This is a genomic window from Campylobacter sp. US53 (assembly GCF_004378995.1).
GTDB lineage: Bacteria > Campylobacterota > Campylobacteria > Campylobacterales > Campylobacteraceae > Campylobacter_D > Campylobacter_D jejuni.
On record NZ_RYYH01000001.1, the window covers coordinates 173,014 to 230,684 of the forward strand.

The window sequence follows — 57,671 nt, forward strand, 5'->3', positions numbered from 1 at the left end:
TACAAATCCCATCGATTAAAATTTTATCTCCAGTTTTAAGTAAAATTCTATCTCCCAAACAAACCTTTTGCACTTCTTTAGGAACAAATTCTTTACCATTGAAAACTAAAACTTCATTTTGTAAAAAATCATTAAGCCCATCTATAGTATCTAAAGCACGCTTTTTACTAAACATCTCAAGATATTTACCTATAAACACAAAGCAAATTATCATCGCCACGGAGTCAAAATACACCTCCCCTACCCTAAAAAACATAGCCCATAAAGAATAAACATAAGCCAAACTCGCTCCGCTAATTACCAATACATCCATATTTAAACTATGCATTTTTAAAGTTTTAAAAGCGCTTTTATAAAAATGAGATCCCGTATAAAAAAGCACAGGAGAACAAAGGATAAATTCAGCAAAATTTAAAATATCCTTAGTATCCTTATCCATACCGCTAAAAAGTCCTGCGTATTTTGCCACTGCTATCCACATGATATTCATCACACAAGCTATAGCCACAACAAGCTTAGAATAAAATTCCCTTTTTAGTAAATCCGCTTTTTTTGAAGCCTTGCTCGCATCATAAGCACTCGCTTTATAACCTATGCTTTCAATAAGTCTTAAAATTTGCACCAAAGAAATACTTTGCTCATCAAAAACAATGCGTGCTTTATGGCTTAAATGATTGATATCAAGTTCTAAAATTCCTTCTTGCTTGGTTAAAATTTTCTCATTAAGCCACACACAAGCTGCACATTCTATACCATGTATCATAAGATAAATTTCACTAAATCCTTCTTTGGTTTTAGTGATAAACTCATCATAATTTTTCATTTCATTTTGAAAATTTACAGGGCTTAAGGTTTGATTTCCAAGCTTTTCATAAAACTCATCTAGTCCACTTTCATGTAAAATTTCCCAAACGCTCTCACAACCCTTACAACAAAAAAATTTACCCTTATACTCTATCATTTGAGCCTGTTTATAATCAAGTTTACAATGTTCACATTTCATAATCATTCTTTAAAAAAATATTTTTTATAATTATAAACAAAATTTGACAAAAAGTGCATTTTTTTACTAAAATCACATTTTACAAAAATTATTCTGCTAAATCTTACGAGGACTTATGGAAAAAGAAAAAAAACAACATCAAAGAACCCACGTTCCAGTGGAAGGTTATAAAATCGAAGAATTAAAATTATTAGATCTAGAAAATCTAGTTAAAATCGCTAATGAATGTGAAATCGAAAATCCAAGAGAATTTCGCCGCCAAGAACTTATTTTTGAAATTTTAAAAGCACAAACAAAAAAAGGCGGTTTCATACTTTTTACAGGGATTTTAGAAATTTCTTCTGAAGGTTATGGCTTTTTAAGAGGCATGGACTCTAATCTTAGCGATAGTGTTAATGACGCTTATGTTTCAAATTCACAAATTAGAAAATTTGCTCTGCGTGTAGGCGACATCGTTACAGGACAGGTAAGAGAACCAAAAGATCAAGAAAAATACTACGCTCTTTTAAAAATCGAAGCGATCAATTATCTACCTTTGCAAGAAGCCAAAGAAAGACCTTTATTTGATAACTTAACCCCTATTTTTCCAACAGAAAAAATCAAACTCGAATACGATGCTATGAAGCTTACGGGTCGTGTTTTGGATCTTTTTACTCCTATAGGAAAAGGACAACGCGGACTCATCGTTGCTCCACCACGCACAGGTAAAACAGAGCTTATGAAAGAACTTGCTGCTGCTATTGCAAAAAACCACCCAGAAATGCATTTAATCGTGCTTTTAGTCGATGAAAGACCTGAAGAAGTTACCGATATGCAAAGATGTGTAAAAGGTGAAGTTTTTAGTTCTACTTTTGATTTACCTGCTTATAATCACGTGCGTGTAGCTGAACTCGTGATAGAAAAAGCCAAAAGAATGGTAGAAACAGGAAAAGATGTTATTATCTTACTTGATAGCATCACAAGACTGGCGCGTGCTTATAACACCGCAACTCCAAGCAGCGGAAAAGTCCTAAGCGGTGGGGTAGATGCTAATGCCCTACATAAACCAAAACGCTTCTTTGGCGCAGCTAGAAATATAGAAAATGGAGGCTCTTTAACCATAGTTGCTACAGCTTTAATTGATACAGGTTCAAGAATGGATGATGTAATTTTTGAAGAATTTAAAGGTACAGGAAATAGCGAAATAGTTCTTGATAGAAATATCGCCGATAGAAGAATTTATCCTGCAATTAATATCATCAAATCAGGAACAAGAAAAGAAGAATTACTCCAAGGCGTAGCAAATCTTCAAAAAATTTGGGCAATCCGTTCAGCAATTTCTCAAATGGATGATGTTGAGGCGTTGAAATTTTTATATTCTAAAATGCTTAAAACCAAAGACAATGTAGAACTTTTATCTATAATGAACGAGTAGAAAATGCTTCAAGCTTTAGCGATTAAATACAGACCAAAAACCTTTGATGAACTCATAGGACAAAAAACAGTTAGCGTAAGTTTAAAATACGCTCTAAATCATAATCGCTTAGCTCATGCTTATCTTTTTTCAGGACTTAGAGGAAGTGGAAAAACTTCAAGTGCTAGAATTTTTTCTCGTGCTTTAGTTTGCGAACAAGGGCCAAGTGATACTCCATGTGGTACTTGCAAACACTGTCTTGCAGCACTTGAAGGCAAACATATAGACATTATAGAAATGGATGCTGCAAGCAACCGTGGACTTGAAGACATACAAACCTTAATCGAACAAACCAAATACACCCCTTCTATGGCAAGATTTAAAATTTTCATCATCGATGAAGTGCATATGCTTACCCAACAGGCTGCAAATGCGCTTTTAAAAACCTTAGAAGAACCACCAAACTATGTTAAATTTATACTTGCAACCACAGATCCTTTAAAACTTCCAGCTACTGTGCTTTCAAGAACGCAACATTTTCGTTTTAAACAAATTCCACAAAGTGAAATTTTAAATCATCTTAAAGAAATTTTACTTAAAGAAAATGTTAAATTTGAAGAAGAAGCTTTAAAATTTATAGCAAGAAGTGGCAACGGATCTTTAAGAGATACTTTAACCTTGCTTGACCAAGCTATTATTTTTTGTCAAAATGAAATCAGCATTAGTAAAATTACAGATATGCTAGGCTTTTTAGATCCTCAAAAAATCAAAGCCTTTTATCAGGCTATTTTAACAAAAGACAAAGAAAAAGTTTTTGCATATTTGGAAGAATTACAAGACTATGAAGCCTCAAGCGTGATTGATGAAATGCTTTTTTATTTAAAAGAAAGCTTTTTTGCAAAAAGTACAGAATTTTCTACTTTAATTTATGAAAGATTTTTCCGTATTTTATCAAAAGCTAAAAATATGCTTTGTGATGATGATGGCTTTACACTTTGTGTTATGGCTTTTATGATGATGGAAGCAAGTCATTTAAAAGAAATTGACGCACAAATCCAAGAAATCAAACAAGAAAATACAACAAATATTACACCTAGGATCACACCTGCTCCTATCATACCTAATCTTGAGAAAAAAATAGAAAAAAATGCTTATGAAATCTTGCTTGATAGTATTTATGATAGGGATTTTGATCTTGCAGAATGCTTTAAACAAAGCACAAAATTTATTAGTTTTGAAAACAATACCTTAAATATAAGCTCAAACGCACAAGGACAAAATCGCGACACACTCAATAAAGGTTTTAAACTCATACAAGAACTTTTTAAAGCTAAATTTGGAGAAAATGCTAAAATTAATGTGCAAAAAGCACTAACAATTGATGAAAATAAGCTTCAATCCTTAACTCAAGAATTACCAAACAATGAAAATAAAAACATAGATATTCAAAGTTCTATTAATATGCTTAAAGAAGGGGCCAAAAAATTTGACCCACAAGAAGATCTTAAAGAGGCTCTTAAAGATTGTTTTGGAGAGCCTAGTATAGAAAATTAATCATCATTTTTAAGAGAGATGAAAATCAAAGCTAAAAACATATAAGTTACCAATCTTGTAGCATCAGGTAAACCGTTCCAAACATTACTCATCCACATTTCAAACCATTCTGCAGCAACTACTTGGAAGGCAAACCATAAAATACAACAACAAATTAAAGAAATAATCCCAAAAATCTTAACATTATGAAAGTTTTGAACATCTAAATTTCTAGCTTTAAACATATCATAAGCACCTTTTTAGAGCTGTTAAGGCAATAAAAGTTCAAAAAGAATAATTGCTATATAGCTTATATGATGAATCACAGGAAAAGTAATAGCCCTATAAACATAGCATTACCTAAATAAATCAGGCTTTGTATCCATACTCATCACATGCGAAACAAATTGGAAATTAGAATTGTAATCTATCACATTTCCAAAAACCACTATACCTGCTAACGATGCAAAATAATTTTTGAAAATCAAATCATTTTACTTATGCAAAAACATTTTTATTACATTTATACCATTTTAATAATATATTATTAATAAAAATTAAATTTTTAAATTCTTTTAAGTCTTAAAGAATTAAGCACCACGGTAACAGAGCTAAAACACATTGCAAGTGCTGCTATATGAGGACTTAAAGTGATAAAAGGCACAAATCCTGCTGCGATAGGAATGCAAAATATATTATATATAAAAGCCCAAAAAAGATTTAGCTTAATAATACTGCGTGTTTTTTTAGCAAGTTTAAAACATTTAAAAATCGCTGATAAATCATCCTTTATCAAGATAAAATCTCCTGTTTTTTTTGCAAGCTCATTTGCCTTTGAAAAACTCATACTCACGCTTGCAGCAGATAAAGCCGCCGCATCATTGATCCCATCTCCTACAAAAAGAGTTTTTTTAAATTTTTGAATGATTTGTAGTTTTTCTTCACTCTTAAGTTGAGCGTGAAATTCATCTATTTGTAATTCTTTGGCTATTTTTTCTACATTTTCTATATGATCACCACTTAAAATAAAAGTTTTAAGATTTTGCCCTTTTAAATTTAACACAAGCTCTTTAGCCCCATCTTTTAAAGCATTGCTTAATAAAACACTGCCTAAACACTTTTTATTCTTAGCAAAATACACCCTAACATATTCTTTAAAAGAATCAAAAAAGATATCGCTTTCTTTTGTGTCAACTTCATTTTCGTGCAAAAACTCCGCACTACCTACAAGATAAATATCATTATCTTCTTTGTATTTTATGCCAGAACCCACAATCACTCTTCCTTCACCCTTTAAATCAAAAATTTGATCTTTATGTAAAGCCTTGGCTATAGGATGAGAGCTTAAACTTTCAATTTGACACAATTTATCAAAATCATCTTTAGAAAGATTGTGTTTAAAAATACTCAAATTTTCCTTTGTTAATGTACCTGTTTTATCAAAAAAAGCATACTTAACCAAGGCTAATTTTTCCAAAGCAGCAGGATTTTTAATAAGAATGAAATTTTTTGCCGCATTTGAACTTGCCACAACCAAAGCTATAGGCGTTGCAAGACCTAAAGCGCAAGGACAAGAAATCAAAAGCACAGCACAAGCGTGCAAAAAAGCTGTATTTAAATCTGCTTTTACCACCCAAAAAACAAAAACTAAAAAAGCAAAAAATATTATACCCCCTACAAAGTATTTAGAAATTTGATCTGCTAAATTTGCCAAAGGACTTTTGATATTTCCTGCTTCAAAAACTAGATTTTTGATTTGTTCTAAAGTACTATCCATAGCCTTTTTATTTGCTTTAATCCTTAAAACACCATTTAAAACCACTGCTCCTGCTTGAACTTCATCGCCTTCTTTTTTTAAAACAGGCAAAAACTCCCCATTTAAAAAACTCATATCAAGCTCTGCGCTTCCTAAAAGCACCACTCCATCTGCAACAATGCTTTCTCCTTCTTTTACCAAAAGCACATCGCCACTTTTGACAAAAGAACTTGGAATTTCTTTAATACTTTCATCTTCAAGCAAAATTTTTGTCTTTTTTGTGTCTATATTTTCTAAAATTCTTTGATAATCTTGTGCCTTAAATTTAGCCTTACTTTCAAGATATTTTCCTAAAAGCACAAAGGAAATAATCATCATTGCACCACTAAAATACAAATCTTCTTCTTTAAAAATTTGCAAATACACTAAAAAAGAATACACAAAAGCACTCAAAGTCCCCAAAGCTACAAGGGTATTCATATCTAAATTTTTGCTTTTAAGGCCTAAAAAAGCATGAGAAAAAAAGTCTCTCCCGCAATAAAATATCCCAAAAAAACTCAAAGCCATTTGGATATTTTGCGAAAAAGAACTTTTAACAAACATTTCAAAATACATAATAATCACACTCAAAACTATACTTAAAAGCAAATTTTTTCTTAACTCTAAGTGTTTTTTTGCCTTGTATGCGTTCAAGCTTTGTTCATCTTCTAAAATTTCAAAGCCTAAATTCTTAATTTTTGCGATGATATCTTTGCGTTTTTCTTGATTTTCAAGTAAAAAAACCCCGCTAGAATTCACATAAGAAACGCTAGCATCTTTAACACCATCAATTTTTTTACAAGATCTTTCTATGGCATTAGAACAATTAACGCAAGTCATTTTACCTATTTTTATACGCAATTCTTCCATTATAAACGCTCCACAATCTCAAAACCTAAATCTTGAAATTCTTTTGTAAAATTTGATACTTGATTTTCTTCTAAATTTAAACTTAAAATTTTTTGCTCCAAATCCACTTCTATATTTCCAAATTCATCTTCAAGGGAATTTTTAATCAAATTTACACAATTCATGCAATTAACATTTTTTACTTTAAATTTCATTTTCACTCCTTATAGGTTGTATAGTAATGTGTCCGATTTCAAATTCATGTAGTAATTTATGGGATAAATCCTGAGATAGTTTTTCAAATTCCTTTAGATCACAAACTTTCACTTTTAAATGCATAGAAGCTACTAGCATTTTATTGGTAATTTGAGTAATATGCAAATCCACCACCTCATCCACACTAGGATTTAAAAGCAAAACTTGTTTTACTTTTTCTATATCCACAGGAGAACTTTCAAGCAAGACATTAGCGCTTTGTTTAAGCAAGATAATCGCCCATCTTAAAAGCAAGATTGATAATACAATAGCTAAAATCGTATCTATATAAACAATACCACTAAAATACACCACTATCCCACCTATAATAACCGCTAAAGAACCCAATAAATCGCTCATCATATGTAAAAAAGCGGATTTCATATTGACATTTTCTAAATTTGCACCCTTAAACATCATCAAAGCATTAACCCCGTTTACCAAAAAGCCCAAAATAGCTACAATTATCATGGTTTTAGCGTCAATTTCTTTTGGATTAATAAATTTTTCTATAGCCTCATAAATGATAAATAAAGCCGATAAAATAATGGTTAAAGCATTGATAAAAGCCACTAAAACTTCAAGACGAAAATACCCAAAGGTCTTTTGATGATCTTGCCATTTTTCTACAGCAATAATGGCTAAAAAACTAAGAGCTAAGGCAAAAACATCAGAAAACATATGCAAAGTATCGCTTAAAAGTGCCAAAGAATTTGAAAGGATTGAATAAATAAATTGCACAAGCATCATAGAAAAAGTCATTAAAAGAGAAATTTTTAAAATCTTTTTATCCATACTCCTTGCATCAGCATGGGAATGATGATGTTCATGAGAATGTTCTTCGTGATTATGATGACAAGATTTGTTAGCTAAAGGCTCGTGTGATAAAAATTTATACATCTTATATCCTTTTTGCTTGACATTTTAAGATATTAAGTTAAAAAGGATATAAATTTTTGTTATTTTTATAAAAATTAAAAGTCAAAAAGCTCGCCTAGCCAACTTTCTTTCTTTTTCTTTTTATAGTAATCATTGTGCTGATGATAAGCTGAGTCATTATATCTTGACTCTTGTCTTGGAGCTTGGTTAAAATTTGCTGTATTAGGGACACTGCGTTCTATGATTTTGTCAAGTTCTCCACGATCAAGCCAAACGCCACGACACTTTGGACAATAATCAATCTCAACTCCACTTCTATCACTCATAATCAAATCTACATTACAAACTGGACATAACATACAATACCTTTTTTTTAAATTTTTGATTTAAAATTATAAAAAGAAATATTAAACAATTTTACAACAAGTTTTAATGTTTTTTTGCATGTCTAGTCATCATAAAACTTTGTTCAAAAAATATAAGCAAAGTAACACTCACTCCTATAGCTAGAGCCAAAGTCACAGAAACGGTTGTAAAAAAATAATCAAAAAATTGAACCAAAAATTCAGACTTAGCCTTCAAATCATCACTGCGTATAAAAGAAATAAGATACAAAATCGCTTTATAAGCATAAATTCCAGGTATCATAGGAATAAGAGCAGGAAAAGCGATAATTTCAGCAGGGGTTTTGATGATTTTTGCTAAAGCAATTCCTAAACATCCTATGCAAAATGAGGCAACAAAAGTTGCGATTGCTAAAGTTTGAAAATGAAAATATTCCACCAAAGTAAAACGAAGCCCATGTGCAATTGCCGCTAAAAGAGCAGATAAAATAAGGGTTTTTAAAGGTGGATTGCAAGCATAAGCAAAGCCAAATCCCGCCACAGCAGCAAAAAACATATCTCTTAAAATAAATTCAATCATCTTAAAATCCCAAAATCTGAAATACTAAGCGTCATGTAAATTCCAAGTGCTATACAACAAATCAAAATAGCCACGCTGATAATACGACTAAACCCCATTAAAATATGATCTTTTAATATATCAATCACAGAATTTATAAAAAATACCCCTGGTATAAGATACAAGATACTAGAACCCAAAGCCACATCAGAGGTATTGGTATATCCCATATCCAGTCCAAAAAATACAAACCACGATGAGACAAAAGAACAAAGGATGTATTGAATTCTTAAATCAATCTTTGCTTTAGTTAAAATATATCTTAACAACAATCCCACAAAAGTTGCAAAAAACACTAAATTTCCAGCGCCAAAATCACCACCAAAAAGCCTACAAAAAGCCGAATTTGCCATAGAAACAAATAAAAGATTAAGCAAATAAGAATGCTTTTTTTGTTGAGAAATTTGCTCAAAAACGACTTTTGCTTTTTCAAGATCGTATTTGTGATCATATATAGCCCAGCTTAAAGCACTTAAATCAAAAATAAGCTTAAAATTAACATGGGCATGATGATTGGGTATAACATAAGTTCTTTGAATGGAGTTATCATCTATATCTACAATATTTAAAGTAATATGATGAAAAAAGAAATTGATATTGATCTCATAGCCATAAACCTCGGCTATTCTTCCTACGCATTTTGCTACCCTAGCTGTATAAGTTCCAGCGCTTAATAAAGTTTTAGTATATACGATTAAAAAATTAGTTAATCTTTGTATATCAGGTTTTTCCATATTTTAATCATCTTTAACTTGAATTTATTATAATTATAGCAAATTTGAAAATAATAAAGAAAAAATATTTACAATTTAAATCATTTACTAAAAGGCTTTTTGATTTTGATATAAATTAAGCTTGCGAAAATCACAAAAATAATTATAATGATTAAAATTTGAGTTAAATAAGTTTTAATCAACTCTTCATTTTGTCCTATATAATAACCCAAAAATACAAGTATAGCCACCCAAATAGCACTACCAAGCGCAGTAAAAAGTATAAAATTTACAAGTTTCATTTTTACCAAACCTGCGGGCATAGAGATGTACTGACGAATTCCTGGTAAAAGACGACAAGTAAAGGTTGAAAATTCCCCATGTTTGTTAAAAAATTCTTCAAATTTAGCAAATTTGGCTTCATTTATACCAAAATACTTACCCCATTTTAATACAAAATTTTTACCCCAAAAAAAGCAAATATAATAATTAATCAAAGCCCCTAAAACAGAACCTAAAGTCCCACTAAGTATACAAAAAGTAATATCAAGTTCACCTTTATGTGCTAAATATCCAGCAGGTATCATAACAACTTCACTTGGAAAAGGTATAAAACAACTCTCTAGGGTCATTAAGATAATAATACCCAAATACCCCCAAGCACTAGCCGTCTCAACAATAAAAGAAATGGTTTCTTGCATATTAGCCTTATTTGAAGAAAATTTTAAAAAATTGTAGCTAAAAAATTAAACAGTAAAAAGCGGTTTTACACCGCTTTTTTTATTTACCTGCAACTGAAACTTGATTTGGATTGTCTGCTGCACGAGCGATCATGCACTCTTTTAAAACAGCAGCATCAGCTGGATCGCTAACTTTTTTACTAATCCAGCGTTCAACTTGTTTCATTGTTTTTGACTCTGGCTCTGGAGCTTCGTATTTTGCCATCAAACTTGCACAATCAGCCAAAGCAATGATAGGTAATAAACTTGCAAAAAGTATTTTTCTCATCTTTTGCTCCTTAGAATTTTACATTATACATTAACATGATATTATCAGCTCTTGCTTTATCTTTTTTCGCTCCACCAAATGGTAAGCCACGATTTCCCCATTTATTTTGGATATTGGTATAGCTTAAGCGCAAGAATTGATATCTATCAAGTTGATAAATCACATAAACATCGTGAGCCGTTCCTCTTGTCATTCTTATATTAAGTGGATCATTGATACTTGGACGGCTCATAGTATACCAGTATCTACTTCCCCAGAAGAACTCATACCCTACTTTTAAAGCCTTGGTAAAATCATAGCGTCCACCTACATGTACCGCATAGCCATCTTCTTCATTAAACTTGCCATCGCCATAACCTTGTTTTTGAAGAATTCCACTTAATGTCGAACTTAATTGATTGTTATTTCCATGAGAATAACCCAAGGAGATGAAATAGTTGAAATTTGTCCCAAAAGCTTTGTAATTTTCAAAATGAAGATTTGCTATAGTTAAATCTCCTAAATTTACTACACCATCATCATCAAGAATAGTAGTAGTACCATTATTAGGTAAACCAATTGGACCATTGTTAAGTGGTAAAGCAAAATCGCTTAAATATGCAATATTAAATAATATTAAATTATCTCCCATGCCTTCTATAGGAAGCTCTCCTTCTACTGCAGCATAATAAAGATTTGCATCAGCATCTTTTTGATCGCTCATCCAGTCTCTTACCTTGCCTTCTTCATCCCATTGATAAGTTTTACCATAAGCTGCACGGATAGCTACCTTATGATCTTGCAAACTTTCAGGCTTATAAGTGATCACCGCTGCATCACCTAGAGCATTGATTGCTAAGGCTGGATAAGTGGATTGTCTTAAAGCATTGTTTCTAAGATTACTTCCTGGACCATCGGTTCCTGGTTGTCTTCCTACAGTCGCAATCCACTCAGGTGTGATATAGTAGTCAAGATAAGCCCTATCTACATAAAGTACAGGTCCACTTGTTCTTGTGTTTCTTCCTGCATCTAAGTCATAAGGAGTACCACTCCAACCCATTTGAGACCAGTTTTTAGCCATAGATAAACGACCATAGAATTTGGTTTTATCATTAATATCAGCATTCATATTTAAATGAAGCTCATTCATCCATTTGTTGTTAGCACTATAATCTTGTCCGCTAACTTTATAGTTTGTATTTGAAACCGCTGTTGAAAACTCAAGACCAAATTTAACCTTGCTTAAAGCAGCTTGAAATTCTGTTTCATCAGCTCTATCATTAAGATCGGCAAGTTCAGCTTTTACAGCTTCATTTTGCTTAGCTTGAGCTTCTCTTTCTTTTCTGATTTGTGCAAGTTCGGCTTGAATTTGCGCAAGCTGTTTTTGAAGCTTGGTTATCTCATCATCTGCATTTTTAGCAAAAAGTGAAGATGAAAGAAGACAAGCACTTAAAATAAGTGAAAACTTAGTTTTCATAATCATAACTCCTTGTAATTTTGTTACATTTAACTGAAATAAAATTATAATTATAGAAAAAAAAGCTTTAAAAAAAATTATGTGTTAATTATTTTTAGCTAGTCAAACTTATGGACTAGCTTTGTAAATTATAGTTTCAAAAAAGTTTTAAAATTTTAAATTTTATCGCAAATTTTTATATCTAGAATTTTATCTCCTTGGCGTATAGAGTCTAAAACTTCTAAACTTTCCTTATCTTTTGGATCAATTTGCCCAAAAACAGTATGAACTCCATCTAAATGAGCTTGAGGGCTGTGACAAATAAAAAATTGAGAGCCACCCGTATCGCGTCCTGCGTGTGCCATAGATAAAGTTCCACGCTCATGTTTATGTTCTTGATCATCACATTCACAAATGATTTCATATCCAGGTCCACCTATACCATTGCCGTGCGGACAACCTCCTTGTATAACAAAATTTGGGATCACACGATGAAAATTTAAATCTTTATAAAATCCTTCATTAGCCAAAGTAGCAAAATTACAAACCGTTTGTGGAGCCTCATCGCCAAAAAGTTTTAGTTTCATTGTGCCTTTTTCAGTTTCTATGAGAGCAAATTTGTATTCATTTACTTTGCTTGTGTCAATTGTTTTTATCATTATTTCTCCTTAATCTATATTTGTATAAACAGCTTGAACATCATCATCATCATCTAACTTATCTAAAAGTTTTTCTATATCGCTAAGCTGTTCTTCGCTAAAGCTTACAGGATTGTTTGGTATGTATTCAAGTCCTGCTTTTTTAAGAACTAAACCCTTAGCTTCTATAGCAGAGCTTAGCTCACCAAAGGCAGTATAATTACCGCTAATTACCAACTCTTCTTCATTTTGTTCTAATTCTTCAAGCCCTGCATCGATCAAATCAAGTTCTAATTCTTCTAAATCTCCTGCAAATTTTTCAAGATGAAAAACCGCTTTTCTAGTAAACATAAAGCCTAAAGATCCATTTTGTAAAACTTCTCCACCATTCTTGCTAAAAATAGCTTTAACATTAGCCACGGTGCGTGTAGGGTTATCGCTCATACATTCAACTATAACTAAAGCTCCATGTGCAGCTTTTCCTTCATAATGAATGTTTTTAATATCTACACCATCTTTTCCACTTGCACGCTTAATAGCTGCATCTATATTATCTTTTGGCATATTATTTGCTTTTGCTGTAGCTATGGCACTTCTTAATTTTGGATTCATATCAGGATCAGCGCCACCTTCTTTAGCGGCTACTTGTATGGCTTTAGCAAGCTTAGGAAAAAGCTTGCTCATTTTATCCCATCTAGCCTCTTTAGAAGCTCTTCGGTATTCAAATGCTCGTCCCATAAATTCTCACTTTCTTTAAAGATTTTCAAACTTAAAAGTATAAACTAAAAAGGCTAATTAAAGCTTTAAATGGTATGATTTTACCATTTATTTTAGGAGAAGTTTTTGAATATCGCAAAAAAAGAACTTTTTGTTGCTTGGTTTTTCTTGATTGCTGCTATTGTATTTGAAGTTTTAGGCACTAGTTTTTTAAAAATGGAAAATCAAATTTTAGGCTATATATTCATGGCTTTATTTATAGCTTTTTCTTATTTTTTTATGGGTAAAGCGATTAAAAAAATTCAAATAGGCATAGCCTATGCTGTATGGGAACTTTTAGGGATTATCCTTATACTTTTAGTTTCTTTTATAGTTTTTAAAGAGAGTTTAACCTTAACTCAAATTCTAGGCATTATTCTTTCTATCATTGGAATTATCATGATTAACATAGGCGAGGTTAAAGAATAATGTATATTTTTATCATTATTCTATCGGCATTGTTAGATATCGTAGCAAATTTATTACTAAAAAAATCAGATGGTTTTAAGCATAAAATTTGGGGCTTGGCTGCTATTATCAATGCTATACTTGCTTTTTTTCTACTTTCTTTTTCTTTAAAATATGTTCCTTTAAGCATAGCTTACTCAACTTGGGGTGCTATAGGCATCATAGGAACTTGTCTTGGTGGATGGATTTTATATAAAGAAAAATTAAACAAAATAGGAATTTTAGGTATCATTATCGTAATAATAGCAGTATTTTTGCTAAATTATTAAAACAGCAAAATGCTGTTTTAATGTTCCATTTTGTTTTTCGCTTCAATACCCATTAAAGAAAATGCAGTTTTAATACTAAGAGCAACTAAAGAAAATAATTTCAGTAAATCATTTTCATTTGCAGAGCCTACAACTTTATTTTCATTGTAGAATTTATGAAAATTTGCAGCTAAATTTTTAAGATAATCAGGAATTTTTTGCAAAGCTCTAGCCTCAAAAGCATCGTTTAAAATAGCCTTTAAATTCAAAGCTTCAAAAAGCAAATTTACGCCATCTTGATTTAAACTTTGCAAATCAGCTTTCATTACATCATCGATTTTTTTACCAGCTTTAGCAAATACTTGATGAATTCTAGCGTGTGCGTAGTTGATATAATATACAGGATTAGAGCTATCTTCTTTTTGCAAATCACTAATATCAAATTCCAAATGAGTATCACACTTTTTACTCAAAAAGATATAACGCAAAGCATCACTTCCTATCTCATCAACTACATCGCTCATCAAGATAAAATTTCCTGCTCTTTTACTCATTTTATAAGGCTCTCCATCTTTAAGCAAGGAAACCATTTGTGCTAAAATAATCTCAAGATTATTAGAGTCAAATCCCAAAAACTCCATCGCAGCTTTCATTCTAGGGATATAACCATGATGATCTGCTCCCCAGATATTAATACACTTTCCATAACCACGACTCATTTTATCTTTATGATAAACAATATCTGCTGCCAAATAAGTCCCGCGTCCATCTTCACGGATAATTACACGATCTTTTTCGTCGCCTTTTTGCGAAGAAGCAAGCCAAATTTTACCTTCTTGCTCATAAATTCCTTTATGCTCTTTTAAAGATTCTAAAGTTATATTTAAAGCATCATAATACGATCTTTCGCTTACATAGCTGTCAATTTTTATCTTTGCTTGTTCTAAATTTTGTTTAATCAAAACAAGCATTTTATCTTTTGCCCAATCAGCCAAACTAGGGATATTTTCTTCGCTAAAAAATTCTTTACCAAATTTTTCAAAAGCTTCTTTTGCCAAATCCGCTATATATTCGCCTTTGTAATATTGCTCTGGATATTCAACATTTTCATGAAGTGTATTTTCTTTCACACTTAGTAAAATAGAAAGCCCTAGTAAATAAATTTGATTACCCGCATCATTGACATAGTATTCTGTATCGAATTTATAGCCCAAATGTCTTGCAAGTCTTGTTAAGGTGTCTCCAAAAACAGCGCCTCTTGCATGTCCTATGTGTAAAGGCCCGGTAGGATTTGCACTCACATATTCAAGCAAAAAACTTTCTTGTTTTTTTTCTCCTTTAGTAAAATCATTTGGATTTGTTAAAGCCTGATTTGCAAGCTCATTTAAAAAAGTTTTGGAAATTCTAAAATTTAAATACCCATTTACAGCTTCAACCGATTCAAAACAATCATGATTTTGAAATTTGTTCGCTAAGTCGCTAGCGATTAACATAGGAGATTTTTTTAATTCCTTAGCCAGTGAAAAAGCCAAAGGGGTAGCAAAATGTGCTAAATTTTTATCCTTTGGATTTTCAAGTGTAAAATCACACTCTAAAATCTTTTTAATTTCATTAAAAATAATACTTTTCAAAAGACTAAACCTTAAGCTTTTTTTGTTTCGTCTATACTTGCATCAGCATTTGTATTATTAGTTGTGTTTTTGTTTTCTTCTATTTTTTGAGTATTTTTTGCTACTTCATCATCATTATTCATTTCATCTTTAAAAGTTTTAATACCTTTGCCTAAACCCTTTGCAAGTTCTGGAATTTTTTTTGCTCCAAAAAGCAATACAACAATCAATAAAATAATCAACCAATGACTTGGACTTGACCAACCACCCATTTTATTCTCCTTTATTCCAAATATTTTGAATTTGCCCTAGATTCTGCCCTTTGGTTCTAAATTTATGGGCGATTAAAATCGCTCGCAATGCTTCATAACTTTGCTTTAACTCATCGTTAATGATAAGATAATCATACTCGCTAAGCTCTTTCATTTCATCACTAGCGTTTTGTAATCTTTTTTCTAGTTGTATTATTGTATCAGTATTTCGCTTAATAAGTCTTTTTTTTAACTCATCTTTATTTTTTGTAGTAATAAAAACAGAAATAATTTTATCAGCCATTTTTTGTCTGGCTATTTTAAATCCTTGCACATCAATATCAAAAACAACTATTTTTCCATTATCTAAAGCATCTTGAGTGTGCTTTAAAGAAGTGCCATAAAAATTTTCATGCACCTTAGCCCATTCTAAAAAATGATCACCATCTATACCTTTTTGAAATTCTTCATGGGATATAAAATGATAATGTATTCCATTTTTTTCACCCTCTCTTGGTTTGCGAGTTGTTGAAGAAATAGAAAAATAAAGCTCATCTTCAAATTCATCAAAAAGTTTTTTTAAAAGAGTTGATTTTCCAGCTCCACTAGGACCTGAAATCAACAAAATAAAACCTTGCAATTTTAATCCTCTTTAAAGCTAATGTTTATATTTATGTTCATATTTATACCCTTAAGAGCAGCTTTTAAGGTATCATCCTTAATACTTGAAGTGATCGCTCCTACTATGCTTTGGCTAAGCTCATTGACTATCTCTTCACTATTATCATCTTTAGTTGCATTACTTACTATAGGCTCTTCATTTTTTTCTACAATTTCCTCTCCAAGAGCTTCTTGTATATCACTTTCTTTCAATGCATCAAAATCACTTATATTTAAATTTGGCACAACCACTTCCTCTTCATTTGTTCCTAATTCTTTATCGTCTAAAATTGGCTCATCTTTAAAATCTTCTAAAACCTTGCTACTATTATCACTATCAATACCATAATCAAGCTCATCAAGTTGAGCTAGTTCTTCTTTAATCTGATCTTGAGTGCTCAAATTTGAAATAAAATCATCCATTTCATCTTGAACATCTTCTTCCACAACAGGAGCAAACTCCTCTAAAATTTCCTCTGATTCTTCATTATCTTTTGCTTGACCTAAAAATTCAGCATCCTCAGGAAGATCATCAAAATCCATTTCTTTTTCTTGCTCTTCGACCACAGGAAGATCATCAAAGTCGCTTATATTAGCTTGTAATTCTTTGTTATCTTCTAAATCTTCATCATTTTTATCATCTTCTTTGATTTCTAAATCTTCATCATTTTTATCATCTAGCTCATCTAAACTAGGCTCAGTATCCAAAGCTGTATGTTCTTGGCTTAAGTCTTCTTTTTCGTTTTTACTATCTTCTAAAGTTAAATCTAAATCAGTTTGAATGTTTTCTTGAGTCTGTTCTTTAGTTGTTTCTTGTTCTAAATTTTCATCTTCTAAATTTTGAACTTCTAAAGCTTTGTTTGCATTATCATCTTGAGATTCACTAAGCTCTTCTTGCATTTCTAATGCATTTGTTTTAGAATCGTCTAATAATTCTTGCTTTTCTATTTCTTCATTTTTATCATCTTCTTTGATTTCTAAATCTTCATCATTTTTATCATCTAGCTCATCTAAACTAGGCTCAGTATCCAAAGCTGTATGTTCTTGGCTTAAGTCTTCTTTTTCGTTTTTGCTATCTTCTAAAGTTAAATCTAAATCAGTTTGAATGTCTTCTTGAGTCTGTTCTTTAGTTGTTTCTTGTTCTAAATTTTCATCTTCTAAATTTTGAGTTTCTAAAATTTTGTTTGCATTATCATTTTGAGCATCATCATCAAAACTCAAATCTTTTATTCCCTCTGAATTTATATCTAAAGAATTTTCATCAGGCAAATCATCCAAATTTAAATTATCTAAATCCAAGCTTATATCAGCATAAGGATTTTCATCATTACTTAATATTGGCAAATCAATAGATGTATGTTTGTTTGTATCTTTATTATTAAGTAAATTTAAAAAATCTGTAGGTAAAAAAGGTTTTTGTAAAATTTGTGCATCTATATCTATATTTTGGTTTCGCGGAGCTAAAAAAATCAATCTATCGCATTTTTCTTTAAGAATTTTTAAAGGTGCTGGAGTATCACTATCTACAATAATCACATCATAATTACCCAAATTTTCACTATAAGCATTAAGTTCTTCAAAATCATAAGACATTTTTTTAGCACTAAGGCTTACAAGTCTTGAAACTACAGGGTTTTCATTTAAAAGTAAAATTTTCATCACTTTAATCCTTGAAAAATAATCACTATTTTACGATAATTTCATTTATCCTTTCCTTAGGAGAAAAAAAGAGTTTGCATATGAGTAAAAAGTTCTAAAATTAAATTTTTAAAATATTGCATCATAACTAGTAAAATAGCAATCAAAACTACAAAGCCTAAAGCTATCTTTATAGGATAACCAATAACTAAAAGATTAAATTGTGGCATTGTTTTCATCAAAAGTCCAAAAATAACATCGGCTAAAAGTGAAATTCCAAGTATAGGAAAGCTCATAGTAAAACCTATGATGAAAATATTAAACATACCCATATTTAAATAATGCATTAAATTCTCATGCGGATAAAATCCACCTAAACTAATATAACCTAAAGAATGACTTAAAAACAAAAGCATTAAATGATGACCATCAAAAGCAAGAAAAAACATCAAAGCAAGCAAATTTAAAATTTGTGCCGTAATAGGCATACTCGTTCCAGAACTTGGATCTAATATACTTGCCATAGTAAATCCCATAGTAAAAGCAATCTGCTCGCCTGCCATCATAATAATAGCAAAAATAATTTGAAGCATTAATCCTGCTATCATTCCAAAAATCACTTCACTAATAAGCTGTAAAACAAAAAAACTATCTAAATGCAAAGATTCTAATCTAGCCAAAGGATATAAATACATAGTCAAAAATAAAACTATAGTACTTTTTATCACCATAGGAATAGAATTATGTGAAAAAAAAGGAAAAAAAACTATAAGACCACTCATTCTAGCAAGAAGCAACATAAAAGTTACAACATTTTTGTCACCTAAATAATTAACAAATTCCATTGGCGTTTATAGTATAAGTTTTATCACAAAAACTTGCGAGCTTACTATCGTGAGTTACAAAAAATAAAGCTGCATCATTTTCTTTAACATAGGAAATTAAAAGTTCAATAACATTTTTAGCATTATCAAAATCCAAATTTCCAGTTGCTTCATCAGCAAAAATAATCTTTGGTTTTTTACAAAGCACACGTGCGATACTCACACGCTGTTGTTGTCCGCCGCTAAGCTTTCCTATTTTTTGATGTAAAAGCGTATCAATACCTAACCTTTTTAAAATTTTCTCATCTAAATCTTGACCCGATAAAACACTAGCAAGTTCGATATTTTCTAAAGCTGAAAAACCTTTAAAAAGATAATGTGTCTGAAAAATAATACCAAAATCATAACGGCAAATTTTTAATCTTTCGTTTTCATCTATCTGATAAAGACTAGAACCTTTAAAAAAAACTTCACCTTTTTTTGGAATCAATAAAGAAGAAAGTATATGCAAAAGAGTAGATTTACCACAACCGCTACTCCCTTGAATAGCAATGCAATCTTTGGTATTTAAAGTAAGATTTAAACCCTCAAAAAGCGGATAATCAAAACTATGGCTTAAATTTTCCGCTCTTAAGAGTTCCATTTTTAACCGTTTTTAAAGTTGTGCAGCAACTTCAGCCGCAAAATCTTCAGTTTTCTTTTCTAAACCTTCGCCAACTTCAAAGCAAATAAATTCAACAATTTTAATTTTTCCGCCAAATTCTTTTTCTTTTTCAGCGATCACTTGTTCTACAGTTTTTTTATCATCCATTACATAAAACTGACCCATTAAAGTAAGTTTGCTATCGAGTTGGGAATTATCAGCTATAAAACTATTCATTTTGCCCGGGATAATATTGTCCCAAATTTTTTCAGGTTTACCTTGAGCTTTAAGCTCTTCTTTGATTTTTTCTTCAGCTTCTTTTAAAATTGCATCGCTTAATTGTTTACGACTTGCAAATTGAGGAATTTTATGTTCAGGTTTATTTGGATCTTTAAGTCTGCGTCTTTCTTCATTTTCTTTTTCAAGTTCAGCAACCAAAGCTTTGTATTCATTTTCAACAAAAGTCATATCCAAATCTTCATAACTTAAATAACTTGGTCTCATTGCTGCAATATGCATACAAATTTGTCTTAATAAATCTCTTGATTTTGAAGCTACTTCAGCACTATCACAAGCTGCAGCGATCACAACACCAACACGGCCATTTGTATGAATATAACCATTTACAACGCCGTTAGCACCTGCTTTTAAAGTTGCAAATCTTCTTACAACTAAGTTTTCTCCTATAGTTGCAATTTGACTTTTTAAATATTCTTCAAATTTTACGCCATTGATTGTGCTTGAATGAAGTTCTTCCACACTTTGCAAGCTATTGCTTTGAATATGAGCTGTAGTATCTTTTGTTAAGGCGATAAACTGATCATTTTTTGCCACAAAATCTGTTTCGGAATTAATCTCACTTACAGTTGCGCTTGTAAAATCATCGCTTACTTTTACACTTACTAAACCTTCTGCAGCAAGTCTATCTGCTTTTTTAGCAGCCTTGCCTAAACCTTTTTCTCTTAAAAGTTGCACTGCTTTATCAAAATCTCCATTAGTTTCACTCAAAGCATTTTTACAATCCATCATCCCCGCACCTGTACTTTCGCGGAGTTCTTTTACCATTGCAGCAGTGATTTCAGCCATTATTCTTGCTCCTCACCGAAGTCTTCTTCGCTCATCGCTTCATCTAAAACTTCTTTTTTCTCTTCATCAGTGATTTCTTTTTCTTCATTTGGTAAAGCTTCACCATCTTGTTCTCTTAAAGCTTTTCCCTCATTAATCGCTTCAGCCATTTCTTGACAGAAAAGTTGCACTGAACGAATTGCATCATCATTTCCTGGAATAGGATAAGTTACCAAATCAGGATCGCAGTTTGTATCTAGTGGAGCTACAACAGGAATTCTTAATCTATTTGCTTCTTGAACAGCAATTTTTTCTTTTACTGTGTCAACAACAAAAATCATATCAGGTTGAGTTTTCATATAACGAATTCCACCTAAATAAGCTAATAATTTTTCTTTTTTTCTTGTAAGCATTAAAGCTTCTTTTTTAGTTAAAAGCTTAATACTTCCATCTTCTTCCATTTTTTCAATTACTTCTAATTTTCTAATTGATTGGCGAATAGTGCCAAAATTTGTCATCATACCGCCAAGCCATCTATGATTTACATAAGGCATACCGCATTTTTCAGCGTATTCTTTAATCGCTCCACCTGCTTGTTTTTTTGTTCCAACAAAAAGTATAGTTTTTCCTTCAGCGGCAGCATCACGAACGATATTATAGGTATATCTAAAATATCTTAAAGTTTTTTGTAAATCAATTACATAAATACCTTTTCTCTCGCCAAAAATGAATTTTTTCATCTTTGGATTCCAGCGTCTTGTTTGATGTCCAAAATGCACACCACATTCTAATAAATCTCTCATACTAACCATGAGTTTCTCCTTATAAATTTAGCTTTATTCCTCCACATCCCTTAATTTACACAAGCTAAAAAGGATTGATGTGTGTGAAATGAAGCTAGGATTCTATCAAATTTAAGTTTAGTTTTTACTTATATATGTATTCTTTAGTGAGACTTAAATTATTATTAATTTCCTTTGTGATTAAAAATTGGAACAAATCCACGCTTCCAACACGAAAAGCAGAGGCACAAGAACGAAGGTATAAATCCCACATTCTTATAAATTCTTCATCATATTTTTTCCTTACCTTGTCCAATACTTTATTAAAATTTTCATCCCATAAATCTAAAGTTTTTGCATAGTGCATTCTTAAACTTTCTGCTAAAAGAAGATGAAAATCCCACTCACTCATAGTGCTTACAACCTCTCTTAAAGAAGGTAAATACCCTCCTGGAAAAATATATTTATCTATCCAAGCATTTGTTTTTCCTTCAAACATGGCTAAAATAGAATGTAAAAGCATAGAACCTCCAGGTTTTAAAACTTGTTTTACTTTCATAAAATAAAGTCCTAAATTCTCTTTGCCTACATGTTCAAACATACCTACCGAAACAACTTTATCAAAATAATTTTCAAATTCTAAATCTTGATAATTTTGAAGTCTTATTTCTATTTTATCTTCAAGATCAAGTTCTTTTACTCTTTCCTTGGCTTTTTTACACTGCTCCTCTGAAATAGTAATTCCAACAACCTTAACTCCATACTTTTGAGCCGCCATAATAGAAAGCCAACCCCAGCCACAACCTATATCTAAAAGCTTTTCTCCTTCTTTTAAATCAAGTTTTTTAAGAGTATGTTCTATTTTGTTAATTTGAGCTTCATAAAGAGTGTTGTTAGGCTCTTTAAAATAAGCACAAGAATAGCTCATAGTATCATCAAGCCAAAGCTTATAAAAATCATTACCTATATCATAATGACTTTTAATATTTTTACTTTCTTGCTTTTGAGTTATTTTACTCAATACATCTTTTTTGGTTTTAAAAAATTGCTGATTAGAAAAATAATACAATACCCTAGCTATTTCATCATAATCACCATCTATGTCAAGTTTTGCCTGCATATAATGTCTTGCAAAAACTAAACTTGTATCGCCAAACAACTCCAAAAAAGGAATTTTTTCTTTAAAAATTAAAGAAAATTTAGCAGGTTTGTTTCCGATAAGAAATTCTTCTTTATCCCAAAAAACAACTCTAAAATCCCCATAATTCCATTTTTTTAAAATAGATTTGATTAAAGTTTTTTCTAACATAAAATACTCCTAAATTCTAAAATAATTATATTTTAGAGTATCTCTCTTTAAATGTTAAAAGTTAATAAAAATGAAGAAAAAATAAGATTTTTGCCATTATCATTAAATAATGGCAAAAAATGTAATATTAATGTAATTTAGACCAAACAGAACGCTTCCAACCTATAGCAAAAATACTTAAAATTACAAAGAATACCATTACATAAATTCCTGTAGTTTTTCTTTCTTCTTTTTTGCTATCACCCACTTGATCAATATAAGATACAACCTTAGCCTGTGCAGCTTCTGTTAAACCTACTCTTGGCATAGCCGTTCCTGGAAGAAGTTTTTGAGTATTATTAATAAAATCATGTAAATATTGCTCACCACGAGATCTTATCATCATAGAAAGATCAGGCGGAACAGAACCTAAATAAGTTTTTAAATCATTTTGATTTGATGGAGTAAAAAAGCTATCATATTTCATATCATGACAACGTCCGCAAGCCTCAATAAAAGTTGCTTTATCTTTAGCAAATTTTATATCTTTTTCTATTAAAGCAGCTTTTTGAGCACTATTTTCCATTTTAGCATATTTTGCCTCAACATCTTTCTTAATAGCAGCATCTTCACTGGCTTCAAATTTAACACTCACATCTTTAAGGTAAGCAATTACATTGGCTATATTTACATTTGTAGCTTCTTCACTTTCTCCTGAAGTATCTTTATTGTAAGCTGTCATAATAAAAGCATCGCCAAATTTATGATCTACTTTTAAAGCAAGCGCAGGATGCATGATCAAAGCTGCTAAAAATTTTTCATCAAAAATAGCACCAGCTGCACTAAGATCAGGTGGTATTACCCCCATAGAAGAATCAGTAATATTAGCTGCTATTCCATCTTCTTTTACACCATGACATGCAAAACAGTTATTTTCAAAAAATTCTTTACCTTTTTTTGCATCACCCTTAGCAAAATCGATCTTTGCAACATCTGCCCAAAGTATTTCAACCTTGTTTAATTCTTCTTTTGCTTTTTCAAGTTCTTTGTTTGCACTCTCTATTCTTTTAGCGTCTCCTGAAGCTTGTGCATCTTTTAGAGCTAATTCTTTAGCTTCAACTATACCTTTTGCAAAAGTAGTATCTTCTACAGCAAAATCAAAATTTGCAGGAGCAACATGAGGTTTCATTACTGAATGAGCATAAGGCTCTACCCCCCAATATACAAGTGCAGTAAAAACTACTACAACTAAAAATATTTTTATTTCTCTCATTGTTTAGCTCCTTTTCTCTCCATGATAGTAATAACCGGTAAAACTACAATAAGTAAAAGTAAAAATACTACAGAAGCATAAAATCCTACCCAAGCATTTACACCTGTTGGAGGTAATTTTCCATAAACTGTTAAAACAATTAAATCGATAAGCAATATCCAAAACCAAATGAAAAATAAAGGTCTTTCATGAGCCGGTTTTACAACATCACTTCTATCAAGCCAAGGAAGTAAAAAGAAAATCACTTGAGCAATACCAAATGCAGCCAAACCTATATCAAAAGCTTTAATACCTGCAATATCAAAGAAAAATCCTCTTAAAACTTCATAACTCCATAAGAAATACCACTCAGGATAAATATGAGCTGGTGTTTTAAGCGCATTAGCTGGATCAAAATTAATTGGATCCATTGCAAAATCAAATTTAAAACAGACCAAATAAAAGAAGAAAATCATAAAAAAGCTTATATACATAAAATCTTTTGATAAAAATCCTGGCCAAAAAGGAATCACTTTAGAACCCTTTGTGTCACCTGCCATGTATTTTTCAGCCTCTAAGTCAAAGTCAAGTTCTTCAGAAATTTCATTATTAACATGAGGAATTCTTAAAGAATAGAAGTGAAATGCTATAATAGCAATGATAACTATAGGAAGCAAGCACACATGAAGCATAAAAAATCTTGTTAAAGTTGGATCAGAAACCGCATAATCCCCACGAATCCAAATCACAAGCTCAGGGCCAATAAATGGTATCCCTCCAAAAAGATTAGTGATTACTTGGGCTGCCCAATAACTCATTTGTCCCCAAGGAAGCATATACCCACTAAAAGCTTCAGCAGAAAATACAACAAACAAAAGCATACCGCTAACCCAAATCATCTCACGACCTTTCTTATAAGAACCGTAATAAATTCCTGTTAGCATATGTATGTATATAATCAAAAATACAACAGAAGCAGCAACACCATGCATGTGACGCCAAAGCCATCCATAATCCACTTCTTGCATAATAGTCTTATTCACACTATCAAAAGCAAGTGCGGTATCTGGTTTATAATACATTACAAGTAAAAGTCCTGTAACAAAAAGCACTGCAAAAAGAGTGGTTAAAATAACCCCCATTGCCCAAAGAAAGTTAATTTGCTTTGGTATCCAATACTTTACCATTAAAACATCAAGCAGTTTATGTACTGCAAGTCTTTGATCAAGCCAATCTACAAGGCCATTAGCTTTTCTAATTTGTGCCATCTTAAGCCTCCCCTATCATTTTTTTATATTCAGGACCCTCTTCACCTAAAACAAGTTTGGTTCCATCAATTTTAAAAGGAGGAATTTCAAGAGGCTTTGGAGGAGGTCCAAAGACATTTTTTCCACTTGTGTCAAATTCTCCACCATGACAGGCACATTTAAACAATTGCTCACTTGGTTGGTAAGCAGGTATACAACCCAAATGCGTACAAAGTCCTATAACCACAGTATAAGCTGCGTTATTTACCACAACATCACGTTTTTCATCTTTTGGCATACTCGCATCTTTTTTTAATATAAAAATAGGCTTTTTACGCCATTCTATAGTTCTAAGCTCTCCATCTTGCATTCCTGATAAATCTACTGTAGTAAAACCTGCAGCTTTGACACTTGGAAGCGGATCCCAAGTTTTTTTCATCGCAACAAGCGAGAAAACACCGCCTACAGCAGCTACGCTTCCAAATGCAAAGCCCATAAAGCTTCGTCTACTCTCAGATGTAGCCATAACTTGTCCTTTCGATTTTATTTTTTAACCAAGTTAAAAGTTTATCGAAATTAAAATAAATTTTTTCTTTGTTTAACAAGTTTTGATATTTAGACAATAAGAGCAAAAAGGGAAAAAACAAGCACAGGTAAAGTTATCAAAAAGCCAAATTTACAATATTGCCAAAAAGAAATATTAATGCCTTTTCTAGCCAAAACTCCAAGCCAAAGCAAAGTTGCCAAAGAACCTATTGGCGTAAGTTTTGGGCCTATATTTACTCCTAAAAGATGAGCATAAATCATCAAAGAATCAAAAGAAAAACTTTCAAAATATTCTTTTAATGCCAAATCTCCAATTAAAACCATAGGCAAATTATTAAACACAGAAGATCCAAAAGCCGAAATCAAAGCCACGCCAAAAATTCCACTCTTATCTTGCATGAAAAAAGCATAGCTTTTAACCAAAATTTCACTCACACCTATTTTATGTAAAGCAAAAACCACCATATAAAGCCCAAAACTAAAAAGCAAAACTCCATAAGGTGCTTCAAAAAGAATTTTAATACTTTTTTTACCTTGAATTTTTAAAACAATAAGCCAAAAAATTCCTGCCCAAAGCAAAGCAAAAAAACTTATTTTAATATCAAAAATTTCACCTATAAAAAACTGATCACAAAAAAAATAAAAACACTACGCAAAGAAAAAACAATTTCAATGAAATTTGTTCTTTTTTGACTAGTTGAAACTCAAGTTTTTCAGGTAGCACTCTCACATAAAGCACAAAAACTATAGCTATAGTAGAAAGCAAAACAAAAAAATTTGGTAAAAACATATTTTTAGCAAATTCTAAAAATTCTATCTTAAAATAATTTGCTGTGATGATATTGGTTAAATTTGAAATAACCAAAGCGTTTGAACTTACATCACATAAAAAAAGAGACTAAGCAAAAAAGAACTTAAAATATAAGTATGATTTTTACAATCTTTAAAAGTTGAAAATAAAGCTATAATAATAGGTGTAATGATTAAAATCGCTCCATCACCAGCAAAAAATGCAGAAAGAAAAAATACAAAAATCAACAAAAACAACATCAATTTTTTGTGCTGATATAAATTTTTTCTTGATTTTTCTCTCTAGAAAAATGCAAAATTTTATTCGCAATAAAATCAAAAAATCCCAAAGATTCCAAGTAAAATAAAGGATAATCAACCCAACCAAAGTTAAAGAACTATCCCAAACCAAAGAAAAAACAAAATAAGCGTCTTTAAAATCTACCAATTGAAAAATAAAAACAAAAAAAGCTCCCAAACTAGAAAATACCCAAATAAGTAAATTCCATGGACGCCAAAAAGCAAAATTAAAGTAGATAAAAAAATAAAAAAACAAGCATTTAAGCTTTTTTCTTTTGCATTTTGATATAAATTTGTAAAATGTCTAACGCTGCAGGAGTGATTCCGCTGATTTGACTTGCAGCAAAAATGGTTGGAGGTTTATGAGAATTAAGCTTTTCTACAACCTCATTACTCAAACCGCTTACACTTTTAAAATCAAAATTTTCAGGAATTTTAAGCTCGCTAAGATTTTTCATTTTTTCTACTTGAGCTTTTTGCATACTAATGTAATGATAATACTTTGCCTCATTTAAAATCTCTCTTAAAGAGTAATGATCCATAGTTTCAAACATAGGGTCAAGTTTTTTTAATTTTTCTATATCAAAACTTGATCTTGCAACAATTTTTTGAAGATTGACTATAGAGGAAATTTTATCTTCTCCCAAACTCTCTAAAAAAGCATTATTTTGGTTGTTAGGCGTAAATTCTTTAGAAAGTAAAAATTCAAGTCCTTTTTGAAGATTGTTTGCAATATTTTGTATATAAGTAAAATCTTGCTCACTTAAAAGCCCTAAATCATAGCCATATTTTCCAAGCCTAAGTATAGCATTTTCTTCCCTTAAAAGCAGTCTAAATTCCGCTCTTGAAGTAAACATTCTATAAGGTTCTTTTGTACCTTTTACTACTAAATCATCAATTAAAACTCCTATATAAGCTTCATCACGCCTTAAAATCAAAGGCTCTTTCATATCTATGCTTAAACTTGCATTAATTCCTGCCATAAAGCCTTGTGCTGCAGCCTCTTCATAACCTGTAGTTCCATTAATCTGTCCTGCACAATAAAGATTTTTAATCTTTTTAAGTTCTAAAGTATGCTTAAGTTCAGTTGGCTCTATATAATCGTATTCTATAGCATAACCAAAACGGGTTATTTTAGCATTTTCAAAACCCTTTACAGAACGCAGCATTTGAGTTTGTACCTCATAAGGCAAAGAAGTAGAAAAACCATTGATATAATACTCCGTCGCATCGATAGTTTGAGGTTCTATAAAAAGATGATGACTTTCTTTGTCGCTAAAACGATTGATTTTATCTTCTATAGAAGGGCAATATCTTGGCCCAACACCTTCAATCTGACCTGTAAAAAGTGGGGCACGATAAAAATTATTCTTAATAATCTCATGTGTAGTTGTATTAGTGCGTGCGATATAACAAGGAAGTTGAACGGGATTAAAATTTCTTGAACGAAAGCTAAAAGCTTTAGGATTTACATCGCCATCCTGGACTTCAAGTACGCTAAAATCAATGCTTTTTGCATCCACTCTTGGGCAAGTTCCTGTTTTTAAACGCCCCATTTTTAAACCCAAAGTTTGTAGATAATTTCCTAAATTTACTGAAGCAAGCTCCCCTACCCTTCCTGCTTGAAGTTTATTTTCACCTACATGAATGAGTCCATTTAAAAAAGTCCCTGTTGTAAGTATCACTTTTTTGGCAAAATATGTATTTTCTAAATTTGTTTTTACGCCTTTAACTTCATCATTTTCTACGATTAAAGCATTCGCTTGTTCTTGAGAAATTTCTAAATTTGGAAGTTTTAAAAGTTTATTACGCGCAATGATACGGTATTTATCCATATCAATTTGTGCTCTACTTCCTTGAACGGCTACACCCTTACTTTCATTTAAAATGCGAAATTGTATTCCCGCTTCATCGGTGATTTTACCCATAAGACCACCCATGGCATCAAGTTCTTTTACCAAATGCCCTTTAGCAAGTCCGCCTATAGCTGGGTTGCAACTTGCTGCTCCTATTTGCTCAATCAATGTAGTTAAAAGTAAGGTTTTTTTACCTATTCTAGCAGCAGCAGCACTTGCTTCAACACCCGCATGTCCGCCACCTATAACAATGACATCAAACATATTTTGCCTTGAAAAATGTGAATTTTTAAAAGAAAGATTATATAATATTTAGACTTAAAACAAACTCGTTTTAAGTCTAACAAAAATTTATTTAGCTTCTTGAAGAGAGAAGATTAGCTCATTATAAGTTTTATCTGCATCTTTGCAGAAATTTTTAAGCATCTCAACACCCTTATTTAAGCCTTGTTGCTGTTCTACTCTTAAAAGATCACTATAAAGGCTTTCTATTGTAGAAATAGCGCTTTTATTTGGCATACGACGAACGGAATAATAGCCTATGATATTATTATTAATGTCTATTGATGGGGTTACATTTGCAAAAACCCAGTAGTAATTGTTATCTTTGGTTTTGTTTTTTACGTAAGCAAAAATTTCTTTGCCTTCTTTCATATAATCCCATAAATATTTAAAAACAGTTTTTGGCATCTCTTCATGTCTTACTATGTTATGAGGTTTATTTAAAACTTCACCCATAGTATAACCTGCATACTTTAAAAAATCATCATTTGCATAAACTATTTTACCTTTTAAATCCGTTTTAGAAGTAATTAAACTATCTTCTTGTAAAAAAATTTCTCTTGACATTTTCTCAACCCTCTTAATTTATATTTTTAATTTTGCTAAGATTTCAGCACTTCTTTGCTCTAGTGATTTAATATCATTTACAATCGCATCGTAAGCTTTTTGATCGATATAATCTTGACTTGATTCTTCTATTGCTTTTTTAGCATTATCTTTTATAAATTCTTTAGCTAAATTTAACTCAGTTTCAGAACTAAGCTCATTAATAACACCTTGAGCTCTCTCATCTTGACAAAGATTAGAAATTGGATCTACACTTTCAAGATTAAAATTTTGAGCCCCATTTAAATTTAAATATATATTTGATTTATAAAGAATATGATCGATTTTAACCACAGATAAGATCAATCTCTTTGCAAAGGATTCAAAATTAACACCAAGGGCACTACTATTTTCTTCTAGACGTTTAAAAGCTTGAGAAAATTTATTAATTCTTTCTTCAGATTCACTAACAATGTTAAAAACTTGCTCACTGCCACTTTGGATATTTACAAAATCCTGTTGCATAGTTTGAATTGCAATAGAAATTTCGCTTGTAGATCTTTGAGTTCTTTCTGCTAACTTTCTAACTTCATCAGCCACAACCGCAAAGCCCCTACCATGCTCTCCTGCACGTGCAGCTTCAATAGCAGCATTTAAAGCTAGAAGATTAGTTTGATCAGCTATATCGCGTATAACCTCAACAACTGAAGTGATATTTTGGGAATTAGCCACAAAAGTTTGGACTGTTTCCTTGCTCGAATTTACAACATCCATTAAAGAACCCATAGCACTTTGTAAAGAATCCACCTCTGAGCCATTTTCTGTAGCTGTATGAGTAATAGCATCAACTGTATCGTATACATTTTTCATCATGTTAATATCTTGATTTAATGAGCTAGAAATTTGAGACATATCTTTATTTTGATTTCCAAGACTTAAATCCATTAAAGTTCTTGATAAAGCATTTTTAAAAGTAGATTTTGCTGTCACTTCTATATTTGCTAAAGCTTTATTTATAAATTCGATATTATGAGCAAAAATTCCTTTTAAACCTTCAGGCAAAGCCTTGCGATAAAATTCACCTTTTTGAGAACAAGAAATAGAAGTATTAATTTCCCTTAAGTAAGCTTCTAGCCCATCGATAGTATTGTTAAGATTATCTGCTATTTCGGCTAATTTTTTGCTTTTTGTTTTTGCATAGATAATTCTATTGTTAAAATTACCCTCTTTTAACTCTCTACAAAGAACCAAAAGTTTGTCAATCATTATTTGCTCATCTTTGTGTTGTCTAAACAAATAAATCATCAAAACAGCGATTAAAATAAAAATTATCGCTCCAATATAAATATGAATAAAAATGGCACCTAAAACACCGATAACACTTAAAAAAATAGTTGATAATAATCCATTTTTCACCATAAATTTATCCTTTTTATTAAAAAATTTTAAAGTCATAAATTAAAGTAATACTTTTATAATATATATTACTTTAATTTTTAGGCGGAGATTATACAACAAAAAAAATTAAACATATCTTATTTAGTTATCTTCTTGTAAGTTAAAAACAAGTTCATTATAAGTCATTTTATAAGAACTTACAATATCCATTAAAACTGAAACTCCAGTATTAATGCCTGATTTTTGCTCTTTTTCAAGTAAAATTTTATAAACTTCTTCAATTATAGGAAGAGATTTTCTATTGGGCGCACGACGAACAGAATAGTAGTTGATAATATTTCCATTGGCATCAAATGAAGCGTTTACATTTGCAAAAACCCAGTAAAAACTACCATCCTTAGCTTTATTTTTTACAAATGCAAAAATTTCTTCTCCTTTTTGAATATAATCCCAAAGACATTTAAATACAGTACGTGGCATATCTTCATGTCTTACTATATTATGAGATTTATACAAAAGCTCATCGACTTTATAACCTGCGTATTTTAAAAAGTCATTATTGGCATAAATGATATTCCCCTTAAGATCTGTTTTAGAAGTAATTAAAGCATTTTCAGACAAAACTATTTCTTTCATAATTTAAAATATCCCAAAAAACAAATAAATCAAAAATAGAATTATTACCAATAATAAATAACAAAAAGTAAACTGAATTACAAAATTATAAAATTTTCAAAAATATTTTAAATTTTATAATACAAATAATGAGAATTTTTGTAACATTTATATAAAAAATTGTCGTATCTTATATAAAGGAGTATTTCTAGATTTGTTTTTTTGTTAAAATTTACAATATACATTGTTAAAATTATATTTTATAAAGATCAAAAGGAGTGAATAAACTTGGAAACTTTAAGTCAAACTTTAGCTGAAAGAAAACCGCCTTTATATAAACGTATTATCAAAAGTCTTGGATTTTGGGTGATTATAGGCATTATTGCAGGTATTGCACTTGGCTGTACAGATAAAGGATTAGCCATTGCTAGCAAACCAGGAGTTGATTATTTTATAGGTGCCTTAAAGGTTCTTATAGGCCCTATTATTTTTGTTACTTTGGTTTTGGGCATCATTAGTCTTGAAAGTTTAAAAAAAGTAGGTAGTATTGGTGCTAAAGCGGTTATTTACTTTGAAGTTGTAAGTACTTTAGCGCTTGCTATAGGTATTTTTATGGCAAATGTTATGCAACCGGGTCATGGAATGAATCTTGATCCAAGTCAACTTGATACAAAAAGCGTTCAAAAATACATTTCTCAAACCACAGAAGTAAGTGCAAGCTCTGAGATTATGCATATTTTAAAAGATGCTATGCCTACTGATATTATCACGCCTTTTACAGAAGGAAAAACGATACAAGTTTTAGTTATTGCTATAATTACTGCTTTGATTATTTCTTTAATGAGAATAGAAGACAAACAGGCAATTCAAAGAGTTTTTGAAGTGGTACAAAATTTTGTTTTTAAAATTTTACAAATCATTATGTATTTTAGCCCTATTGCTGCCTTTTCAGCAATGGCTGTACTCATAGCTCAATACGGAATTGGCTCTTTGATCAACTTGGCATATTTACTTTTAGTAATGCTGATTTCATGTCTTGTTTTTATATTTGGAATCTTGGGTCTGATTTGCTATTTTGCAAAAGTAAATATCTTCAAATTTATGAGATTTATCTCAAGAGAAGTATTGATCGTTTTTGCAACCAGTTCAAGCGAGTCTGCACTTGCTCCTTTAATGAGAAAACTAGAAAAAGCAGGACTTTCTAAAGCAACAGTCGGACTTGTTTTACCAACGGGATATAGTTTTAATCTTGATTGTACAAATATTTATCTAGCTATGAGCTTAATCTTTCTAGCACAAGCTTTCAATGTAAATTTAAATTTAGCGCACGAAATCAGTATTTTAATAGTATTAATGATAGCTTCAAAAGGTGCAGTAGGTGTAACTGGATCAGGTTTTATAGTGCTTGGAAGTACGCTTGCAGCTCTAGGAAATATGGAAATTTCAGAAGCAAATGCAACCTTAGCACAAGTTTTACCAGTAGCTGCTATAGGTGTTCTTTTAGGTGTTGACAAATTTATGTCTGAAATGAGGGCGGTTGGAAATCTTTGTGGAAATTCAGTAGCAGCCTTAATCGTTGCCATCTGGGATAAACAAATTGATTGGGAAAAATTCCGCTATGCTATGGATAATCCAGAAAAATTCCATAATGCTGGAATGAACTAATGGGTTCTTTGGAGGAAATCATATCGATTAACCTCCTCTAAAGTATTATTTTTTTTCCTAAATTGTTTTAAAAAACTTTCATTGAAATTAAAACTAAATCCAACTTGAACAACGGTATCATCAATAGTCTCTCTTGCACTATAATCACGACGCAATAAATTTAAACTAAATACACTATAAGGAGAGTAAGATACTTGATAATTAGTTTTATCATTATCCTTACTTATATCAAAAGCAAAAGCGGTATAAGTTGGAATTACAAAACTCATTCCAAGCTGTAAATTTTTTTCTGCTTCATTGGGTATATAATAATTACCATAAGCCTTTATAAATTTACTATAACCAAACTCTGTACCAAAGCTTTTAGTATCTTTTTGTTCTTTTTGTTTATCAATAAAACCATTAACTCCAAATAAAAAATCATCTTTTTCATAACGATTGATTAAACCCCCTGAGTAATTATAATTATCTTGAGCCACAAAAAGTTCTTTTTGAAAAAGCAAAGAATTATTCTCCCCCTCATAAAGAGAACTTAAATTTTTAACCTGCACATTTTTATTTTGAAAATCTAAATTCCCATCTGTTTTATCTATACCATTATTATTTTCTAAAGTTTTTGAAAGTAAGCTATCAAAAGTGCTTTTAAAATCCACATTCTCTTCTTGAATTTTTGGAGCTTCTTTGGTATTTTTATAATCAAAGTGCTCCCAAGAATTTTGATTATTATTTTTTGCTAAAGCCTCTGTAAGTTCATCGGCATTGAGTAAAGAAAACAATGCTATTATATAAAAAATACCCCTCATTATTCTTATATTCCTTATTATTTCTTGTTTGAGTATTTATTATAAAAAAATAATATAAATAAAAATTCCACAAAGACTAAAAAATAAAATTAGCAAATTTAAAGTAAATAAGTGTATAATTAAAATAAAAAAGGGTTATTAATGCAAAAAGACAACCTCATAGCTTTTGTTATTTTTATTATCAGTACTATCGCATTTGTTATTTGGGGATTTGGTTATATTTCGCAACATCAACTGATTCTTTTTATTCTTGCTTCTATATTTGGCATTTTTATGGCATTTAATATAGGTGGAAATGATGTAGCCAATTCTTTTGGAACAAGCGTTGGTGCAAAAACAGTAACCATTAAACAAGCTTTAATTATAGCAGCTGTTTTTGAGCTAAGCGGGGCAATCTTCGCAGGCGCAGAAGTTACTAAGACCATACGCAGCGGTATTGTTATTTTTCCAAATTCTTTAGATCCTATGCTTTTTGTTATCATTATGCTTGCTGCACTTTTAAGCTCTGGGGTTTGGATTTTTATTGCAACCAAGAAAGGCTTACCTGTATCAACCACACACAGTATAGTTGGTGGGATTGTAGGTGCTAGCATTATGATGGGGCTTTTAAAATTTGATGGGATCCAAACACTCTCTATGGTTAAATGGAGTGAAATTTTAAGAATAGCTATTTCTTGGATAGCTTCTCCTCTTTTGGGGGGTATTGTAGCTTATATTATTTATTCATATATTGATAAGAAAATTTTAAAACCATCAGAAAAACTAAATGATGATTTGAAAAATATCAAAAAAGAAAGAAAAAAATTCAAAGAAGAATACTTTTTAAATTTAAAAACAAAATCCCAAGAAGAACAAATCAAAGAACTTTCCGCTATAGCTTTAGATGAGGAAGAACAAGAAAATAATTTCTATAGAAATAAAATGAAGGAATTTAAGGATCAAGAAAAAGATATAGATATTTACTCTATTTTAAAAACTCATATGCCAATCATTGCTTGTATTGCTGCTGCTATCATTTCGGCAATGTTTTTATTTAAAGGTTTAAATAATGTTAGCACTTTGGATATTTTACAAAACTTTTGGATTATTGGAATTATAGGAACTATAAGTTATGTTGTAACATTTGCTATAGTCAAAATCGTTAAAAAAACAGAACTTAATAAAACTACTGATAGAATTTTCTCATGGTTTCAAATATTTACAGCCTCTAGTTTTGCATTTTCACACGGAGCCAATGATATAGCCAATGCTATAGGTCCTTTTGCAGCGATTTTAGATGTCTTAAAAAACGGCACAATTAACGCGACTTCTCCTGTACCTTTTGCTGCTTTAGCTATGTTTGGAGTTGCTCTAGTTGTAGGACTTTGGTTTTTAGGTAAAGAGGTGATTACTACAGTAGGTTCAAAACTTGCAACCATACGCCCTACTACTGGATTTTCTGCAGAACTTGGTGCAAGCATAGTTATACTCTTAGCTACACAATTTGGAATTCCTATTAGCTCCACCCATATACTCATAGGTGCTATATTGGGTATAGGAGTGTATAATAAAAACGCAAATTGGATTATGATGAAGCCTATAGGATTGGCTTGGATTATCACTTTACCAGCCGCTGGTATTATGGCAGCACTTGTATTTTTAGGATTTAAACTATCTTTAGGAATTTAAGTAAAGCTTATTTTTCTAAAATATTTTTTCCTTTAATTATATGCATCTTAATCTTTCCAAAAAGTTTATCCTCAGAATAAAGAGAACTTTTTGGAGCAAAAATTTCTTCATTCTCATCAAAAAGAACTAGATTAGCTTCTTTTCCGACTTCTATAACTCCACTATTTAAACCTAAAAATTCACTAGGATTTTTACTTGTAAATTGACAAAGCTCTTGCCAATTTAAAAATCCTTCTTTGATTAAAAAAGTATAACAAAGACTTATAAATTCGCATACGCTATGAATTCCAAAAGCCGCTTCATCAAAAGCTAAATCTTTTAAAGAAATTGATTTTGCACTATGCAAGGAAGTTAAAAAGCTAATCTTTCCTTCTTTTAAAGCCTCTCTTAAAGCCAAAACATCTTCTTTGCTTCTTAAAGGTGGCATAAGTTTCGCAGCCGTATTAAAATCTTCACAAGCACTATCATCTTTGATAAGATGATGAATGCTTACAAGTTTTAAATCCTTTTCATCTAATAATGTTAAAGAATCTTTCAAACTTAAAAGATCAAAAATAACTTTATTTTTATAAAATTTAGCCAATTCTTTCATTTTAGCTATCTGGCTAGTTTCAGCGATTTTACTCATGCCTATAAGCCCTAACTCAAAGCTCATTTCACAATCATTCATCACTCCATTATCATCAAAATCCTTATCATAACAACGCACAAAAATTGGAGAGTCTTTCATAAAAGCATATTGTGAACTTACTTTTAAAGTATTTGCATCTAAAGAACTATCAAGCTCTAAAGCACAAGCACCTTTATTTAAAAGAGTGGCTAAATTTTTAAGCTTGCCATTTGCATCCTTAACCCGTACGCTTGAAAAAATTTGCATCTTTCTTTGGGCTAAATTTTGTAAAAATAAAGCAAAACTTTCTTCATCAAAATCCATACAATCACGCAAAACTATACTAGAAATTCCTCCTTTTAGACACTCATTTTCTAAAAGTTCTAAATTAGCTAAAGAAAATTTATCGTTTTTTAAACTCACACACAAATCCACAAAAGATGGAAGTAAAGTCATACCTTTAGCATCTAAAATTTCTTCACCTTGTAAATTAGAACCAATATTGGTAATTTTTCCTTCTTTAATCTCTATATCTTGTAAAGAATCTCCATAAATTTTTGCATTTTTAATTATCATGATTTTTCCTTAATCATTTTGCTTTAATAAATTCTGCGTTGCTTCTTGCACACTTTTACCCTTAAAAATTGCCACTACTTCATTTACAATAGGTGTATAAATTCCTTTCATTTTTGCTAATTTTTCTATAGCATAAGCAGTTTTTACACCTTCTGCTACTTCATTAAGTTCGGCTAAAATACTATCTAATTTTTGATTTTGCGCCAGTTTTAAACCCACTCTATAATTTCTTGATAAAACACTCGTTGCAGTTAAAAACAAATCCCCTGCTCCACTTAACCCTAAAAAAGTTTCTTCTTTAGCACCAAAAAATTTACCAAAACGATGCATTTCTATAAGTCCTCTTGAAATCAGTGCCGCTCTTGCATTATTACCAAGTTTTAACCCATCACTAATTCCACTTGCAATCGCCAAAACATTCTTATAAGCACCACAAATTTCAGCACCACGAATATCATTATCAATATAAGTTTTAATAAAATCAGGGAAAAAACTTGCAAATTTTTTACAAAGCTCTTGATTTATCCCGCTAATCATCAAAGCAGTAGGAAGTTTTTGCATCACTTCAGCAGCAAAAGAAGGACCGCTTAAAACACAAAAATTTTCTTTTGGTACAAAATCTAAAAAAATTTCATCTAAAAATTGACAACTTTGATTTTCTATGCCTTTTGAAGCAATTAAAATTTTTTGCCCCTTGTTGATGAAATTTTCTTTAAGCCAAGCACGCATTCCTTGAGAACTTAAAGCAAAAACAAGATATTCACACTCTAAAGCTTCTTTTACACCAACAAAATCTTCTAAATCACGCTGATGCAAAGAACTGATAAAACAATTGTGATTTTCTTTTAAGGCTAGATGTAAAGCACTGCCCCATTTTCCCGCACCAATAACCGCTATACGCATCAACCAAGCTTTGTTTTTAAAATTTCATTTACTTTTGTAGGATTAAAAGCTCCTTTGCCTTCTTTCATTGTTTGACCCACAAAAAATCCAAAAAGCTTGTCTTTACCACTTTTATACTCTGCAACCTTATCAGTATTTGCATTTAAAATTTGTTCAATCACCGCTTCTATAGCTGAATCATCACTTACTTGCTTAAGTCCTAGCTTTTCTATAGCATCATCAATTTCCACACTAGTATTTTCAAATACAAAAGCCAAAACATCTTTAGCCGCTTTTGCACTGATAGTGCCATCTTCTATGCGTTTAATTAAAACTCCAAGCTTTTGAGCATCTACGGGAGAATTTTCTATAGTCAATTCTCCTTTTAAAAGTCCTATAAGTTCAGTATTTAACCAATTTACGCAAAGCTTAGGATTTAAATTTTGAGAAATAAGACTTTCAAAAAAACGACTCATTTCTAAAGAACTGATTAAAACCTCAGCATCACTTTCTTTTATACCAAGCTCGTCTATAAAGCGTGCTTTCTTCTCATCAGGAAGTTCAGGAATTTTAATATCCAAAAACTCATCTTTTAACAAAACAGGCAATAAATCAGGATCAGGAAAATAGCGATATTCTGCCGCTTCTTCTTTGCCACGCATACTTCTTGTAACTAAATTTGTCGTATCAAAAAGTCTAGTTTCTTGAACTACTTCTTGTTCGTAAGTTCCATCTTCCCAAGCCTCACTTTGTCTTTTTACCTCATATTCTATGGCTTTTTGGATAAAACGAAAAGAATTAAGATTTTTAATCTCTACTCTAGTATAAAGTTTTGTATCGCCCTTAGGCCTTATGCTAACATTTGCATCGCATCTAAAACTTCCTTCTTGCATATTTGCATCTGAAATATCTAAAAAGCGTATAATAGAATGAAGTTTTTTAAGATAAGCTACTGCCTCATCACTACTTCTAAGCTCAGGTTCACTGACAATCTCAAGCAAAGGAGTTCCTGCACGATTTAAATCCACTTTAGAAAAATTACTTTCATGGATATTTTTACCTGCATCTTCTTCCAAGTGCGCTCTTGTAATACCTATGCGTTTATTTTCACCCTTTACATTGATAAAAAGCTCACCCTTTTCTACTATGGGGATATCAAATTGTGAAATTTGATAAGCCTTAGGTAAATCTGGATAAAAATAATTCTTGCGATTAAAAACACTTTTTTTATTAATTGTTGCATTGACAGCTTTTCCAAAAGCTATAGCTTTTTTTACAGCCTCTTCATTTAAAACAGGCAAAGCTCCTGGTAAGGCCAAACAAGTGGGACAAACATTAGTATTTGGAGCTTCTCCAAAAGAAGTTGCACATGAGCAAAAGATTTTTGTTTTTGTATTTAACTGAGTATGAACTTCAAGACCTATAACTACTTCAAACATAAAATTTCCTTGAATTTTTAAATGTTTTATTTTATCTTTTTTTCTTTTAGAAAGGCTTTAAATATTAATTTTAAATGCTATAATCCTTAGGCAATTTATATTTAAGGAGTTAAAATGCCATTATTAGACAGCTTTAAAGTTGACCATACTAAAATGCCAGCTCCTGCTGTGCGTTTAGCTAAAGTTATGAAAACACCTAAGGGTGATGATATTAGTGTATTTGATTTGCGTTTTTGCATACCAAATAAAGACATTATGAGCGAAAAAGGCACTCATACCTTAGAACATTTATTTGCAGGATTTATGAGAGATCATTTAAATTCAAATTCAGTTGAAATTATTGATATTTCACCTATGGGTTGTCGCACGGGTTTTTATATGAGTTTAATTGGAACACCTGATGAGAAAAGTATTGCAAAAGCTTGGGAAGAAGCTATGAAAGATGTTTTAAGCGTAAGCGATCAAAGCAAAATTCCTGAACTTAATATCTATCAATGCGGAACTTGCGCAATGCATTCTTTAGATGAAGCCAAACAAATTGCCCAAAAAGTTTTAAATCTAGGTATTAGCATAATGAATAACAAAGAATTAAAACTCGAGAATGCTTAAAAAGAATCTTTATTTTTTAAACGATTAAGCTTTAATTAATATATTTTTATATATGATTTTGAAATTTTATTATTTTAAAAGGAGAAAAAATGAAACTGATGTGCGAGATGTGTAGTATCTAGTGCGTCCTTTGGCTTAACATTATGTTTCCAAAGGTCCAAAAAGTGGATAAGGAGATATAATGTGTAAGAAAGTCAAAAAAGTTTATTTTTTCAAAATACTCATTTAAAATCTTAACTTACAAAAATTTCTCTAATAAAATTTAATTCAAAATATCTTCTTATCCTTAATTTAATTTAAGGAGCAAAAATGAATTTACCTATACTTGATTTACAAGCTTATGAAAAAGATAAAAGCACTTTTCTTAAAAATTTAAGAGAAATTGCTTCTAAAATAGGTTTTTTTTATCTTATCAATACTGGTATAGATAAAAATTTAAACGAGAAATTATTCAAACTTGGCAAAGAATTTTTTAATCTTTCTAGAAGTTCGAAAGAGCTTATTTCTATGGTACATTCTCCTCAATTTAGAGGTTATACTAGCGAAGGTTTTGAATACACAGCAGGATCTAAGGATTATAGAGAACAACTGGATATAGGCACAGAAAGAGATGCTTTAAACTGGAATTTAAACTCACCCTTATGGCAAAGACTAGAAGGTCCTAATCTTTGGCCTAGTGAAATTCCAGAACTTAAAAAAACTTTCTTAACTTGGCACAAACAAACCAAAAAAGCTTGTTTAAAGCTTTTAAAAGCCTTCGCTCAAGCTCTTGATCTACCTAGCAATGCTTTTGATAAACTTTATGGAGAAAATTCTTACGAACATTGTAAAATCATACATTATCCAAAAAGCTCAAAAAATATCACTCAAGGCGTAGGTTCACATAAAGATGGTGGGCTTATCACTTTTGTTTTTCAAGAAAAACAAAGCGGACTTGAAGCTTTTATAGATGGTAAATGGCTTAGTATACCCCCACTTGAAAATAGCGTTGTAGTTAATATAGGAGAATTTTTAGAACTAGCTACCAATGGCTATTTAAAAGCTACTATTCACCGCGTGAATTTAAGCCCAAAAGAACGCTTTAGCATAGCTTATTTTCTTGGAGTGCAACTTGATAAGGATATACCTATTTTTAAGTTAAATCCAGAGCTTGTTAAAGAAAGCAAAGGTGTGGATACTGATCCTAAAAATCCACTTTTAAGAAATGTTGCAAGTAATTATTTTAAAAGAATGATACGCTCTCATCCTGATGTAGCAAGCATTTATCATAGTGACTTGATAGAAAAATTTAGTTTTGCGTAAAGGAGAAAAAATGACTTTATTTACTAAAGCTTTTTGCGTCGCTACTCTTTTTACCGGTTTTGCATGGGCAAATGAAGAACTTAAAGTTGGCTCTTCTATAACACCTCATGCAGATATTTTAAGATTTATAAAATCAGCACTTCAAAAACAAGGTTATGATTTAAAAATTTATGAATTCAATGATGGAGTAATCCCTAATGTAATGGTTGAAAATGGTGAGTTAGATGCTAATTATTTTCAGCATGAACCCTATTTAAAAGAATTCAATCAAAGACAAGGCACCCATCTTGTAAAAGTTGCCAGTATCCATATAGAACCTATGGCAGTGTATTCTAAAAAACATAAAAAATTTAACCCCAAGGAAGGACAAAGCATTTCTATACCCAATAATCCTACAAATGAAAGCCGTGCTTTACGCATTGTAGCAAGCAAAGGACTTATAGAAGTTAAAGATAATGAGCTCATCACTCCTTTAGATATCACTAAAAATCCTAAGAAGCTTAAATTCGTAGAGTTAAAAGACGCTCAACTTACAAGGAGTTTAGATGATGTAGATTATTCTCTTATTAATAGCAATTTTGCTATTTTAGCAGGTTTAAACCCTGTAAAAGATGGGCTTTATACAGAAAGTAAATATAGTGAATATGGCAATATCATCGCTGTTAAAGAAGGTAATGAAAACCTTCCTAAAATCAAAGCCCTAGTAAAGGCCTTGCAAAGCGATGAAGTTAAAAAATTTATAGAAGAAAAATATCAGGGCGCTTTAATCCCTACATTTTAAGGAGAATAAATATGAAAAATTCAATCATTTCTTACCCAAGAATAGGTGTAAATAGAGAATTAAAATTTGCTATTGAAAAATACTTTAAAAACCAAAGTTCAAAAGAGGAGCTTTTAAAAAGTGCTAAGGATTTAAGGATTAGACACTGGCAAGAAATTCAAAAAGCTGGCATTGATTTTATCCCTAGTAATGATTTTTCACTTTATGATAATGTCTTAGATACGGCTGTGCTTTTTAACATTGTTCATATAAAGTATAAAAATTTAAATTTAGATGCTTTAGATGAATACTTTGCTCAAAGTCGAGGTTATCAAGGAGAAAATGGAGATGTTACAGCCTTAGCAATGAAAAAATGGTTCAATACAAATTATCATTATTTGGTGCCTGAGTGCGATAATGCTGATATTATAGCTTTAACAGGGGATAAAATTTTTAAAGAATATCTCGAAGCTAAAGAGCTTGGCATAGAAAGCAAGCCTGTTTTAATAGGCATTTTCACACTTTTTAAACTCATTGCCTTTAAAGATGAAAAAACTCAAAAACTCGCCAAAGAAAAGCTTTTAAACGCTTATATAGAGCTTTTTGATAAACTAAATGAACTTAAAGTGACATGGCTTGAACTTGATGAGCCTTATTTGGTTTATGATTTAAGCAAGGAAGATATCGCTTTGTTCGAAGAATTTTACCAAGAACTTTTAAATCACAAAAAAAATCTTAAAATTTTACTTCAAAGCTATTTTGGAGACTTAAGAGATATTTATCCTAAACTTTTAGAAAGCAAATTTGATGCTTTGGGGCTTGATTTTATCGAAGGTAAACAAAGCTTAGCCTTAGTTCAAAAATACGGCTTTGCTAAAGATAAAATCCTTTTTGCAGGTCTTATTAACGGCAAAAATATCTATGCTAATGATTATGCTAAAAGCCTAAAGCTTGTTAAAGAGCTTCAAAAATATACACAAAATATCATCTTAAACACCTCTTGTTCGCTTTTACATGTGCCTTATAGCACTGAATTTGAAAGCAAATTAGATTCAAGCTATCTTAAACTTTTTGCCTTTGCTAAAGAAAAACTTCAAGAACTTAAAGATTTAAAAGAAATTCTAAATTCTAGCGAAGAAAATCCGCTCTTTAGAGCCAATCAAGAGCTTTTTAAAAATATCCCAGAGCGTTTAGATGAAAAAGTCAAAGCAAGGCTTAAGGCTTTAAAAAAAGAAGATTTTACCAGAACGCCTAGTTTTAAAGAACGCGCCTTAATCCAAAAAGAATTTTTAAAACTCCCTCTTTTACCAACCACAACCATAGGTTCCTTTCCTCAAAGTGCCGATGTAAGATCTAATCGCCTTGCCTTTAAGCAAGAAAAAATTTCAGCTCAAAACTACACTGAATTTAACCAACAAAAAATCAAAGAATGCATACAAATTCAAGAAGAAATAGGACTTGATGTTTTAGTGCATGGAGAATTTGAAAGAAATGATATGGTGGAGTATTTTGGAGAGAATTTAAAGGGCTTTTTATTTACTCAAAATGGTTGGGTGCAAAGCTATGGCACAAGGTGCGTTAAACCTCCTGTGATTTGGGGTGATGTATCACGCACAAAGCCTATCACCTTAGCTTGGTCTAAATTTGCACAAAGTTTAAGTCAAAAAATCGTAAAAGGTATGCTAACTGGACCTGTAACCATACTTAATTGGTCCTTTCCAAGAGAAGACATCAGCCTAAAAGAAAGTACTGAGCAAATTGCCTTAGCTATAAGAGATGAAGTGTTAGATCTTGAAAATGCAGGTATAAAAATCATACAAATTGATGAAGCCGCTTTGCGTGAAAAACTGCCTTTAAGAAAAAGCGATTGGCATAGCGAGTATTTAGATTGGGCTATTCCTGCTTTTAATCTTGTGCATAGTGGGGTAAAAGCTAAAACTCAAATTCACACTCATATGTGTTATAGTGAATTTAGCGATATCTTAAAAGAAATTGACGCTATGGATGCTGATGTGATTTCTTTTGAAGCTTCAAGATCAAACTTAAGTCTTTTAGATACTCTAAAAGCTATTCATTTTAAAACTGAGGTGGGACCAGGAGTTTATGATATACATAGCCCTAGAGTTCCAAGCATAGAAGAGCTAAGCTTAACCATAGAAAAAATTTTAAACAAATTACCTAAGGAGCAAATTTGGATCAATCCAGACTGCGGACTTAAAACAAGGGCATATGAAGAAGTCATAGCCTCTCTTAAAAATTTAGTTACAGCTACGCAAAAAATACGAAAACAATTATAAGGAGTTTTTATGTGTAATTTTTCTTTTGAAGTTTTTCCACCAAGAAAGGATGAAAATATCAAAAATCTTCATGCTATCTTAGATGATTTAGGGCAATTAAGCCCTAATTTTATCAGCGTAACCTTTGGAGCTGGAGGCTCTATTAACTCACAAAACACTTTAGAAATTGCAAGCTTAATCCAGAAAGAATATCAAATTCCTAGCATAGTACATTTACCTTGCATCCATTCTAGTAAAGAAAAAATCACTCAGATACTTCAAAAATGCAAAGAAAAAAATCTTAATCAAATTCTTGCTCTAAGAGGCGATATATGTGAGAATTTAGAAAAAAGCAAAGATTTTTCTTATGCTAGTGATTTAATTTCTTTTATAAAAAAACAAGAATATTTTGAAATTTATGCCGCATGCTATCCAGAAAAACATAATGAATCTAAAAATTTCATCGAGGATATACACCATCTTAAAACTAAGGTAAATGCAGGAACAGACAAGCTCATTACTCAACTTTTTTACGATAATGAAGATTTTTATACTTTTAAACAAAATTGTGCTTTAGCAGGTATTGACATACCTATTTACGCAGGTATTATGCCTATTACTAACAAAAGACAGGTTTTAAAAATTTCTCAACTTTGCGGAGCTAAAATCCCTCCTAAATTTGTTAAAATTTTAGAAAAATATGAAAATAATACTTTGGCTTTAGAAGATGCAGGTATCGCGTATGCTTGCGATCAAATTGTCGATTTAATCACAAGTGGCGTAGATGGAATTCATCTTTATACTATGAATAAACCCAAAGCAGCTATTAAAATTTATGAAGCTGTAAAGCATTTGCTTAAAGAAGAGCTTCATGCTTAGAAAATAAACTATTTTTTGCTTTTATCTTAACTTATTTTCATTTTTTAGCTTATGGTTTTCTATAAGTAAAACAAAAATTAAAGATAAAAGCAAACCTGGTATAATACCCAAGCAAAGATAGAAAAAAGAATTATATTTAAAAAAGAAGAAAAGTGCACCAAAAAGCATTAAAGCTAAAGATGCACCTTTGAAAAATTCTAAAATATAGATCAATGACCTTCCTCAACAACAGTTGCACCCGCTAAATATACATAAGTTAAAATCATAAAAATAAAAGCTTGTAAAAATGCCATAAAAGTTAAAAGCACATAAGCAGGAAGTGGAGCTATATAAGGAACTAAAGCTAAAATTACCATCAAAAACAAATCGTCACCTTTAATATTTCCAAACAAACGGAAGGACAAAGAAACCACACGAGAAAGATGAGAGACTATCTCTATAGGAAACATCAAAGGAGCTAAAAGTTTAATAGGTCCCATGAAATGAGCAAAATACTTTACAAAACCTTGTGCCCTAATACCCTCAAAATGATAATATACAAAAACTATAATAGCCAAGGACAAAGTCAAATTTAAACTTGCAGTTGGAGCGTGAAAACCAGGTATTATACCTATAATATTACTAAAAAACACTATAATCCCCAAAGTTGCAACCAAAGGAAGATATTTTCTTGCACCTTTTTCACTTCCCATGGTATCTCTACCCATAGATAAAACTCCCTCTAAAAAAGCCTCACCTAAATTTTGCATACCGCGTGGAACAAGTTGCATAGAACGAGTAGCCATCATAGCCACTATAACAGCAATTAAAGCTACCAAACCTATGTGAAAAAAATAAGAAAAAGTATGACTTGTATCAAGCAAAGAGCTAAATAAAAATAAATCTTTCATGGTTTCCTCAAAAATTTTATTCTAAACTCGGAATTCTAGCAAAATCTTACTTATATTTTAATGAAAATTTACATCCATTCTAAAACTTGCGAAAGTTCTTTAGCAACAAAACACTTAAGCCCTATATCTTCCAAAGGCTTAGAAGGAACAATGGCATTTTTAAATTTTTGCATTTTAGCTTCTTTTAAACGCGTATCAAGGCTAAAAACCTCTCTAATTTCTCCATTTAAACTAAGCTCCCCTATAAAAATACTATCTTTGCTCAAAGGGCGATTTTTAAAACTTGAAATAATAGCTGCAACCACAGCCAAATCCGCAGCAGTTTCACTTACTTTTACTCCGCCGCTAATATTTACAAATACATCATAATGCCCTAAAGGAATTTCAAGTTTTCTTTCAAGCAAAGCCAAAAGCATATCTAAGCGATTTTTTTCATATCCTGTAGCGCTGCGTTTTGGATAAGAACTTTCGCACACTAAAGCTTGAACTTCTAAAACCAAGGCACGAGATCCTTCCATCACAACACCTAAAGCACTTCCTGAAATAGCCTTTCCACGAGTAAAAAAACGATTTGCCAAATCTTTTGCACTGATCAAACCCTTAGCAGTCATCTCAAAAATACCTACTTCATTCGTTCCACCAAAACGATTTTTAAAGCCTCTTAAAAGTCTGATTTCTTTAGTGGCATCTCCTTCAAAATAAAGCACCACATCTACCATATGCTCAAGAACCCTAGGCCCTGCTATAGCACCTTCTTTAGTAATATGCCCTATGATAAAAGTACTGATATTATAAGCCTTGCTAACACGCATAAGTTCAAAAGTAATCTCACGCACCTGAGTGATGCTTCCTGCTGCTGAAGTGATTTTATTTGAATATAGAGTTTGTATAGAATCAACGATAAGAATGCTATAATCTTTTTTGTGCAATTCTTCTAAAATATTTTCAAGGCAAAGTTCAGTAAGTAAAAATAAATTCGGAGTATTAGCCTCAAGACGATCAGCTCTTAATTTAATCTGGGCTTTACTTTCTTCGCCACTGACATAAAGCACTTTTTTACCCTGTTTAGCTAAATTTGAAGCAATTTTTAACAAAAGCGTAGATTTTCCCACACCTGGACTTCCGCCTATAAGCACTAAAGAACCTTCAACAAGCCCTCCGCCTAAAACCAAATCAAGCTCATTATCATCTGTGCTGTATCTTGTAAAATGTTCTAACTCCACATCTTCAATACAAACAGCCTCACTTGTTTTCATACTAACTTGCGCAAGCTCTTTTAAAACTTTAATTTGCTCAGCTTTTAATTCTATAAAACTATCCCAAGCTCCACAATCAGGACATTTTCCAAGCCATTTGCTTTGTTGATTTCCACAAGCTTGACATTCAAAAAGTGCTTTATTTTTTGCCATTATTCAAAAATAGGATCTAATAAAGTATCTAAGTAAGCACTTGCATTAAATTCTTGCAAATCCGTCATTTGCTCACCCACGCCTACATAAAAAATAGGAAGCTCAAGCTCTCTTGCTATACTAAAAAGTGCACCCCCTTTAGCTGTCCCATCAAGCTTTGTGATAATCACACCATCAAGTTTTACAAGCTCATTAAAAGCTTTAGCTTGTAAAATTCCAGCATTTCCCTGTGTTCCATCTAAAACTAAAATTTTTCTATGGGGTGCGCCTTCTAAAGCTTTGTTTGAAATTCTTACAATTTTTTCAAGCTCATGAGCTAAATTTTTTTGATTTTGCAAACGGCCTGCTGTATCGATAATTACTCTATCAAAATCCTTTGCTTTTGCTTTAGAAATGGTATCAAAAGCAACCGCTGAAGGATCATGCCCTTGTGCAGTTAAAACTATATCTACATCCACTTTTTGCGCCCAAAGTTTTAATTGCTCAATCGCACCTGCTCTAAAAGTATCACACGCCCCTAAAATCACTTTTTGATTTTGGTTTTTATATAAATAAGCAAGCTTGGCAATACTTGTTGTTTTTCCTGCTCCATTTACTCCTAAAATAAGCTCTACAAAAGGTTTTTCTTGATTGGTTTCTTTTTTTTCATAAAGAAAATAAGAACCCATAACATGCTTTAAATCTTCTTTTTTTACTTCATTTTGAGGTGGTAAATAATAAATTATCTCTTCAACTATTTCATAACTTACATCTGCTTCAAGCAAAATTTCTTCAAGCAAATCTTTGGTTATCTTTTTATTCTCTCCTTTAACTCCAACAATATTTTCAAGAGTTTTTGCAAGTCCTTTTTTAAAAAAATCAAACATTAAAGTATAGCCTTTTGTATATCGATTTCTAGCATTTCTTCAGGAATAAGCCCTAAATACTGATTAATCAATTTAGAATGCTTGTTGTAAAGAAACATAGTAGGAATTCCATTTACCCCGCCTAAAGCTTTAGCTAAAAGATAGTTATTTTCACCATTAGCGACTTTATAAGATATTTTATGCTGTTCTATAAATTTTTGAATCTCATCATTAGATTTATCTTCTAATAAAACTCCAACTATGTTAAAATCATTATTATACTTTTCTTGTAATTTATTAAGATGAGGGATTTCAGCAATGCAAGGGGTACACCAAGTAGTAAAAAATACAAACAAAGTTGCCTTATCTTCATCATTGAAATTTAAAACGGCATTTTCTTTTTTAATTGAAATTAATCCTCCATCAATCAAATTAAGTTTAAAATTCATATCATTACTTTGATTGATACTTGCCTCGGTACTTAAATTTACATCATTTTGCTGCTTTTCTTTATCATCGCTACAAGCAACAAACAAATAAGACATTGCCACTAGTAAAAGTATTTTTTTAATCTTCATTATTTATCAATCCTTTATTCTTCTTTATAAAAATGCTAAAATTATAACATACATAAGATAATATTTTTTTAAAGGCATATTATATGGAAAAAACAGATTTTAGGGCATTGCAAAAAATACGCCTTTTCAAACATTCAAAACTAAATTTCAAACAAGATTATAAAATATTCAAAGAATGTCTTAAAATAATAAAACTATTTAAAGCTAAAAATATTTTAATTTTTATTCCTTTGCATTATGAACCAAACTTAATAAAATTTCGCCATATTCTTAATAAAAATTACAAACTTTTTGTTCCATTTATGCAAGATAAAAGCTTAAAAATTGTAAAATTAAGATTGCCTTTTATTAAAAAAAGGTTTGGGGTTTTAGAGCCTATAGATTCTTTTTTTAAAGCAAAAATTGATTTAGCTATTGTGCCCGTAATTGGCGTCGATAAAAATTTAAAAAGAATAGGACATGGGCAAGGTTTTTATGATAGATTTTTTGAAAATTTAAATTACAAACCTCATATAATATTTGTCCAAAGTATAGATGCTTTAAGTCAAAATAATCTAACACAAAAGCATGATATTTCAGGAAAATTATACATAAACCCTTATAAAAAATATTACAAGAAAGAAAGAAAAAATGATAGAATCACTTATCGCACTTATAGCCGCTATAGTCGGACTCGGTATAGGATATTTAGTTGCAAAAAAAATCAATGATGCCAAATATGAAATTTTCGTAGAACAAGCTAAAGCCAAAGCCAAAGCTATAGAATACGAAGCGGAGCTTATTTTAAAAGATGCAAAAAATTCAATTCTTAATGCAGAATTAGAAGTTAAAAAAAAATACGAAGAAAAAACTCACAAAATTCAAAAAGATTTTAATCAAAAATTTGATGATCTTTCTAAAAAAGAACAAAAACTTCAGCAAGAAGAAGAAAAACTAAAAGAAGATAAAGAATACCTTTGCAAGTCACAAAAACACATTCAAGACTTACAATCTGATGTTGATAAATTAAAAAATAAATATCAAGAAAAACTTGATGATGTTTTAAAAATTTTAGAACATTCTACAGGACTTACACAAAATGAAGCCAAAGAAATCATTCTTAAAAAAGTAGAAGAAAATTCTCGCGAGCAAATTGCACATATAGTAAGAAAATATGAAGAAGAAGCAAAAAATGAAGCCAAAAGAAAAGCTAATTTCATCATTGCTCAAGCTACTTCTCGTTTTGCAGGTGAATTTGCAGCTGAAAGACTTATCAATGTTATTAACATTAAAAACGATGAACTTAAAGGACGCATCATTGGTAAAGAAGGGCGCAATGTTAAAACCTTAGAAATGGTTTTAGGTGTTGATATTATCATCGATGATACACCAGGTGCTATTATAGTAAGTTGTTTTAATCTTTATCGCCGTGCTATTGCTACAAAAGTTATAGAACTTTTAGTTGAAGATGGTAGAATTCAACCCGCGCGCATAGAAGAAATTCACGAAAAAGTGTGTAAAGAATTTGATAGTGCTATTCTAGAAGAAGGCGAAACCATAGTTATGGATCTAGGTTTAAATAAAATACACCCTGAAATTGTAAAACTCATAGGAAAACTCAAATACCGAGCAAGCTATGGACAAAACGCTTTAGCACATTCTTTGGAAGTGGCTCACCTTGCAGGAATCATTGCTGCTGAGTGTGGCGGGGATGAGAATTTAGCACGTCGTGCGGGAATTTTACATGATATAGGCAAAGCATTAACCCATGATTTTGAAGGATCTCATGTGGATTTAGGTGCAGAACTTTGCAAACGCTATAAAGAGCATCCTGTAGTAATCAATGCTATTTACGCACATCATGGACACGAAGAAGCTACAAGCATAGAATCAGCAGCTGTTTGTGCAGCAGATACTTTAAGTGCTGCACGACCTGGAGCTAGAAGAGAAGTATTAGAAGCTTTTTTAAAAAGAGTCAGTGAGCTAGAAGATATCGCTAAAAGTAAAGAAGGAATTAAAAATGCCTATGCAATCAATGCCGGAAGAGAAATTCGCGTCATAGCCAATGCTCAGCTTGTTAATGATGATGAAAGTGTACTTTTGGCTAAGGAAATAGCAGCTGAAATTCAAGAAAAAATGCAATATCCTGGTGAAATTAAAGTCAATGTCATACGTGAACTTAGAGCTGTAGAATACGCTAAATAAGGTTTATTATGCAAGATATGATTGATACTTTAATAAAATATGGTTATATTGTTTTATTCTTTTACTCTTTAGGGGGCGGAATGGTTGGAATTTTAGCCGCAGGAGTTTTAAGTTCTCAAGGAAAAATGGATCTTAGTTTTTGCATTGCTCTTGCTTTTATTGCTAATACCATAGGTTCAACTTTGCTTTTTATACTTGGAAAATATTACAAAAAAGATATTATGCCTTATTTTAAAAAACACCGACGCAAACTAGCTCTTGCTATGATGAAAACAAAACAACACGGAATTATTTTACTTATAACTCAAAAATTTATTTATGGTTTAAAAACTTTCATTCCTATAGCTGCAGGCATGGCAAAATATAATTTTATTAAATTTTTTATTATCAATACTCTAGCTAGTTTGGCATGGGCTATTGTTCTAGGTTTTGCTGCTTATACTTTTGGGTATGTTATTGAAGCAATTTTTGATAAACTGAGTTTATATCCTTATACTGCTCCTTTATTTTTATTATTTTTAGCTGGAATAATTTGGCTCTATTTAAGTAAATTTTCCAAAAAATAATGTCTCTATGGAATTCTTTTTTTTACTCTTTTAAAGAATTTCATTATTTATTTTTATCTGTTGTTATTATTTTTATTTTTAATATCCTTTTAGAATATAATAATTTTTTAAACTTTAAAAACCAAAAACATTACTTTATAAATAACGCTCTATTAACGCACCAATATATAAAATATAATAAAAAAAATAAAAAATACTGGGTTTTAAAATTACAAACTGAAAACTTCACTTTTTATACCACAAGTTTTAAGGATTTAAATTTAAGCAAGAATCAACTTTTAAGCCTTAGAATTATCACCCATAATATTAACTTTAAAGACTATCTGAGCAAAAGTTTTTATGCACCTTCTTACGATTTTGAAAAATTAAAAGAAAAAGAATACAATCCCATTATATCTTACTTCTTAAATCAACATACAAATGAAAAAATTAAAGAATTTTATGGTGCTTTATTTTTTGCACTGCCCATATCTTTAGAGCTTAGAAACGATGTAAATTACTACGGCATAGCACACCTTATAGCAATTAGCGGTTATCACATAGGCTTGCTTTTTAGTTTAATTTTCTTTATTTTAGCTCCAATTTATAGTTTTTTCCAAAAAAGATATTTTCCTTATAGAAATTTACGTTTAGATTTAAGTATTTTAATTTTTACACTACTTTTAGCTTATGCTTGTTTAATAGGATTTGTCCCTTCTTTTGTGCGCTCCTTGATTATGGCTTTTTGGGTTTTTTATCTATTGTGTAAAAATATAAAAATTATTAATTTCTTTACGCTTTTTTGTAGTATTTTATTGTGCATTTCTCTTTACCCTAGACTTTTATTTAGTATTGGATTTTTATTTTCTATTTTAGGTGTTTTTTATATTTTTTTATATATGCATCATTTTGCAAATAAATTTAATAATCTTATAAATATTATTTTGCTTAATATTTGGACTTTTTTTGCCATGGTTTTACCTGTGCTTTATTTTTTTCCACTTATAAGCTACCAACAAATTTTAGGTATTATTTTGAGTGGAATTTTTGTAATATTTTATCCTTTAGTATTATTTTTGCATCTTATAAACTATGGAGATTTGCTCAATTTTATCTTAGATGAATTTTTTAAATTTAAAATTTATGGAACTAATATCTATATCCCATTTTGGATTTTTATAAGTTATCTTATTGCTTCTTTAATCTCTGTGCGATTTAAATATCTAGCTTTTCTTTGTATTTTTGCGAATTTTATTCCCTTCATTATGATTGTGATTTAGAAAATAATAGAGTTTAAGCCCAAAAAGATAAATAATCCAAGAAATATAAATCCAAATAAAAAAGAATAAAATAGTAGAAAAAGATCCATAAACACTAGCGTATGTTTTATTATATACCACATAATATACAAATAAATTTTTTCCTATATACCAAATAGCACCCGCTCCAAAAGATACTAAAGCTAAACTTTTAAGAGTTCCCTTATGAACAGAACTTGAATAAGATATAAAAAATAAACCCCAAATAATTACAAAGGGTAAAATTTCAAAAAAATTAAACCCTATTTTATAATCATCTAAAGTTTGTTGGATAAAACCTGAAATATAAAAACTAAACCCAAGCCCCAAAGGAACAAGAGTTAAAAGAGTCCAATAAGAACTAATGCTTTGCCAAAGTCCTTTAGGTTCATTTTTAGTAATACGATTGATTACAAAATCATAGCCTGAAAAAAAAGCTAAAGAAGTAAATGCCATAGCAATAAGACCTACAATACCCAAATTTACACTATTTTTTAAAAAAGTATCGATGTAAGTAGCAACAACATCTTGTTGCGTTGGTATTAAAAAAGCAAAAATTATTTGCTTTGCTTTTTCATAATAAGCTTTAAAACTGGAAATTTGCGTAAAAACAGAAAAACATACAAATAAAATAGGTATTAAAGATAATACAGTATAAAAACTAAGCGCTGCTGCATAATTTAAAATTTCCTTATCACGCAAATTTAGCAAAATAGTAAAAAAATTTTTCACCTTCTAAAGTCCCATTTTAAAAGGATTTAGTATATTATTTGGATCAAAAGCTTTTTTAATATTTCTCATTAAATTCATTTCGGCTTCAGAAAAAGCTAAATTCATAAAAGGTGCTTTAGAAAGTCCTATGCCATGCTCTCCGCTTAAAGTTCCTCCAAGTTTCACTGTTAATTTAAAAATTTCTTCCACAGCTTCATAGCCTTTTTTCACCTGCTCTTTATCATTTTTATCAGGAACCATAACATTAGTATGCACATTTCCATCCCCTGTATGCCCAAAACAAGGGATTTTAAAACCATATTTTTTAGAAATTTCATCTATACCTTCAAGCAAGGCAGGTAGTTTAGAACGCGGAACTGTAATATCTTCATTAAGTTTTAAAGTTCCATACATGGCAATGCTTTGAGAACAATTTCTTCTAGCAAACCAAATATCTGCGGCTTCTTGTTCGTCTTTTGCTATTTTAAATTCACTAGCTCCAGCTTCTAAAAAATAATGTTCTAAATTTCTCAAATCCTCATCAATAGCCTCTTTAACATTACCATCCACATCAGCAATCAAAATAGCTCCAGCTTCTATAGGCAAACCTTTATTAAATTTGCTCTCAACCGCTCTAATGCTAAGATTGTCTAAAAATTCCATAGATACAGGACTTACACCGCTAGCAAGGCTTTTATAAACCGCATTCATAGCACTTTTTACACTTGGAAAAATAGCAAAAGCAGTTTTTTTGAATTTAGGTAAAGGTATTAATTTTAAAGTAAGCTCACTTAAAACTGCTAAAGAACCTTCACTAGCGATTAAAATTCCTGCCAAATTATAACCTGCTACATCTTTAATAGTGCGTTTTCCTGCACGAATGATTTCTCCGCTGGGCAAAACAGCCCTTAAAGCCATCACATAATCTTTTGTAATGCCATATTTTGCAGCTCTCATTCCCCCAGCATTTTCGCTTACATTACCCCCTAAGCTAGAATACTCCATGCTAGCAGGGTCAGGTGGATAAAACAGCCCGTATTTGGCTACTTCTTTTTGTAAATGTATATTAATAACCCCAGGTTGCACAACAGCCACTAAATTTTCAAGATCAATTTCTAAAATTTTATTCATATGCTTTTCAAAAGCAAGCACCACACCGCCATTAACAGCTAAAGCTCCTCCTGTAAAACCAGATCCTGAGCCTCGTGGTATGACTATGATATTATTTTCATTGCAAAATTTTAAAATTTGAGCAATATCTTCTTCATTTCTTGGAAAAAGAACCCCATCGGGTAAATAATGTTTTTTTGTCGCATCATAGCTATAAGCTCTTTTGTGAATTTCATCAAAATAAGCGTTTTCTTCTCCTAAAAATCGTTTAAAATATTGTTCAAATTCTTTTTTCATGTTTATTGCACCTTAGGAAGATTAATCAAAGCATCATAATATCTATAATAATTTCCTATTTCTTGAGAGTTAAAATCAAAAAAATTACTTTTATATCCACCTATACGAGAATAAAAAGGAACCTGAACGCTAGTTGGCTTGCTTATAGGCACTTCATAAAGCTTATTAAAATCTTGACAATCCACAACTTCTGCTTGATTTTCCAAAGCTACAACCAAAATACCAACCGCATTATCATCACAAAATTGCCTAAAATCTGAACGCTTAGGAGAAAGAGTGGCCGTTCTAATTAATTGTGCTCCAAAAATGTCAATATGGGTAAAATATATCTGCGGAAATTCTCTAACAAGTTCATTATAAGTTTGTTCATCAGGAGCAATTACCAATCCTCTATCATAAAGAAAATTTAAAACAACCTCATCACCTACTTTAGGTAAAACATTTGGTAAAGGCAAAGCATCTTGCTTAAGAGCTGAAAAAACGCTAAATTCTAATTTTGCCAAACCATTTTTTTTATCTATAACACTTGCTCTAGCGATGATACTTTGCGAATTGCTAAAATGTTGTACTACTACGCCACTTGAATAAAGTTTTATATCATCACTATCTTTAATATAACCATAAATATCATCAACTTTTACAAGTTCACTTTTTATAGGTTTTAAATCAAATCCAACCGCAAAGAGGCTAAGGTTTAAAGCTAAAAAACACACTATAGTTTTAAACAAATTTGCTCCTTAAATAAAAATTTATAGAATTATAATCCTTTTTTGTTAAGCAATTGTAAGAAAAATAAAGTAAAATATAGCTTTCAAATTTCAAAATTCTTTTAAAAATTAAGGTTATCTCATGAAAAAATTATTGCTTTTATTTATTTTTGTTGTTCAAAGTTTTGCAGCTTTAAGTGTTGAAGAGTTAACTTGGGATAATGGAGATACCTTGCTTAAATTCTTACAAAGAAATTCCATACCTATGTCGCTTTATTATGGACTTGATAGAGAAGATCAAGAACTTGCTTCTGATATAGCTTATAAAATAAAATATCAAGTTTTAAAAGATGAAAACAACAACATAGAACAAGTTTTAATTCCAATTAGCGATGATTTACAAATTCATATCTATAAAGATAAAGATGGACAATACACTCTTGCTTTTACTCCTGTATCTTATCAAAAAGAAGATAGAATTTTACATTTAACCATTAAAAGCTCTGCTTATCAAGATGTCTATGAAGAAAGTGGTAGCAGTACTTTAGCTCGTGCTATGGTTCGTGCTTTTCGAGGAAGTATAAATTTTCGCAATATCCAAAAAGGTGATGAAGTAACCCTATATTATGAACAAAAAAGACGCATGGGTAAACTTTGGGGCGATATAAATATAAAAATGGCAATGGTAGAAATCAATAAAAGCGCTAGAGAAGTCTTTTCTTATAATGATATATTCTATGATCGCGATGGCAAAGAATTAGAATCTTTTTTACTTACAAAACCTGTGAACTACACTAGAATTTCCTCTCCTTTTACAACAGCAAGATATCATCCTATATTAAAACGCTATCGCGCCCATCTTGGTATAGACTATGCTGCACCTACTGGAACTCCTGTAAAAAGTGCTGGCAAAGGAGTAGTAACCTTTATAGGCACAAAAGGTGGTTATGGAAATGTAATTCAAATCAAGCATGACTCAGGTTATATGACTTTATATGCTCATCTTAGTCGTTTTGCAAAAATTAAAAACGGACAAAAGGTAAATCAAGGACAAGTAATTGCATATGTTGGTTCAACAGGTATGAGCACAGGTCCTCATTTGCATTTTGGAGTATATTTAAATAATAAAGCTATAAATCCTGCATCTGTTGTAAAAATCGCCAAATCAGAACTTAGTGGAAAAGCAAAAGAGAATTTTAAACATATCATAGCTGGATACGAGCAGGTTGTTAAAGAAGCCCTAGCCTCGAATCAACCTAATCCTCCAAAAGAAGAAGATTTTGAAAACTATATAGAATTTTAATTACTCAACAACGCTTTATCTTTTGCATTGATTAAAGAATTTAGAAGAGTTGTAAGCTCTTCTTTTTCTTTTTCATTAATTTCACAAAAATCTGCATCAATCAATTGTTTTACCAAAGCTTCATTTAACAAATCTCCATCGCCAAATTCTCTAGCTTTTTGAATGATTTTTAACACTCTTAAATCTTTTCTTTCATACATTTTAATCCTTTAAATAAACCACACTCACAAAACGCTTAGGCGTTTTATCACGACGATAAGAAAAAAAACTCTCATCATCAAAACTACAAATTCCACAATCTTTAATATTTTCAATGCCTAAATTTTGCGCTTGAAATTTTACTAAAGCTTTTAAATCAAGTTTATCATCTTGAACAAATTCTTTAAATTCTTTTTTAGCAAATTCTAAAATTTCTCCATCTATTTCATAATTTTTAGCACAAATTCCAGGCAGGATAAAAAGATGAAATTTATTCTTATCTAAATGTGAATTTTGCATAGCAATTTGATCAACGCATTCTTTTAGGATATTTTCAAAGCTTCCTTTTCTACCTGAATGTAAAGCTGCTATAATGCCACTTTCATGATATAAAATTAAAGGCAAACAATCCGCGCTTAAAACACAAAGAGCAGTATTTTTTTCTTTACTTATAAGTCCATCACAACTGAGATTTTTTAAATTTTCATCATAAATAATAACTTTATGAGAGTGAATTTGATCCATAAAAACACATTTTTCAATATCTTTAAAACCTAAATGAGAAAATAAATTCTCATTATGAATTTTAGCCCTAAAAA

Annotated in this window: 58 protein-coding genes and 2 pseudogenes (2 of these 60 only partly in view); 16 read left to right on the plus strand and 44 right to left on the minus strand. The window is 30.9% G+C overall.

What is annotated here, in order from left to right:
• Nucleotides 1-1,009 carry the beginning of a heavy metal translocating P-type ATPase gene (locus tag ELQ05_RS00875; RefSeq protein ID WP_088303469.1) on the minus strand. It extends 1,349 nt beyond the left edge of the window, so only the first 1,009 of its 2,358 coding nucleotides appear in the window; its start codon is at nt 1,007-1,009; the stop codon falls past the left edge of the window.
• Between the two features lie 109 nt (nt 1,010-1,118).
• Here ELQ05_RS00875 and rho point away from each other — a divergent pair, with 109 nt between their 5' ends.
• Complete coding sequence (gene rho, locus ELQ05_RS00880; protein WP_057042622.1) at nt 1,119-2,417, plus strand: transcription termination factor Rho; 1,299 nt, start codon at nt 1,119-1,121, stop codon at nt 2,415-2,417.
• Nucleotides 2,418-2,420: 3 nt separating this feature from the next.
• Nucleotides 2,421-3,950 carry a DNA polymerase III subunit gamma/tau gene (locus ELQ05_RS00885; protein ID WP_134239849.1) on the plus strand — a complete coding sequence of 510 codons (1,530 nt, stop codon included), beginning with the start codon at nt 2,421-2,423 and terminating at the stop codon, nt 3,948-3,950.
• Here the strand turns inward: ELQ05_RS00885 and ELQ05_RS08345 are convergent.
• From ELQ05_RS08345 to ELQ05_RS00955, 12 genes and pseudogenes are all read right to left on the minus strand, one after another.
• Nucleotides 3,947-4,417, minus strand: a pseudogene (locus ELQ05_RS08345) (DUF2165 family protein). The gene ELQ05_RS00885 and the pseudogene ELQ05_RS08345 overlap by 4 nt on opposite strands.
• 77 nt (nt 4,418-4,494) lie before the next feature.
• Nucleotides 4,495-6,594 carry a copper-translocating P-type ATPase CopA gene (gene copA / locus ELQ05_RS00905; protein ID WP_134239850.1) on the minus strand — a complete coding sequence of 700 codons (2,100 nt, stop codon included), beginning with the start codon at nt 6,592-6,594 and terminating at the stop codon, nt 4,495-4,497.
• The gene (locus ELQ05_RS00910; protein WP_002852760.1) at nt 6,594-6,788 is read right to left on the minus strand and encodes a heavy-metal-associated domain-containing protein; all 195 of its coding nucleotides are present in this window, start codon (nt 6,786-6,788) and stop codon (nt 6,594-6,596) included. Before ELQ05_RS00910 ends, copA begins: the two co-directional genes overlap by 1 nt.
• Nucleotides 6,778-7,728, minus strand: a complete 951-nt coding sequence (gene czcD / locus ELQ05_RS00915) for a CDF family cation-efflux transporter CzcD (RefSeq protein WP_002933228.1) — start codon at nt 7,726-7,728, stop codon at nt 6,778-6,780. The genes ELQ05_RS00910 and czcD overlap by 11 nt, the downstream gene beginning before the upstream one ends.
• 74 nt (nt 7,729-7,802) lie before the next feature.
• Nucleotides 7,803-8,066, minus strand: a complete 264-nt coding sequence (locus tag ELQ05_RS00920) for a zf-TFIIB domain-containing protein (RefSeq protein WP_002933229.1) — start codon at nt 8,064-8,066, stop codon at nt 7,803-7,805.
• 70 nt (nt 8,067-8,136) lie between these two features.
• Complete coding sequence (locus ELQ05_RS00925) at nt 8,137-8,631, minus strand: threonine/serine exporter family protein (RefSeq protein WP_002853757.1); 495 nt, start codon at nt 8,629-8,631, stop codon at nt 8,137-8,139.
• The gene (locus tag ELQ05_RS00930) at nt 8,628-9,404 is read right to left on the minus strand and encodes a threonine/serine exporter ThrE family protein (RefSeq protein WP_088303471.1); all 777 of its coding nucleotides are present in this window, start codon (nt 9,402-9,404) and stop codon (nt 8,628-8,630) included. Before ELQ05_RS00930 ends, ELQ05_RS00925 begins: the two co-directional genes overlap by 4 nt.
• Nucleotides 9,405-9,484: 80 nt before the next feature.
• On the minus strand, nt 9,485-10,084 hold the full coding sequence (locus ELQ05_RS00935; protein ID WP_134239851.1) for a DedA family protein: 600 nt from the start codon (nt 10,082-10,084) through the stop codon (nt 9,485-9,487).
• Nucleotides 10,085-10,163: 79 nt separating this feature from the next.
• Complete coding sequence (locus ELQ05_RS00940; protein ID WP_002861881.1) at nt 10,164-10,391, minus strand: hypothetical protein; 228 nt, start codon at nt 10,389-10,391, stop codon at nt 10,164-10,166.
• A 10-nt stretch (nt 10,392-10,401) separates the two neighbouring features.
• Entirely contained in the window at nt 10,402-11,847 is a 1,446-nt protein-coding gene (locus tag ELQ05_RS00945) for a DUF3373 family protein (protein ID WP_134239852.1), read from the minus strand.
• Nucleotides 11,848-12,002: 155 nt separating this feature from the next.
• Complete coding sequence (locus ELQ05_RS00950) at nt 12,003-12,485, minus strand: peptidylprolyl isomerase (protein WP_002933238.1); 483 nt, start codon at nt 12,483-12,485, stop codon at nt 12,003-12,005.
• Nucleotides 12,486-12,494: 9 nt separating this feature from the next.
• Nucleotides 12,495-13,202 carry a YebC/PmpR family DNA-binding transcriptional regulator gene (locus ELQ05_RS00955; protein ID WP_134239853.1) on the minus strand — a complete coding sequence of 236 codons (708 nt, stop codon included), beginning with the start codon at nt 13,200-13,202 and terminating at the stop codon, nt 12,495-12,497.
• 105 nt (nt 13,203-13,307) lie between these two features.
• On the opposite strand from ELQ05_RS00955, the gene ELQ05_RS00960 reads away from it, so the two are divergent.
• Both ELQ05_RS00960 and ELQ05_RS00965 read left to right on the plus strand, forming a co-directional pair.
• Nucleotides 13,308-13,649: a multidrug efflux SMR transporter gene (locus ELQ05_RS00960; RefSeq protein ID WP_088303475.1), complete on the plus strand. Its 342-nt coding sequence runs from the start codon at nt 13,308-13,310 to the stop codon at nt 13,647-13,649.
• On the plus strand, nt 13,649-13,957 hold the full coding sequence (locus ELQ05_RS00965; protein ID WP_002933241.1) for a multidrug efflux SMR transporter: 309 nt from the start codon (nt 13,649-13,651) through the stop codon (nt 13,955-13,957). Before ELQ05_RS00960 ends, ELQ05_RS00965 begins: the two co-directional genes overlap by 1 nt.
• Nucleotides 13,958-13,974: 17 nt before the next feature.
• Here ELQ05_RS00965 and argS read toward each other — a convergent pair whose 3' ends face one another.
• The 17 genes and pseudogenes from argS to cetC all read right to left on the minus strand — a co-directional run bounded on the left by argS (nt 13,975) and on the right by cetC (nt 31,549).
• Nucleotides 13,975-15,567, minus strand: a complete 1,593-nt coding sequence (argS, locus tag ELQ05_RS00970; RefSeq protein ID WP_134239854.1) for an arginine--tRNA ligase — start codon at nt 15,565-15,567, stop codon at nt 13,975-13,977.
• A gap of 11 nt (nt 15,568-15,578) precedes the next feature.
• Nucleotides 15,579-15,818, minus strand: coding sequence for a twin-arginine translocase TatA/TatE family subunit (locus ELQ05_RS00975; RefSeq protein ID WP_002852866.1), 240 nt, complete (start codon nt 15,816-15,818; stop codon nt 15,579-15,581).
• A 1-nt stretch (nt 15,819) separates the two neighbouring features.
• Nucleotides 15,820-16,437, minus strand: coding sequence for a guanylate kinase (gene gmk / locus ELQ05_RS00980; RefSeq protein WP_070317036.1), 618 nt, complete (start codon nt 16,435-16,437; stop codon nt 15,820-15,822).
• A gap of 2 nt (nt 16,438-16,439) precedes the next feature.
• Nucleotides 16,440-18,116, minus strand: coding sequence for a highly acidic protein (locus ELQ05_RS00985; protein ID WP_134239855.1), 1,677 nt, complete (start codon nt 18,114-18,116; stop codon nt 16,440-16,442).
• Between the two features lie 56 nt (nt 18,117-18,172).
• On the minus strand, nt 18,173-18,940 hold the full coding sequence (gene fliR, locus ELQ05_RS00990) for a flagellar biosynthetic protein FliR (protein ID WP_002859266.1): 768 nt from the start codon (nt 18,938-18,940) through the stop codon (nt 18,173-18,175).
• The gene (locus ELQ05_RS00995; protein WP_052791476.1) at nt 18,927-19,562 is read right to left on the minus strand and encodes an ABC transporter ATP-binding protein; all 636 of its coding nucleotides are present in this window, start codon (nt 19,560-19,562) and stop codon (nt 18,927-18,929) included. The genes fliR and ELQ05_RS00995 overlap by 14 nt, the downstream gene beginning before the upstream one ends.
• Before the next feature lie 12 nt (nt 19,563-19,574).
• On the minus strand, nt 19,575-20,648 hold the full coding sequence (gene tsf / locus ELQ05_RS01000; protein WP_002852901.1) for a translation elongation factor Ts: 1,074 nt from the start codon (nt 20,646-20,648) through the stop codon (nt 19,575-19,577).
• Nucleotides 20,648-21,439, minus strand: a complete 792-nt coding sequence (rpsB, locus tag ELQ05_RS01005; RefSeq protein ID WP_044780078.1) for a 30S ribosomal protein S2 — start codon at nt 21,437-21,439, stop codon at nt 20,648-20,650. The genes tsf and rpsB overlap by 1 nt, the downstream gene beginning before the upstream one ends.
• A gap of 115 nt (nt 21,440-21,554) precedes the next feature.
• Nucleotides 21,555-22,718: a cyclopropane-fatty-acyl-phospholipid synthase family protein gene (locus tag ELQ05_RS01010; protein WP_088303478.1), complete on the minus strand. Its 1,164-nt coding sequence runs from the start codon at nt 22,716-22,718 to the stop codon at nt 21,555-21,557.
• Nucleotides 22,719-22,845: 127 nt separating this feature from the next.
• On the minus strand, nt 22,846-23,970 hold the full coding sequence (locus ELQ05_RS01015; protein WP_088303479.1) for a cytochrome c1: 1,125 nt from the start codon (nt 23,968-23,970) through the stop codon (nt 22,846-22,848).
• Nucleotides 23,967-25,217 carry a cytochrome bc complex cytochrome b subunit gene (locus ELQ05_RS01020; protein ID WP_070317033.1) on the minus strand — a complete coding sequence of 417 codons (1,251 nt, stop codon included), beginning with the start codon at nt 25,215-25,217 and terminating at the stop codon, nt 23,967-23,969. Before ELQ05_RS01020 ends, ELQ05_RS01015 begins: the two co-directional genes overlap by 4 nt.
• A 1-nt stretch (nt 25,218) precedes the next feature.
• On the minus strand, nt 25,219-25,722 hold the full coding sequence (gene petA, locus ELQ05_RS01025; protein ID WP_070317032.1) for a ubiquinol-cytochrome c reductase iron-sulfur subunit: 504 nt from the start codon (nt 25,720-25,722) through the stop codon (nt 25,219-25,221).
• A gap of 89 nt (nt 25,723-25,811) precedes the next feature.
• Nucleotides 25,812-27,077: pseudogene (locus tag ELQ05_RS01030) on the minus strand (arsenic transporter).
• A gap of 14 nt (nt 27,078-27,091) precedes the next feature.
• Complete coding sequence (mnmG, locus tag ELQ05_RS01035) at nt 27,092-28,951, minus strand: tRNA uridine-5-carboxymethylaminomethyl(34) synthesis enzyme MnmG (protein WP_070317031.1); 1,860 nt, start codon at nt 28,949-28,951, stop codon at nt 27,092-27,094.
• Between the two features lie 87 nt (nt 28,952-29,038).
• Complete coding sequence (gene cetB, locus ELQ05_RS01040; RefSeq protein WP_002866200.1) at nt 29,039-29,536, minus strand: bipartate energy taxis response protein CetB; 498 nt, start codon at nt 29,534-29,536, stop codon at nt 29,039-29,041.
• Nucleotides 29,537-29,554: 18 nt separating this feature from the next.
• Nucleotides 29,555-30,970 carry a bipartate energy taxis response protein CetA gene (cetA, locus tag ELQ05_RS01045; RefSeq protein WP_407919985.1) on the minus strand — a complete coding sequence of 472 codons (1,416 nt, stop codon included), beginning with the start codon at nt 30,968-30,970 and terminating at the stop codon, nt 29,555-29,557.
• Between the two features lie 84 nt (nt 30,971-31,054).
• Nucleotides 31,055-31,549: an energy taxis response protein CetC gene (gene cetC, locus ELQ05_RS01050; RefSeq protein WP_070317029.1), complete on the minus strand. Its 495-nt coding sequence runs from the start codon at nt 31,547-31,549 to the stop codon at nt 31,055-31,057.
• A gap of 267 nt (nt 31,550-31,816) precedes the next feature.
• Between cetC and ELQ05_RS01055 the strand changes: the two genes are divergently transcribed.
• Nucleotides 31,817-33,193, plus strand: coding sequence for a cation:dicarboxylate symporter family transporter (locus ELQ05_RS01055; protein ID WP_070317028.1), 1,377 nt, complete (start codon nt 31,817-31,819; stop codon nt 33,191-33,193).
• On the opposite strand, the gene ELQ05_RS01060 is transcribed toward ELQ05_RS01055, so the two are convergent.
• Nucleotides 33,190-33,996, minus strand: coding sequence for an inverse autotransporter beta domain-containing protein (locus ELQ05_RS01060; RefSeq protein ID WP_070317027.1), 807 nt, complete (start codon nt 33,994-33,996; stop codon nt 33,190-33,192). The genes ELQ05_RS01055 and ELQ05_RS01060 overlap by 4 nt on opposite strands.
• A gap of 141 nt (nt 33,997-34,137) precedes the next feature.
• Here ELQ05_RS01060 and ELQ05_RS01065 point away from each other — a divergent pair, with 141 nt between their 5' ends.
• Nucleotides 34,138-35,664, plus strand: a complete 1,527-nt coding sequence (locus tag ELQ05_RS01065) for an inorganic phosphate transporter (RefSeq protein ID WP_002905841.1) — start codon at nt 34,138-34,140, stop codon at nt 35,662-35,664.
• Between the two features lie 7 nt (nt 35,665-35,671).
• On the opposite strand, the gene ELQ05_RS01070 is transcribed toward ELQ05_RS01065, so the two are convergent.
• The 3 genes from ELQ05_RS01070 to gatB are packed head-to-tail and all read right to left on the minus strand — an operon-like array spanning nt 35,672 to nt 39,171.
• Nucleotides 35,672-36,850 (minus strand): metal-dependent hydrolase, encoded by a 1,179-nt coding sequence (locus ELQ05_RS01070; RefSeq protein ID WP_070317026.1) that lies wholly within the window; start codon nt 36,848-36,850, stop codon nt 35,672-35,674.
• Nucleotides 36,851-36,859: 9 nt separating this feature from the next.
• Nucleotides 36,860-37,756, minus strand: coding sequence for an NAD(P)H-dependent glycerol-3-phosphate dehydrogenase (locus ELQ05_RS01075; RefSeq protein WP_079862145.1), 897 nt, complete (start codon nt 37,754-37,756; stop codon nt 36,860-36,862).
• Complete coding sequence (gene gatB / locus ELQ05_RS01080; protein WP_070317024.1) at nt 37,753-39,171, minus strand: Asp-tRNA(Asn)/Glu-tRNA(Gln) amidotransferase subunit GatB; 1,419 nt, start codon at nt 39,169-39,171, stop codon at nt 37,753-37,755. The genes ELQ05_RS01075 and gatB overlap by 4 nt, the downstream gene beginning before the upstream one ends.
• A 114-nt stretch (nt 39,172-39,285) precedes the next feature.
• Here gatB and luxS point away from each other — a divergent pair, with 114 nt between their 5' ends.
• The 5 genes from luxS to metF all read left to right on the plus strand — a co-directional run bounded on the left by luxS (nt 39,286) and on the right by metF (nt 44,997).
• The gene (gene luxS / locus ELQ05_RS01085) at nt 39,286-39,780 is read left to right on the plus strand and encodes an S-ribosylhomocysteine lyase (protein ID WP_002870821.1); all 495 of its coding nucleotides are present in this window, start codon (nt 39,286-39,288) and stop codon (nt 39,778-39,780) included.
• A gap of 309 nt (nt 39,781-40,089) precedes the next feature.
• A complete protein-coding gene (locus tag ELQ05_RS01090) occupies nt 40,090-41,082 on the plus strand; it encodes an isopenicillin N synthase family oxygenase (protein ID WP_070317023.1) in 993 nt (330 codons plus the stop codon).
• A gap of 10 nt (nt 41,083-41,092) precedes the next feature.
• Nucleotides 41,093-41,863 (plus strand): MetQ/NlpA family ABC transporter substrate-binding protein, encoded by a 771-nt coding sequence (locus ELQ05_RS01095; RefSeq protein ID WP_032589959.1) that lies wholly within the window; start codon nt 41,093-41,095, stop codon nt 41,861-41,863.
• An 11-nt stretch (nt 41,864-41,874) separates the two neighbouring features.
• Nucleotides 41,875-44,139: a 5-methyltetrahydropteroyltriglutamate--homocysteine S-methyltransferase gene (gene metE / locus ELQ05_RS01100; protein WP_096703124.1), complete on the plus strand. Its 2,265-nt coding sequence runs from the start codon at nt 41,875-41,877 to the stop codon at nt 44,137-44,139.
• 9 nt (nt 44,140-44,148) lie between these two features.
• On the plus strand, nt 44,149-44,997 hold the full coding sequence (metF, locus tag ELQ05_RS01105; RefSeq protein ID WP_096703122.1) for a methylenetetrahydrofolate reductase [NAD(P)H]: 849 nt from the start codon (nt 44,149-44,151) through the stop codon (nt 44,995-44,997).
• 21 nt (nt 44,998-45,018) lie between these two features.
• On the opposite strand, the gene ELQ05_RS01110 is transcribed toward metF, so the two are convergent.
• The 5 genes from ELQ05_RS01110 to ELQ05_RS01130 form a co-directional block, all read right to left on the minus strand.
• The gene (locus ELQ05_RS01110; RefSeq protein WP_002852856.1) at nt 45,019-45,210 is read right to left on the minus strand and encodes a membrane protein; all 192 of its coding nucleotides are present in this window, start codon (nt 45,208-45,210) and stop codon (nt 45,019-45,021) included.
• Nucleotides 45,207-45,887: a F0F1 ATP synthase subunit A gene (locus tag ELQ05_RS01115; RefSeq protein WP_002908551.1), complete on the minus strand. Its 681-nt coding sequence runs from the start codon at nt 45,885-45,887 to the stop codon at nt 45,207-45,209. The genes ELQ05_RS01110 and ELQ05_RS01115 overlap by 4 nt, the downstream gene beginning before the upstream one ends.
• A 68-nt stretch (nt 45,888-45,955) precedes the next feature.
• The gene (gene radA / locus ELQ05_RS01120; RefSeq protein WP_002870828.1) at nt 45,956-47,296 is read right to left on the minus strand and encodes a DNA repair protein RadA; all 1,341 of its coding nucleotides are present in this window, start codon (nt 47,294-47,296) and stop codon (nt 45,956-45,958) included.
• Nucleotides 47,296-48,162 (minus strand): signal recognition particle-docking protein FtsY, encoded by an 867-nt coding sequence (ftsY, locus tag ELQ05_RS01125; protein ID WP_070317021.1) that lies wholly within the window; start codon nt 48,160-48,162, stop codon nt 47,296-47,298. Before ftsY ends, radA begins: the two co-directional genes overlap by 1 nt.
• Nucleotides 48,162-48,719 carry a TlpA disulfide reductase family protein gene (locus ELQ05_RS01130; protein WP_096703120.1) on the minus strand — a complete coding sequence of 186 codons (558 nt, stop codon included), beginning with the start codon at nt 48,717-48,719 and terminating at the stop codon, nt 48,162-48,164. The genes ftsY and ELQ05_RS01130 overlap by 1 nt, the downstream gene beginning before the upstream one ends.
• Before the next feature lie 83 nt (nt 48,720-48,802).
• Between ELQ05_RS01130 and ELQ05_RS01135 the strand changes: the two genes are divergently transcribed.
• The 4 genes from ELQ05_RS01135 to ELQ05_RS01150 are packed head-to-tail and all read left to right on the plus strand — an operon-like array spanning nt 48,803 to nt 52,728.
• A complete protein-coding gene (locus ELQ05_RS01135) occupies nt 48,803-49,429 on the plus strand; it encodes a 5-formyltetrahydrofolate cyclo-ligase (protein ID WP_002860439.1) in 627 nt (208 codons plus the stop codon).
• The gene (gene rny / locus ELQ05_RS01140) at nt 49,350-50,903 is read left to right on the plus strand and encodes a ribonuclease Y (protein ID WP_002853829.1); all 1,554 of its coding nucleotides are present in this window, start codon (nt 49,350-49,352) and stop codon (nt 50,901-50,903) included. The genes ELQ05_RS01135 and rny overlap by 80 nt, the downstream gene beginning before the upstream one ends.
• 8 nt (nt 50,904-50,911) lie before the next feature.
• Nucleotides 50,912-51,469 (plus strand): DedA family protein, encoded by a 558-nt coding sequence (locus ELQ05_RS01145; RefSeq protein ID WP_070317019.1) that lies wholly within the window; start codon nt 50,912-50,914, stop codon nt 51,467-51,469.
• A complete protein-coding gene (locus ELQ05_RS01150; protein WP_134239856.1) occupies nt 51,469-52,728 on the plus strand; it encodes a ComEC/Rec2 family competence protein in 1,260 nt (419 codons plus the stop codon). Before ELQ05_RS01145 ends, ELQ05_RS01150 begins: the two co-directional genes overlap by 1 nt.
• On the opposite strand, the gene ELQ05_RS01155 is transcribed toward ELQ05_RS01150, so the two are convergent.
• From ELQ05_RS01155 to ELQ05_RS01165, 3 genes are read right to left on the minus strand one after another with little or no spacing between them, the layout of a single operon-like run.
• On the minus strand, nt 52,672-53,478 hold the full coding sequence (locus tag ELQ05_RS01155; RefSeq protein WP_096703118.1) for a YihY/virulence factor BrkB family protein: 807 nt from the start codon (nt 53,476-53,478) through the stop codon (nt 52,672-52,674). The two genes, ELQ05_RS01150 and ELQ05_RS01155, sit on opposite strands and share 57 nt — an antisense overlap.
• Before the next feature lie 3 nt (nt 53,479-53,481).
• The gene (locus tag ELQ05_RS01160) at nt 53,482-54,864 is read right to left on the minus strand and encodes an FAD-linked oxidase C-terminal domain-containing protein (protein WP_002937828.1); all 1,383 of its coding nucleotides are present in this window, start codon (nt 54,862-54,864) and stop codon (nt 53,482-53,484) included.
• Between the two features lie 2 nt (nt 54,865-54,866).
• Nucleotides 54,867-55,592 carry a plasminogen-binding N-terminal domain-containing protein gene (locus ELQ05_RS01165; RefSeq protein ID WP_002853792.1) on the minus strand — a complete coding sequence of 242 codons (726 nt, stop codon included), beginning with the start codon at nt 55,590-55,592 and terminating at the stop codon, nt 54,867-54,869.
• A gap of 121 nt (nt 55,593-55,713) precedes the next feature.
• On the opposite strand from ELQ05_RS01165, the gene ELQ05_RS01170 reads away from it, so the two are divergent.
• Nucleotides 55,714-56,874, plus strand: a complete 1,161-nt coding sequence (locus tag ELQ05_RS01170) for a M23 family metallopeptidase (RefSeq protein ID WP_002852845.1) — start codon at nt 55,714-55,716, stop codon at nt 56,872-56,874.
• On the opposite strand, the gene ELQ05_RS01175 is transcribed toward ELQ05_RS01170, so the two are convergent.
• Nucleotides 56,871-57,074, minus strand: coding sequence for a hypothetical protein (locus tag ELQ05_RS01175; RefSeq protein ID WP_070295705.1), 204 nt, complete (start codon nt 57,072-57,074; stop codon nt 56,871-56,873). The two genes, ELQ05_RS01170 and ELQ05_RS01175, sit on opposite strands and share 4 nt — an antisense overlap.
• Nucleotide 57,075: 1 nt before the next feature.
• Nucleotides 57,076-57,671, minus strand: the 3' portion of a protein-coding gene (locus tag ELQ05_RS01180; RefSeq protein ID WP_070317013.1) for a polyphenol oxidase family protein. It continues 85 nt past the right edge of the window; 596 of the gene's 681 nt are visible here — the last part of the coding sequence; the start codon falls outside the window, past its right edge; the stop codon is at nt 57,076-57,078.

Excerpts from the sequence above, each read along its gene's own strand:
- rho (WP_057042622.1), top strand. The coding sequence starts at position 1,119 with ATGGAAAAAGAAAAAAAACAACATCAAAGAACCCACGTTCCAGTGGAA.
- ELQ05_RS00885 (WP_134239849.1), top strand. The coding sequence starts at position 2,421 with ATGCTTCAAGCTTTAGCGATTAAATACAGACCAAAAACCTTTGATGAA.
- copA (WP_134239850.1), bottom strand. The coding sequence starts at position 6,594 with ATGGAAGAATTGCGTATAAAAATAGGTAAAATGACTTGCGTTAATTGT.
- ELQ05_RS00910 (WP_002852760.1), bottom strand. The coding sequence starts at position 6,788 with ATGAAATTTAAAGTAAAAAATGTTAATTGCATGAATTGTGTAAATTTG.
- czcD (WP_002933228.1), bottom strand. The coding sequence starts at position 7,728 with ATGTATAAATTTTTATCACACGAGCCTTTAGCTAACAAATCTTGTCAT.
- ELQ05_RS00920 (WP_002933229.1), bottom strand. The coding sequence starts at position 8,066 with ATGTTATGTCCAGTTTGTAATGTAGATTTGATTATGAGTGATAGAAGT.
- ELQ05_RS00925 (WP_002853757.1), bottom strand. The coding sequence starts at position 8,631 with ATGATTGAATTTATTTTAAGAGATATGTTTTTTGCTGCTGTGGCGGGA.
- ELQ05_RS00930 (WP_088303471.1), bottom strand. The coding sequence starts at position 9,404 with ATGGAAAAACCTGATATACAAAGATTAACTAATTTTTTAATCGTATAT.
- ELQ05_RS00935 (WP_134239851.1), bottom strand. The coding sequence starts at position 10,084 with ATGCAAGAAACCATTTCTTTTATTGTTGAGACGGCTAGTGCTTGGGGG.
- ELQ05_RS00940 (WP_002861881.1), bottom strand. The coding sequence starts at position 10,391 with ATGAGAAAAATACTTTTTGCAAGTTTATTACCTATCATTGCTTTGGCT.
- ELQ05_RS00945 (WP_134239852.1), bottom strand. The coding sequence starts at position 11,847 with ATGAAAACTAAGTTTTCACTTATTTTAAGTGCTTGTCTTCTTTCATCT.
- ELQ05_RS00950 (WP_002933238.1), bottom strand. The coding sequence starts at position 12,485 with ATGATAAAAACAATTGACACAAGCAAAGTAAATGAATACAAATTTGCT.
- ELQ05_RS00955 (WP_134239853.1), bottom strand. The coding sequence starts at position 13,202 with ATGGGACGAGCATTTGAATACCGAAGAGCTTCTAAAGAGGCTAGATGG.
- ELQ05_RS00965 (WP_002933241.1), top strand. The coding sequence starts at position 13,649 with ATGTATATTTTTATCATTATTCTATCGGCATTGTTAGATATCGTAGCA.
- ELQ05_RS00975 (WP_002852866.1), bottom strand. The coding sequence starts at position 15,818 with ATGGGTGGTTGGTCAAGTCCAAGTCATTGGTTGATTATTTTATTGATT.
- ELQ05_RS00985 (WP_134239855.1), bottom strand. The coding sequence starts at position 18,116 with ATGAAAATTTTACTTTTAAATGAAAACCCTGTAGTTTCAAGACTTGTA.
- fliR (WP_002859266.1), bottom strand. The coding sequence starts at position 18,940 with ATGGAATTTGTTAATTATTTAGGTGACAAAAATGTTGTAACTTTTATG.
- ELQ05_RS00995 (WP_052791476.1), bottom strand. The coding sequence starts at position 19,562 with ATGGAACTCTTAAGAGCGGAAAATTTAAGCCATAGTTTTGATTATCCG.
- tsf (WP_002852901.1), bottom strand. The coding sequence starts at position 20,648 with ATGGCTGAAATCACTGCTGCAATGGTAAAAGAACTCCGCGAAAGTACA.
- rpsB (WP_044780078.1), bottom strand. The coding sequence starts at position 21,439 with ATGGTTAGTATGAGAGATTTATTAGAATGTGGTGTGCATTTTGGACAT.
- ELQ05_RS01010 (WP_088303478.1), bottom strand. The coding sequence starts at position 22,718 with ATGTTAGAAAAAACTTTAATCAAATCTATTTTAAAAAAATGGAATTAT.
- ELQ05_RS01015 (WP_088303479.1), bottom strand. The coding sequence starts at position 23,970 with ATGAGAGAAATAAAAATATTTTTAGTTGTAGTAGTTTTTACTGCACTT.
- ELQ05_RS01020 (WP_070317033.1), bottom strand. The coding sequence starts at position 25,217 with ATGGCACAAATTAGAAAAGCTAATGGCCTTGTAGATTGGCTTGATCAA.
- petA (WP_070317032.1), bottom strand. The coding sequence starts at position 25,722 with ATGGCTACATCTGAGAGTAGACGAAGCTTTATGGGCTTTGCATTTGGA.
- mnmG (WP_070317031.1), bottom strand. The coding sequence starts at position 28,951 with ATGTTTGATGTCATTGTTATAGGTGGCGGACATGCGGGTGTTGAAGCA.
- cetB (WP_002866200.1), bottom strand. The coding sequence starts at position 29,536 with ATGTCAAGAGAAATTTTTTTACAAGAAGATAGTTTAATTACTTCTAAA.
- cetA (WP_407919985.1), bottom strand. The coding sequence starts at position 30,970 with ATGACTTTAAAATTTTTTAATAAAAAGGATAAATTTATGGTGAAAAAT.
- cetC (WP_070317029.1), bottom strand. The coding sequence starts at position 31,549 with ATGAAAGAAATAGTTTTGTCTGAAAATGCTTTAATTACTTCTAAAACA.
- ELQ05_RS01060 (WP_070317027.1), bottom strand. The coding sequence starts at position 33,996 with ATGAGGGGTATTTTTTATATAATAGCATTGTTTTCTTTACTCAATGCC.
- ELQ05_RS01065 (WP_002905841.1), top strand. The coding sequence starts at position 34,138 with ATGCAAAAAGACAACCTCATAGCTTTTGTTATTTTTATTATCAGTACT.
- ELQ05_RS01070 (WP_070317026.1), bottom strand. The coding sequence starts at position 36,850 with ATGATAATTAAAAATGCAAAAATTTATGGAGATTCTTTACAAGATATA.
- gatB (WP_070317024.1), bottom strand. The coding sequence starts at position 39,171 with ATGTTTGAAGTAGTTATAGGTCTTGAAGTTCATACTCAGTTAAATACA.
- luxS (WP_002870821.1), top strand. The coding sequence starts at position 39,286 with ATGCCATTATTAGACAGCTTTAAAGTTGACCATACTAAAATGCCAGCT.
- ELQ05_RS01090 (WP_070317023.1), top strand. The coding sequence starts at position 40,090 with ATGAATTTACCTATACTTGATTTACAAGCTTATGAAAAAGATAAAAGC.
- ELQ05_RS01095 (WP_032589959.1), top strand. The coding sequence starts at position 41,093 with ATGACTTTATTTACTAAAGCTTTTTGCGTCGCTACTCTTTTTACCGGT.
- metE (WP_096703124.1), top strand. The coding sequence starts at position 41,875 with ATGAAAAATTCAATCATTTCTTACCCAAGAATAGGTGTAAATAGAGAA.
- metF (WP_096703122.1), top strand. The coding sequence starts at position 44,149 with ATGTGTAATTTTTCTTTTGAAGTTTTTCCACCAAGAAAGGATGAAAAT.
- ELQ05_RS01115 (WP_002908551.1), bottom strand. The coding sequence starts at position 45,887 with ATGAAAGATTTATTTTTATTTAGCTCTTTGCTTGATACAAGTCATACT.
- radA (WP_002870828.1), bottom strand. The coding sequence starts at position 47,296 with ATGGCAAAAAATAAAGCACTTTTTGAATGTCAAGCTTGTGGAAATCAA.
- ftsY (WP_070317021.1), bottom strand. The coding sequence starts at position 48,162 with ATGTTTGATTTTTTTAAAAAAGGACTTGCAAAAACTCTTGAAAATATT.
- ELQ05_RS01130 (WP_096703120.1), bottom strand. The coding sequence starts at position 48,719 with ATGAAGATTAAAAAAATACTTTTACTAGTGGCAATGTCTTATTTGTTT.
- ELQ05_RS01135 (WP_002860439.1), top strand. The coding sequence starts at position 48,803 with ATGGAAAAAACAGATTTTAGGGCATTGCAAAAAATACGCCTTTTCAAA.
- rny (WP_002853829.1), top strand. The coding sequence starts at position 49,350 with ATGATAGAATCACTTATCGCACTTATAGCCGCTATAGTCGGACTCGGT.
- ELQ05_RS01145 (WP_070317019.1), top strand. The coding sequence starts at position 50,912 with ATGCAAGATATGATTGATACTTTAATAAAATATGGTTATATTGTTTTA.
- ELQ05_RS01150 (WP_134239856.1), top strand. The coding sequence starts at position 51,469 with ATGTCTCTATGGAATTCTTTTTTTTACTCTTTTAAAGAATTTCATTAT.
- ELQ05_RS01160 (WP_002937828.1), bottom strand. The coding sequence starts at position 54,864 with ATGAAAAAAGAATTTGAACAATATTTTAAACGATTTTTAGGAGAAGAA.
- ELQ05_RS01170 (WP_002852845.1), top strand. The coding sequence starts at position 55,714 with ATGAAAAAATTATTGCTTTTATTTATTTTTGTTGTTCAAAGTTTTGCA.
- ELQ05_RS01175 (WP_070295705.1), bottom strand. The coding sequence starts at position 57,074 with ATGTATGAAAGAAAAGATTTAAGAGTGTTAAAAATCATTCAAAAAGCT.